This window comes from Chitinivibrionales bacterium (genome assembly GCA_035516255.1).
Lineage (GTDB): Bacteria > Fibrobacterota > Chitinivibrionia > Chitinivibrionales > FEN-1185 > FEN-1185.
Map to the genome: position 1 here is coordinate 1 of DATJAL010000044.1, position 57,671 is coordinate 57,671.

The window sequence follows — 57,671 nt, forward strand, 5'->3', positions numbered from 1 at the left end:
ATAAAATTAAATCAGGGCGTTCCCCTCGCCTTCGCCAAAGCTTAGGCTCAGGTCGGCGCCCGGCCGCACCCAGGAGGGGGTGTGAGTGCAGATCGTCCCGCGCCGCGCTATAATGTTTTGATTGACACGATCAGCGTGCGCCGCGGGAAAGCTACACCCCCGGGGGAAACTTCCCCCTAAAAAGATTTAGATTGTAAAAATACATCCTGAATCCTTACCCTTTTTATTTGTCCATTCAAGATAGTATGTTTAATAACAATAATACGTGCATCGTGCCGAAATAACCGCGCAAAGAACAACGAATCATGCCGCGTTCAATTGATTTCAGGATCGACTTTCTCACTCCGGTCAGCGTCATTCCCGGCCTGGGAACCACACGGACCGCCGCGCTCAGCGAATCGGGCATATTCACCCTCGGCGATCTTCTGTACCATTTTCCGCGCCGCTACATAGACCGGTCCAAGATAACTCCACTATCCGAATGCCACAACCAGATCGGTTCTGTGGTCAACGTGATCGGAGAGATCACCAGAACACGGGTCGAGCGCGGCAGGCGGCCGCGGTTCAGGATACAGCTTTCCGACGCGACCGGCACCATGGAAGCTCTCTGGTTCGCCGGCATCCCGTATTTCCGCAACGTCCTGAGCGTGGGCCAGCGCGTGCTCTGCACCGGAACGGTCTCGTACCACACCCGCGTGCAGATGGTCCACCCGCAGACCGAACGGCTGGCCGAAAACGCGCAGGTGCCCGACGTGCTGTTCCTTCCGGTGTACCCGCTCTCGCTTGCCATGGAAAACGCGGGGATCGGCCAGAAGCTGTTGCGCAAGTCAATCGACTGGGCGCTGCGGAACATCCAGCACTTTCCGCAGCTGCTGCCGCACGCCATCGAGGAGAAACGGGGCTTCCCGCCGCTTGACAAATGCATTTCGGCGCTCCACCGTCCCGCCGACCCCCGGCGCCTTGACGCCTTTAACGCACGCCTGGTATACGAGGAACTCTACAAGCTCGCCCTCACTCTACGCTGGAGCAGGCGCAAGTTCGCGCTTCCGGGCCGGAGCATGGAACCGGGCGCGCTTCCACAAAAAATCGAGCGACTGCTTCCCTTCACGCTCAGCGACGGCCAGAAAAAGGCCGTTGCCGTGCTGCATGCCGACGCGGCCGGCGACCGGCGCATGCACCGGCTCCTGCAGGGCGACGTGGGATCGGGCAAGACCGTGGTGGCGTTTTTCGCGTGCCTGCCCGCGCTCAACCAGGGTATGCAGGTTGCATGGCTCGTGCCCACCGAAATCCTCGCCCGCCAGGCGTTCACGACGCTCTCGCGGTGGCTCGATCAGCTTGACATACGGCATGACCTGCTCACGGGCCGGAGCGCGCCGGCCGACCGTGCAGCCATCGCCAAGGGGCTTTCCGGCGGCGGCCTCAGGTTCCTGGTGGGCACCCATGCGCTGCTGCAGCCGTGGGTGAAATTCAGGAAGCTCGGCATGATCGTGATTGACGAGCAGCACAAGTTCGGCGCGCAGCAGCGCCTCCTGCTTGCGGAAAAAGACGCGGCGGCCGACCTGCTGGTCATGTCGGCCACGCCCATTCCGCAGACGCTTGCCAAAACCCTGTACGGCGACCTGGACGTCGTGTCGCTGCAGTCGCTGCCCGCCGGCCGCATGCCGGTGAGCACCCACCTGGTGCCGGAAAACAAACGGGGCGACATGGAACGTTTCGTGCTCAAGGAAATTCAGACGAACGGCGGCCAGGTGTTCCATGTGGTCCCGAGGATCGAGCGGGACGATGGCCCGGATGAAGATCAGAATCTCAAGGACGTGCAGACCGTTTATGATTCCCTTAAAAAGGGCGCATTCTCGGAAATTGAAATGGCGCTGGTGCACGGGCAAACCGACCCGGACGAGCGGCAGGAGATCATGAAAAAATTCGCAGCCGGAAAAATCAAGGCGCTTGTAGCAACCACGATCATCGAGGTGGGGATAGACATCCCGGCCGCGACAATCCTTATCGTCGAAAACGCCGAGCGATTCGGCCTGTCGCAGCTTCATCAGCTCCGCGGAAGGGTCGGAAGGTCGCCAAAAAAATCCTATTGCTTCCTTCTTGCCGATGCGGCAGAGGGCACCCCCGCCCATAAGCGGCTGTCTTATTTCTGCGCGCACCACAACGGGTTCGACATAGCCGAAATGGATCTTTCGATGCGTGGTCCCGGCGAAGTTGCGGGATTCCGCCAGAGCGGCTGGGAAAACCTCCGGATGGCCGACATCCTCAGGGACGCCAGGCTTTTCAATGAAATCCAGAACGATCTCGATGAGCTTTTCCTTAAAACCGCCTCCCTGCCCGGGCGGTAAAGAACCTTCATTTTTTATTGGTTGCCCCCTCCCTTTGAATTTATTTTATTTCTATAACTGTTTTTGTACCGTAAATCCCAATATATTATATTAAATCCTATTAAATTTTTCGCCTGATCCATTTTAACGGCCCGGACTCTTGTTCATCCTTACAAGCAGGTAAAAATTTATGATCCCAGTCATCGTATGTACGCTCTACGTCATGTGCTCAATAGCTCTTCTAGCCTACGGTGCGCAGTGTTACATACTCACTTACCTCTATTTGAGGAAGCGGCCTGTCAAGCTTGATTTTCAACGGCGCACCATGAACTATTTCGATTCGATCACCGATGAAAAAGGATACCCGACCGTGGTGACGCAGCTTCCCATGTACAATGAAAAAACCGTTGCCAAGAGGATCATCGAGGCGGTTGCCGCCATGGATTACCCGCTTTCAAAGCACGAAATCCAGGTCCTTGACGACAGCAAGGACGAAACGCGCGAGCTGGTGGACAAGACAGTTGCGCGTCTCGCGGCGCAGGGCCACAGAATATCGGTGATCCGCAGGACAGACCGCACCGGATTCAAAGCCGGCGCGCTGCAATACGGCCTCGAACGCACCGAAGCAGAATTCGTCGCCATCTTCGACGCCGATTTCGTGCCGCACAAGGATTTTCTCAAGAAGTCAATCTGCTTTTTCATCAACAGGCCGAAACTCGGGCTCGTTCAGGGAAGATGGGCGCATCTGAACAGCACGGCGTCCCTCATCACGCGGCAGCAGGCAATGGGCATCGACGGCCACTTCATGGTGGAACAGGCCGCCCGCAGCTGGAACAACCTCTTCATGAATTTCAACGGCACCGCCGGCGTTTTCCGGCGTGAGGCCATTAAATCCAGCGGCGGCTGGCATCACGACACGCTCACCGAAGACATGGACCTCTCCTACCGCATGCAGCTCAAGGACTGGGAAACCGAATATGTGCCCGACCTCGAAGTGCCGGCCGAACTGCCCGAAGATATCAATGCGTTCAAGAACCAGCAGTTCAGGTGGGCAAAAGGTTCCATACAGACCGCGCTCAAGATCATCCCGCTCCTGTACCGGAAAAAACTCCCGATTTTCAAATTTCTCCAGGCCATTCTCCATCTGACCCATTATTCGGTGCACCCGCTCATGCTCATGCTCGCCTTTCTCACGCTGCCGGTGCTGTTTTTCTTCAAAGTCTATCTGCATCCGGCCATTCTCGCAAGCGTCATCTCCACGATGATTCTCGCCACGAGCGGCCCGGCCAGCATGTATATGATTTCGCAGCATTATCTCGGCCATAAAATCAGGAGAAAAATCCTCATGGTTCCGGCCATGATGCTTATCGGCACGGGCCTGGCCGTGAACAACGCCAGGGCCGTCATCGAAGCCCTGTTCCGCAAGAATTCCGAATTTCTCCGCACTCCCAAAAAAGGCCAGTACGCGAAGACTTCATACAAGCCCCTCAAAGACATCACGTGGATGATCGAGCTTTTTTGCGGACTCTATTGCCTGACCGGCCTGTGGCTTTTCATCGGATTTTCAAACGCGATCGTGAGCCCGTTCCTCGTGCTTTATTCATCCGGCTTTCTCTTTGTGGGGATGCTCTCCATACTGCATTACCGGAGGCCTGAGCTTATTTCCCTCAGGCTGTGGCAGCAGCAGCTCCCTGCGCCGGAATAAGCCGGGCAAGCTCCCCGCTTTTTTATTCAAAGTGAAATCATACGCAATCATCGGCACAGGCGCCATCGGCGGATATTACGGCGCACGACTTGCTGCCGCCGGGTTCGACGTTCATTTTCTCGCCCGCAACGATTACCGGTACATCCGCGACAACGGCCTTGTCATCGAATCCAAGGACGGCAATTTCACCCTCCCCCGCGTCAATGTTTACAGCAGCGCCGCGGACATGCCGGCCTGCGACGTCGCCGCGATTACGCTCAAGGCGACGGCAAACCACATTCTCCCGGAAATTCTTCCCGCGGTTGTCAAGAAAGACGGCGCGGTGCTCGTCATGCAGAACGGCTTCGGCTACGAGGAGCAGGTCGCCAAAATCGTTGGGCCCGAACGCGTGCTCGGCGTTCTCTGTTTCATCTGCTCGAACAAAACCGGCCCTGGCCATATTATGCATCTTGATTTCGGGCATGTCACCGTAGCCCAGTTTACAAAAGACGATACGCCGAGCGGCATCACCCCGCTCATCAAGGAAGTCGCCGCCGATTTCACCAGGGCCGGGATCACCGTGCATACGGCGCCCGACCTCGGCACGGCGCGGTGGAAAAAGCTGGTGTGGAACATCCCCTACAGCGGGCTTTCGGTGGTGCTGTCCGCCTTGACGGATGCAATTAACAAAAACCCCCAGTCGCGGGAACTCGTCGTCAATCTCATGCACGAAGTGCGCGCGGCCGCAAGGGCCTGCGGCCACCCGATTGAGGAGGGATTTGTCGCCAAGATGATTTCCGACACCGATTCCATGACGCCCTACCGCACGAGCATGATAATTGACTATAAGGAAAAAAGGCCGATGGAAGTTGAGGCGATATTCGGGAATCCTTTACAAGCAGCAAAAAAGGCGGGAGCAAAAATGCCGCTGGTGGAGATGCTGTATCAGGAGTTGAAGTTTATGGATGAGAATAATAAATAATTAAAAATAGAGTTGTTCGTTCCCCCGCCTCGCCCAATTAGTGCGAGGCGGGAGGATTCGCCGCTCGTGCTGTCCGAGCCCGCTCATCTTATTTTTTCCGTGCCGGGTGAGTTTCACAAGCGGCCCGAGTGCCGACCTGAAAAACAGTCCACGCAATCCGCCCCGATTCATATCTTCACCATAATATTATTCCCTTTAATCGATTATCATCCCGCTTTGCCTGTTCCTGCCCGTCTTATTCCTTCTTCCCCTTCAACATAAACTCCACCCCGACGCCGAACTCAAACCCGCTTTCCTGGCCTGACAAAAATGCAAGCGTGAAATCCGCTCCCAGCATCCGGTTGAAAAACGTTCCGCCGGCGCCCAGGGAGAACCGGCTCACGCGCTGGTCGCTCCCGAAGGCAAGGCTGTACTCGCCGTTGTCATTGGAAAACTGGGAGCGCGCCTCCACGGGCGTGAACTGCCGGAATTCGTCCCCGTGGTACTGGCCCCAGCGCGAGTTGAGGCGCATGTTGTCGTAGCCGAGGCGGCAGAATGCCTCAACGGACTTGGGAATGCGCAGGCCGGGCACCGCATTCACATTTCCTTCGAGCCCAAGCCCGATGTAATCGTAGCCGCGGCTCTTGCCCGGCGTGTTCGCGCCCGCGCCAAACGAGGCCCAGAAAAATTCGTGGCCGTATTCGAACCATGCTTTTCCGTAGGTTTGCAGAAGCGAAGATGCTCCGATCCCCAAAGTAAACGACGAAAACGCCCAGTTGGTGTCGCCGCGGGCCGGACCGTACTGCAGCGGATAGTTCTTTGGACCCGGCGCATAGTCCTGGATTTTATTTCGCCAGTATTCCATCGACAGCGCAGGCTGATAGGTGAATCCCGCGTACCCGATTTTTCCGATGGTGTTCCACTGCCACGAAACGCTGTCGCCCACGAGCGCGTCCTCGTTGCCGTCCGGCTTCTGCGGCGCCATGCCCTTGGTCACGTACACAAAATGGTTTGACGCGATGTCGAGGTTGAAATTGCTCTGCACCGGCACGCCTTCCGTGCCGATGTTCACGTCGCCGCCGTACGAGGGAATGGTGCCGTAAAAAAAACGGTCTTCGAAGGTGTTGGTGAGGTCCCTGAGCGAGTCGAGGTTTCCCGTTGCGCCGCCGTGGATCCCGATCCTCACGAGCGGGTGCACCTGGCTGCCAAGATACGCCGAAAGCCGCGTGAGCCCCATCACGGTGCGCGAATCCTGGCCGGCCGATGTGGTGAGCGTTCCGGTGTATCCGGTTGCGACGATGCCGAACCGCATGTATTTTGCGGGCGTTTCCGCCGCGACCGTGACGCCGAACCGGTGTAGCGGCGCAAGCGAAAGCGTCTGGCCCGCCGATGTCCGCTCGAGCCATGCCGGCTCGTAATCGAACATGAGGTAGAGAATGTCCCTTTTCCCCACTGTCAATTCCGGAATCACCGGTACGTTCGACGATTCGCTGCCGCTGTCGGCGGTTTTCGCGTTTACAAGGGAGAGCATGTTCCAGCCCAGTTCCAGGTGCACGCTGCTGCTCTCTTTTTCAAAAATCCCGAGCGGAGAGCCGAAGGCGTCGTATTCGTTGTAAGCGTCGGGGTCGGTGAAGCGCGGTGTTCCATAGGCCTGGTCGGAAATGGGCCTTGAAGAAAGGAGGCCGGTTTCGGAGACGCCGGCCCAGGCTGAAAACGCGATTATCAGGATAAAAAATAATGGCATATTCTTTTTCTCCGGATGAATAACAAGGCATTGCCGTCTCGTTCCCAATATAAACAATGCGCCGACTCGATTGCCTTGGGCATTGTCAAAACGTATTTATTTATCACTGTAGTTATTTCAGTGAGGTCCTCAATGAAAATTCTCATGATCCTCGGCCATCCTGACAAAAACAGTTTCAACCACGCCATTGCCGCCGCGGCCATGGACACCTTGGAGGCAAACGGGCACACCGTATTGTTCCACGACCTTTACGAGGAGAGATTCGACCCGGCCCTTCCCTCCCAGGAAATCGCTGACCAGGCAATTTTGCCCACGGATATCGAACTGCATTGCAGGGACGCGGCAGCGGCCGACGGCATGGTGATCGTGCACCCCAACTGGTGGGAACAGCCGCCCGCAATTGTCAAGGGATGGGTCGACCGGGTGCTGCGGCCGGGCGTGGCCTACAGGTTTCTTGATGGCGATAGCGGCGCGGGCACCCCCGTCGGCCTTCTCAAGGCGAAATGCGCCGTGGTGTTCAACACATCGAACACGCCTGAAAAACGGGAGCGCAAAGTATTCGGCGACCCTCTTGAGATGCTTTGGAAGAATTGCATTTTTAATTTATGCGGAGTGAATAAATTTTACCGGAAGATGTTCCGCGTGGTCGTGACCAGCACCATGGAACAGCGACAGGCGTGGCTGGGAGAGGTAAGGGACAGTATCGATCGATATTTCTCAGCTGACGAGAAAATTAAGAAATAATGCATGGCCTACAAAACGCCGTCGCGGTCCGGCAGGAACACTTCCGTCAGAATGGCGCTTATCGCCGCGAAAAAGGTGAAAAGAAAAATGCGCCATAAAAATCCGGTGAGCAGGTGAATGGCATCCGTCTGCACGGAACCCAGAAAAACTGAAGTCATCGTCGCAAGAATTCCTATTAGCAAACCTGCAACCGCCGCCGATACGATGCGCATCTGAAGCGCTGCGCCGCCGGCCCCGAGCGTGACGGCCGCGCCCGCGATGAACGGCACGACGACGAGGGGCAAAACTATCCCCTTGAACGCGGGAAGATGATGGGAGCCGCTTTGAAAGAAATATTCGGCCGCGCCCATTACCGCGGCGCCGCAAATTGCCCACGCAACGGCATGCCAGCGCCGGGGAGGCAGCGCTGCGCGCTGCTTTTCACGGCGGGCCACCCTGCTCCTTATTGTCAATGGCCAATTGTAAAAGAAGCCGAACACCCAATGCTCCAGAAGCGCGCCGCTCTCGCCGAACACGGGCACGATGTGCACCGCGCCGGTCGCCCAGTGAACGGCCATGAACCGGGCAAGCACCGGATACCGGTACGCCATCTGGATGGGAAACGCCAGATACCCGACATATTTGAAAAAGGCCAGCACGAGCGCGATATTGTAGTCCCTGACGTTGCGTTCCCTGATGACAAGGTACAGCACGTAAATGCCCCGCGCGATTGATCCGGGGGAAACGGGGATCACCTGGAACAGGGCGACGATGCCCGCACCCACCGCCCAGGCCTGCGCCCGGGGCATTTCGGGGTGCGAGAGCACATACCAGACGGCGAGCGCGATGGCCACGACATGGGTGGTGGGCATCAAACAGATGTGAACGGCAAGACTCTTGAGGTACTTCTGTATGAAAGGCTCCTTCACCTGCGATATAATCGTACCGGCGTCCTCTTCGCTGATCTGCCGCGTCTCGCGGCCCTCGGCCACCATGTCAAGGAGCCACCGCTCGCGCGCGGCGCTGATGAAGAAAAGCCGGAATGGCCGGACAAAGATATAGTCGAGCCGGTCCTTGGCGTATTCCCGGTTTGTCAGGAATTTATGGAGGACAGCGGGCAAGAGCGACAGGCAGCAGTGGAAAAGGAAAAGGCCGAACGACGACGCAACGGCCCGGGCCTCGCGCTCGTCAATGCGGCCCGCCCGGTGCCATGCAGCCGCCATTTCCAGCATTTTGCCCCTGACCACGGCGCCGAGGTATTTCGTATTTGTCAACAGCAACGAATAGTGGCGCCGCCAGCCCTCATGGGACCACAGCCGGCGCACGATTTTTCCCGCAACCGGGACGCATCCGATCAGGCTGAAAAGGACGGTTTTAAGCTTGTTTTTTCGAAGAGCAAGCTCTCCTGCCGTGTCAACCACGTGCCGGACGCCCCACCCGGTGACCGCGCTGTCAAGCATTGTTTTCCAGAGGCGGCCGCTGCAAAATATCCTGAAATGATGGTGCGTGATGTCCGCGACCGAATCGCGGTAGATCGCCTCGGCGGTCTTGAGTTCATCAAGTAGCCCGTTCATGTCCTGGAACTGTTCCCGGTGCGATGCCACGAACGTCTCGAGCTTTTTCACATCGCCGCGGTCGAACTGGACAATGCTGCCGCGGGCAAGCCCTTTCAAAATCAGAATAACGTCGCCGGGGCTCATGGGTAAAAAGGGCAGAAGCGCAAGTCCCGCCCTGAAATCGACGGCCACAAGCCCGCGGGAGGGCTCGTTGTCGGTTTCGAGGCGCTTGAGGCAGTTGGGCTGGCTCTTCCAGGTGCTCCATTCGTACTGCCGCGCGAATTCATGAGCGCCGACATCATGCAAAAGCGAAACGAAATCGGCCATGAACCTTTTTTTCGACCGGTATTCAGGCGATCCGAGTTTCATTTCGTCAACCTTGCCGTGCCGCGCCCAGAGTCCGAGAAGGTCCATGCGCTCGTCAATTTCCAGCCGCCAGGTGCGGCCCGCGATCCAGTCGCTCATCTCCCCCATGCTGCCGAGTGCTGCGTCGGCAAAGATCGCGTGAACGTCGTTGACCATGCGTTCGTCGCCGAACCGCACGCGGGCCGCCCTGCGTATGAACTTCTGCCACAGCGCGCCGCTTTTTGCCGCGGCCGGATTGCATTGGAGCTGAAAGGCCCCCTGAAACCCGACCGCATAGAGCGCATCGCGGAACCATTTTGAGAACGCCGAGGGCGGGATGAAGATTTTCAAGGCATACGCGCCGCCCACGGTAATGCCGGAAATTCCCTGCGGTCCCAGGCTCTCCACGCGCACCTTGTAAACCTGGCCCGCAAAACCGCCGCCCGCAAAACGCTCCACCCTCAGGTCGGCGCGGCATTTTTTTTGGGCGCCATGTGCGGCAACGGGCTCCATGTCGTAGGACAGGAGTGCCCCCTCGTCGTAGCGCGAAACAGGCGCGGGCCGGTGCAGGCCCAAATTGCAATATGCCCGTTCGAGTTCCCGGCACAATGTGGGAGAATATGAATCGGTCACCGGTGTATTTCCTTTTTGTAAATCGCCTTATAAGCAAGAGTATTTATTTGATCGGCCGAAGATTTCAAAAAATAGTATTTTTGGCGCGACAATTTGCGGTTATTATCGGATTTTATTAAAGTTGACCATAAAAAATTGAAAATTCTTTTTAAGGGGGACCGTCTCCCCCTCTTTGGCGCCGGAGTCTCGTGGTATGCGTAGACCAGAGTGGCTGGCGAACCACAGTGACCGCCGGCGTGCGGCATCTCGATACTCCGCTCCAAGGAGCGGCTACTCGATGACCGCGCGACGAGGAGGCCGCAACGAGGGATTTCGCGCGCCCAACTTGAAAGGGCGCGCAATGCGACTTCCCCCGCCAGATATATCTTTCATTGCTTTATTCCCCTACTTCTTTGCCCATTCTATAGATATCATATATATTTAATAGGTTTTTCTCCAGAAAATCCAGAAAATGGAACCCATAAAACCATCCGGCGGTGGCAAGGGAATGGTATGCCCATAAAAAGCATGACAGGCTTTGGCCAAGCGGAAATGCATACGGCTTCGGGCACGTTCAGGGTGGAGCTGCGCGCGGTCAACAACCGGTTTCTCGACCTGCAGATCCGTCAGCCCAAGTCACTTTCCAACCTTGAGCAGAAGATTAAAACCACCATCTCCGAGACAATACCGCGCGGCAGCGTGTCGGTGTTCATCTCCTGCGACCGGGAAAACGGCGACGCGAAACTCACCTGGGACAAGGCATCGGTGGAGAATTATCTGCGGATCTTCCGGGAAATAAAGAGGAAATACAAGCTTGCCGGCGATGCGACCCTGAGCGACCTGCTCCATTTCAGCGACTTCATAAAAGCAGAATCGGTGCAGGCTGATGAAAAAACGATATGGAAGCATTTCAGCCCGGTGCTTTCCAAGGCCATTGAGAATTTCCAGCGCTCGCGCGCTGACGAGGGCGAGCACCTGATCCGCGACCTGAAAAAAACGCTCGACGCCGTTTCACGCCTTTTAAAGGACGTGGAGGCGCGCGCGCCGCACCGCATCGAGGAGTATTCAAAGGAGCTTTCGAAACGCATCCAGAAGCTGCTTGCCGGCCCGGCCGACGAGGCGCGGCTGGCGCAGGAAGTGGCGCTCATGGCAGACAAGATGGACATTTCGGAGGAATGCACCCGGCTGCGCGCGCACATTAATGCGTTTGTCAAGGACTTCGCCAGCAGCGAGCCGGTGGGCAAGCGCATGAACTTCCTGTTGCAGGAGATGAACCGGGAGGCCAACACCATCGGCTCCAAGGCCAACGACACCGAGATATCGCACCTATCGGTGACCCTCAAGGAAAACATCGAGAAAATACGGGAACAGATCCAGAACATAGAATAAATGCGCGCGGCGCGCGCCGCGCAAGGAGGAGCAATGCTCGAACAGGAACTTGACGAACTGGAAAAACGGGGCATCAACCGGTACAAGGCCGTGATCATGGCCGCCCAGGAGGCCCGCTTCATCAACGACCAGATCCGGCTCGGCATCGTGAAGCCCGAGGACAAGCCAACCACGTCCGCGCTCAAGCGGCTGTTCGAGGGCCGGGTCGTCGAGAACGAGGAAAACGAGGCAGAAGGATAGGAAGAAAAGAGTGGCCGCAGAGACACAGAGCACAGAGAAAAATAAAATAGAGTTGGAAGTTGAAGGGTGAAAGTTGAAAGCAACGAAAAGAGCAAAGCACATTTAACTTTCAACTTCCAACTTTAAACTGTTTGCCATCCCTGTGTCCTCTTTGCCTCTGCGGCGATTTTATTTTATCGTCAGATAAATCTGCTGGAGAAACTATCCCATGGAACCCGTCCAGCGCATCGTCCTCGGCATCACCGGCGGCATCGCCGCCTACAAGATGCCGCAGCTCCTACGGCTCCTTTCGAAAAACGGCATCAGCGCCAAGGTCGTGCTCACCCAGAGCGCCCGCCCGCTCGTGGGCGAGGAGGCGCTGCGCGTCGTGTCGGGCAATCCCGTGTACTGCGAGGACGTCCCCGCCGGTCACGACATGGCGCACATCGAGCTTGCCAAATGGGGACAGCTCCTGCTTGTGTGCCCGGCAACCGCCAACACCATCGCCAAGATCGCGAACGGCATCGCCGACAACCTGCTTACCACGCTCGCCCTCTCGTTTGAACACCGCACCATAATCGCGCCCGCCATGAACACCGCCATGTGGAACAACAGGGCCACGCAGGACAACATCGCCGCTCTCAGGGCGCGCGGCTGCACCGTGCTGCCTGTTGACGAAGGGGAACTCGCGTGCGGCGACGAGGGCCCGGGCCGGCTGCTGCCGCTCGAGACGATCGTTGAACGGGTGCGCGGCGCGGGGCGGCCGCGGCCGCTTGCCGGCAAAAAGGTGCTCATCTCGTCGGGCCCCACGAGCGAGGCGCTTGACGCGGTGCGCGTGATCTCCAACCGCTCGTCGGGCAAGATGGGTGCCGCGCTCGCCGCCGCGGCCCTTTCCGCGGGTGCGGACGTGTGCGTGGTGTCGGGACCGGCCGTCGCGCCGCTGCCGGCCGGCTGCCGTGTTGTGCGCGTCTTCACCGCGCTCGAGATGAAGGCCGCGCTCGAAAAGGAATTCAGGTCATGCGACATTTGCATCATGGCCGCGGCCGTGGGCGATTTCAGGCCCAAGGAGGTGGTGCAGGGGAAAAAGCACCGCAGCGGCGCCGCTTCGTGGACCGTGGAGCTCCTGCCCAATCCCGACATCGCCGAAGGCCTGGGAAAAAAGAAAAAGCGCCAGATCCTGGTCGGTTTTTCCCTTGAAACCAAGGCCGACGAAGTTGCCGCGCGCGTCAAGATGAAAAAGAAAAACTGCGACATGATGGTGGTCAACGCGGTGGAATCGGCCATGGAGGCCGACGCCGCGAGCGCGGCCATCATTTACAAAAACAAACCGGCGCAGCACCTTCCCCGCGCAGACAAACGCGAACTCGCTGAGAAAATCATGGCCAGCATCATCACGCTCATGGGGCCTTCGCATGGATGACCTGCGCGTTTTGGCGGCCGCCTATGTCGCGCAGCAGCGGGAAATGGGCATGCCCGATATTATTTGCGGCCCCGGCGCAAGCGCCACGGCGCTGCTGAGGGCGTTTGACAAGAGCGACTCCGGCCGTCCGCAGCCGGCTTCCCCTTCCCCGCAGAAAAAATCGCCCGCCGGCCCCGTGCAACAAAAGACCTCCTCACCGCGGCTTCTGCCCGTCTCGCATCTCATTGGGGCAAGAAAAAAAACCTTTCCCTCCCCCGCCGCCCCGGCGGCGGAAAACGATCCCGTGCGGCAGGCGCTTGCCGAACTCTTTCACGCCACGAAAAACTGCATGGAATGCGGCCTGGGAAAGACCCGCACGAAGTTCGTGTTCGGCACCGGCAACCCGCGCGCGAGGCTCATGATCGTGGGCGAGGCGCCGGGGCGCGACGAGGACCTGCAGGGCCTGCCGTTCGTGGGCGCTGCCGGCGAGCTGCTCACCAAGATGCTCGCCGCGATCGACCTTGACAGAAAGAAACACGTGTTCATCGCCAACGTGCTCAAGTGCCGGCCGCCCGACAATCGGACCCCCGAATCATCGGAAATCCTCGCGTGCGGCAGGATCCTTTCGGGCCAGATCGACATCATCAAGCCCACTGCGCTGCTGCTCATGGGCAGGACTGCGGCCCAGGCACTGCTCAACACCTCCGAAAGTCTTGGCGCGCTGCGCGGCAAACAGCATTTTGTTGCAGGGATCCCCGCCTTTGTCACATATCATCCGGCCGCGCTCCTGCACAACCCGGCCAACAAGACCCCGGCGTGGGAAGACCTCAAGAAGCTCAAAATTATTTTTTCCGAACTGGGTGTATATGCTGCAAGTGAGAACGAGCGAACCGTTTACAACAGATAAGATCCCGCCGCAGGCGCTCGAGGTGGAGCGCACCGTGCTCGGCTCCATGCTCATCGACCAGGTGGCGGCCGACACGGCCATGACCCTGATCAAGGAAGACTGCTTTTACGCCACGCAGAACCGGTATATATTCCAGTGCCTCGCAGCGATGTCGGAAAAGAACATCCCCTTCGACATCCTCACCCTTGCCGAGGAGCTCAAGAAGCGCAGCCTGCTCGAAGCCGTGGGCGCCGAGCCGTACCTTTCGGAGCTCGTTTCGAGCGTGGCGACGTCGGCGAACGTCGAGCACCACTGCCGCATCCTCATTGAAAAATCGACATTACGCCAGCTCATCACCACGGCCGGCGAGATCACCACCGAGTGCTTCTCCGCCGACGCCGAGGCGCCCGTCGTGCTCGACACCGCCATGGGAAAAGTGTTCGGCATTTCCGAGGCGCGCATCAAGAACACGTTCGAGTCGCTCAACGACCTCCTGCCCAGGACCTTCAAGGACATAGAAAATTATTCCAAGGGCGGCGTGCAGGGCGTGCCCACCGGATTCAAGGACCTCGACGAGATCACGTCGGGCCTGCAGAAGGGCGACTTCATCGTCGTGGCGGGCAGGCCGTCCATGGGAAAGACCGCGTTCGCCCTGTCCATCGCGCTGCACGCCTCGGTGGCCGCCAAATACTGCACCGCCATTTTCTCGCTTGAAATGTCGAAGGCGCAGCTCGCGCAGCGCATGCTGTGCGGCGAGGCGCGCATCGACATGCACGCACTGCGCAGCGGCAAGCTGCCGCAGCGCGAGCTGCCCAAGCTCGCCATCGCGGCGGGGCCGCTCGCCGAGGCGCCGCTCTTCATCGATGACACGCCCGGCATCACCGTGCTCGAGTTGCGCGCAAAGGTGCGGCGGCTCAAGGCAAAGCAGAAGCTTTCGCTCGTCATCGTGGATTATCTCCAGCTCATGGACTCGTCGATACGCATGGAAAACCGGCAGCAGGAGATTTCGCAGATCTCACGCTCCTTAAAGAGCATCGCCAAGGAGCTCGAGGTGCCGGTGATCGCGCTCTCGCAGCTGTCGCGCGCGCCCGAGCAGCGCGGCGGCGATCACCGGCCGCAGCTTTCCGACCTGCGCGAATCGGGCGCGATCGAGCAGGACGCCGACGTGGTGATGTTCGTGTTCAGGGAGGAATTCTACGCCAAGGACGACCCGACCAAGCAGGGCATCGCCGAGATCATCGTTGGCAAGCAGCGCAACGGCCCCACCGGGGTGGTCAATCTTGCCTTTGTCAAGCAATATGCCCGCTTCGAGAATCTCGCCGTGCCGCACGGCGACGAGGGGGCGCAATTCTGATGACCGCCGTGAGCATGGTCTCCCAGGTCGGGCGCGGCTTTTTTGCCCTCGTGGCCGGCGGCAAGACGTTTCTCGCCCATGTGGCCCGCATGGCCGCGCTGGTCGTGAGCATCTTCTCCCGCGTTCCCCTTATCGTGAAAAACGTCCCCATCTCCATCGAGCAGATGTACGGGATCGGCATCGACTCGCTGCCACTCGTCTCGGTTATCGCGATCTTCATCGGCGCCACCACGGTCACGCAGGGGGTGTACCAGTTTTCTGGTTTCGTCCCGCTCAAGTTTCTCGGCCTCGCGGTGTGCAAGACGCTCATCAATGAGATAGGCCCGGTGTTCACAAGCATGGTGGTGGCCGGCCGCATCGCCACGGCCATCGCCGCCGAAGTCGGCTCCATGAAGACCGGCGAGCAGCTCGACGCCATGCAGTGCCTCAACCTCGACCCGGTGCGCTACCTGTACATGCCCAAGATGATCGCGTGCATGATCATGGTTCCCATGCTCGTGATCTGGAGCGAGCTGATCGCTTTCATCAGCTCCATCTTCACGGTGATCTTCTCGGTGAAGATGACGCTGTTCGTCTATATCAACGGGCTCAAATTCCTGTTCAACCCAAGCGACCTTATCCTGGGCGTGGTGAAGACGTCGGTATTCGGCGCCATCATCGCGCTCACGGGGTGTCATTTCGGCCTCGAAACCAGGGGCGGCGCCGAGGGTGTGGGGAATTCCACCACCAAGGCGGTGATGACCGCGTTCGTGCTGATACTGGTTTTTGATTTTGTGATCGCGTTTATTGTGTGGTGATTTTAGAAGAATACATTACCTATTTTTATGGAGGACGCCTCACCCCTTCTCCCCTGGTCCGAAGGGCGGGGTGATGAGGTGGGGCGCAAACGATCAGGCAAAAAAATCCATGCTCAAGATAGAACACCTCAAGAAACGCTTTGGCAACCAGCTCGTGCTCGACGACGTCAACCTCGAAATCAACGTCGGCGAGGTGGTGTGCATCATCGGCCAGAGCGGCGGCGGCAAGAGCGTGATCCTCAAGCACATCATCGGCCTCATGATCCCGGACGGCGGCCGCATTCTTCTTGACGGGGAAGAAATATCCTCCCCCACCAAAAGGCCTTCCGATTTCGACAAGGTGCGCAACCGCCTCGGCATGCTGTTCCAGGGCGCCGCCCTGTTCGACTCCAAGAGCGTGGGCGAGAACATCGCGTTCCCCCTGCGCGAGCACACCTCGTTTACGGAGGAGAAGATCAGCGGCATCGTGGCCGAAGCGCTCGAAATGGTGGGGCTTCAGCAGAGCTTCCAGTACAAGATGCCCTCCGAGCTGTCGGGCGGCATGAAGAGCCGCGTGGGCCTCGCGCGCGCGCTCGTCATGAAGCCCGAGATCATGCTCTACGACGAGCCCACGAGCGCGCTCGATCCCATCATGACCGACAAGATCAACGACCTCATCCTGTCCCTGCGCAACAAGCTCAAGATGACCTCGGTGGTGGTGTCGCACGACATCGCCTCGGCGTACAAGATCGCCGACAAGATGGCCATGATTTACGAAGGGAGAATCATCTTCTTCGGCACGCCGGCGGAAATCCGCGCGTCGCGCAACCCGTACATCCAGCAGTTCATCCGCGGACAGCGCAAGCTGCAGTACGCCGTCGGCTCCAAGGACGAGGAGGAATCGGCGCTCCAGAAAACGGTGGACATCGACGAGATAAAACAGCGCGTCACGCTCGACCGTCGTTTGCGGCGTGACAAGAGCTTCGACGCCGCCGCGCGCGACGCGCTCACCGGCCTCATGGGGTTCGAGCAGTTCTCGGCGGTGCTCAAGGACGAGATCGAGCGCTCGATCGGCGACCGCGAACCCATGGCGCTCGCCCTGTTCGGCCTCGACCGGCTCAGGGAGATCGGCGACAAATATGGCCAGGAATTCTGCGGCACCATAATACGCGAAGTGGGCAGGAAAATCGGGCTCAGCATCCGCGGCACCGACAGCGCGGGCCGCTTTTCGAGCGACGAGTTCGCCCTCATCCTCACCAAGACCGACCCGGCGGTCCTTGACAAGACCGTTGAGCACATCAGGAAACGCATTATGGAGATCTCGGTGAGAACGCCGGTCGGCGAGAACGTCCACCCGGTGCTGAGCGTGGGGGTCGCCCTGTGCGGAGAGACCACGGCTTCGGCGGAGGTGCTCACCCACACCGCGGGACAGGCACTCAGCCTCGCCCGCCAGCGCGGCGGCGACCGTGTGGAGATCGCGGCGATTCCGAAATCGCAAGAATAAAAACTGCCACGGAGACACAGAGAGCACAGAGATAATTAACAGTTTAAAGTTGGAAGTTAAAAGTGCTTTGTTCTTTTCGATACTTTCAACTCTCAACATTCAACTTCCAACTCTATCTTATTTTTCTCCGTGCCTCCGTGTCCCAGTGCTCTTCCCAACCATGAACAAAAAACCCTCAACCGTCTTCGTGTGCAGCAACTGCGGCCAGGACTTTGCCAAATGGCTCGGCCGCTGCACCAACTGCGGCGCATGGGACACCATCACCGAGATGCGGGGGATCAAGGCGACGCCGTCGTCACGGCCGGCGGCCGGCGAGCGCGCCCCGATCGTTGAATTCTCAAATTGCAAGGCCGACGAATCGACCCGCATCCGGGGCGCGTTCCCCGAAATAGACCGCGTGCTGGGCGGCGGCCTCATACCCGGCGCGCTCATCCTGCTCGGCGGCGATCCCGGCATCGGCAAATCAACGCTGCTGCTGCAACTGCTCGCCTCGTGGGCGAAACAGGGCAAAAAGGCGCTTTACATTTCCGGCGAGGAATCCTCCGAGCAGATTTTTCTGCGCGCCGGACGCCTCGGCGTTGCCGACGCGCCTCTGCAGATGCTCACCGAAACGTGCATCGAAGCCATCATGGAGAAACTGGAAGAGGCGAGGCCTTCCATCGTGGTGATCGACTCGATCCAGACCATGTTCTCCGACCTGCTCGAAAGCGCGCCGGGCAGCGTGTCGCAGGTGCGCGAGTGCGCGTCCATGCTGCTCCGTTTTGCAAAGCAGCACGCGACCGCGGTCGTGCTCATCGGCCATGTCACCAAGGACGGCTCCATCGCGGGCCCGCGCGTGCTCGAGCACATGGTCGACACCGTGCTGTATTTCGAGGGCGATTCGCATTACCAGTACCGCATCGTGCGGGCCGTGAAGAACCGCTACGGCCCCAGCGGCGAGATCGCCATTTTCTCCATGAGCGACCGCGGGCTCAAGGAGATAACCAACCCGTCGGAGTTCTTTCTGCTCAACCGCGCCAACCCCCAGGTGGGCACCGCCGTAGTGCCGGTGCTCGAGGGTACCAGGGTGCTCATCGTCGAGGTGCAGTCGCTTGTCAACAAGTCGCATTTCGGCCTGCCCCAGCGCGTGGCATCGGGCATCAATCCGAAAAAACTTTCACTGCTGCTCGCCGTTCTGGAGCGCTTCGGCGGCTTCGCGCTCGGCGAATACGACATTTTTTTCAACATCGCGGGCGGGCTCACGGTGGCCGAGCCGGCCGTGGACCTCGGCGTCGCCGCCTCGATCATCTCCTCATTCAACAACAAACCGCTCGCCAAGGAGCTCGCGTTTGTCGGCGAGCTCGGCCTCGGCGGTGAAATACGGCCCGTCAACAACATGCCGCTTCGGCTCCGGGAACTCTCGCGCATGGGGTTTTCCCGCTGCGTGGTGCCGAAGCCGCATAAAAAGGCCGACTGGACGGATGCGAAGAACGGGATTGAGTTGATTGAGTGCGGGAAGATCGGAGAGGTAAGGCAGGTTATTTTTTAAACATTGGTTCGCTGCCTCACCTTGATTTCATTCCAATTTTTTCTTTAAAAGACCACCCGTATGACCGGCTTGAAAAACAAGCCCATGAATGATAATAAGGAACAATACACCTTGTGCCATAACTCAATCAAATAGAGCTTCCGACTTTAGACCAAAATTGCACATTAACAAATGATAGTTTTCACAGGAAAATTACTCACCACATTTTGTCATGCTATCCAATGCCGAGGCATTCAATTCCCCTGAGCGACACTATTTCATGGTTATTGCACGGACACAGTAAAAGCCTTGGCCGCACTCCTCTTGTTTCCGGCCTTGTCGACCGCCGTAACGTTCCAGGTGTGCGTCCCGGCCGAAACCGTGCCGACGGTATAGGTCGCAAGAGGAAGTCCGTACGCCTGGAATTCATACAAAGAACTTCCCCACGCCGTAGCGCGTTTGACGCAAAAAATTCGGATATATCTTCCCATCGCGTTGAGGCCGCGGATTGTTTCGGTGCCGCCTTTTCCCGCGGTCGTTTGATACACCGATTTTCCCGTCCAGTTCGAGGTGTCGTTCGAAACGTCCAGCTCGTAGGACGAAGCATAGGCCGCTTCCCATACAAGCGTCACCGAATCGATACGGGCGGGCGCCCCCAGATCGACGCACAGCCACTGGCTGTCGGCCCACGAGCTTTCCCAGCGCGTCGACAGACTGCCGTCAACCGCGTTTGCCGCACCATTGCCCTGGTTGGTCGAAGAAGCGAAGGCGGTTTTGCCCAGGGCCAGATTTCCGTATGAGGCGGTGCCGGAATCGGCGTTTACATCCGCCACTACGTTTCCGTCAAGAGCCAGTTCGTAATGATCCATGCCGGTTCCATTGTCAGAGGCGGTTTGCCAGTAAAAATTAACGGCCGGTCCAGCGACTGCCGAATTATCCGACGGGCTGACAAGGGAGAACGGCGACGGCGGAATCGTGTCTGAATAGGTAAATGTCCATTTCGCCGATGAAGTGGTCAGATTGACCCAGTTGACCGCGGTTATGTACCATTGGTACGATCCCGGGGAAATGGCGGTGAAGGCATACGCTGTGTCGGTTGTCGAGGCGATTTTACTGTTGTTGACGTAGACGTCGTACCGCTGGATTCCCGATTGCGGGTCCGAGCTTTTGTTCCATACGAGTACCGGTTTGGTACTCTGGACGGTTTGACCGTTTGCAGGCATAACCAGGCCGAACGCAAGGGGCGGCGTGGAATCGTTGAAGCCCTGGTCGACGGCGCCGACCTGGACGCCGCTCGAATCCACGGTTCCGCTCCAGTTTATTTTGATCCTGCGATCGAACGTACCGCTTCCGATGCGCGAGAACGGCTCGGTCGCCCCGTTAACCGTCACGGCAACGGTGGTGGCGGGCAGGAACCTGTCCGAAATGTACAGCGACGAGACTTTCTGCGGTTTGTCAAAACGTACGGTGATGTTCTGGTTCTGGTTCGTGCTCCCGCTTTCTTTGTAGGAAATGGTGCCGTAGGACCCCGGAACGCAAAACAGCGCGTTGTCGAGTTCGTGGTTCATGGAGGAGCCCCACTTGTCGGTGGTGGACGGAAGTTTCGGCTCGACGTACAATTCATCGGTGTACGCGTTAAACCAGAAACCGATAAGAGAGTAATAATTGCGCCATACCACCGGCATGCTTACGTAAAAACTGTGCCCGCTCCAGTCGGTTGAGGCGAAATTGTCGCCGGGCCCGTTGTAAACCAGATAAATCCCGCCGTCGAAAACCCTGTTGCGGTTTTCGAAATACCGGTTGTAGAAATCCCTCTGGATTGCCCTCCACTCAGCCACCCTGTTTGTGGTGAGGCATGCGCCGCCCAGATGTCCGAGAATATAGGGAACCCAACCCTCATTTTCGCCGTCCGAACCCGCAGCCGCCATCCCCAGACTAAGCGGCTGCCAGAAATTGTTCAATAGATAGCTGAACGTGTTGTTGATCTCATCGTCGCCGAACATCTGGTCTTTGTGAAAATACAGCGACATCCACAGCCCGGCAAACGGCGTCTCCTGGTTTGCGGTCATGGAGGCAGACGGATTCGCCAGATACCGCGCCCTGAAGGAGGCAACGCCGGCGGTGTATGCTTTTGCAAAGCTGTTCTGCAATGCAGTGTCGCCGTAAATTCCGGCCATTTCCGCAACGATTTCGAATACCGTAAGGGCCAGTCCGGAATTGTAAAGATCGTGGTCCTGCGGGCCCTTGTCGTAGGTTGCCCCGGTGCCCTGGAACGTGAAGGGATATGTTGTATTCGCGTTAAGGCTCGATGCCATTTTGTAAAGACGCTGCGCGGTCCGCTTGAAATACGGCCAGAGGGCGTCCATACGCGCCTTGTCGCCGGTCGCGACGAAGGATTCGTACATGCCGAACAGGAACCCGCAATCGAGGTCGGCCCAGTTGGGGCCGCCCCATCCGTGGTAGCCGGGCGCGTCCCACAGGCAGGTTTTGTGATCGGTCACCTGACCGGCGCCGGGGATGAAATCGTGTGAGATCTGGCCGTCGTCATCGCCGCCCACCATCTCGGTGCGCGCCCAGTATTCCATCTGTGAAGCGTTGGGCCAGGAAAACATAGGGCCGTTGATGCGCCATATTTCGGAACCGAACGCGTGCCACCCCTGGTCCATCTGGCCGAACCACGTGTAGACGCCTTCCCATTCGCTGTAACGGCCGTCTTTCGTATAGATGCTGCTGTTTGACCACGTTGTCTGGTCGAGCGTGGTGTTCACGATCCAGTCGGGAACGTTGGACCCGCGGAAGCGCTCAACGAATTGCACGGCGCGCGATTCAAAATCGCTGAAATCGTCAAGACCTGCCTGGGCAAAGAATTGCGCACTGGTCCCGATGTTCGAATAATAATACCCGGCCGGATCATCGGACTTGCACCACGAAAGGACGAACTCGATGTCCTTTTTCTCGCCCGGGCCGAGCGTAACTTTTGCCGCAACCATGTTGGCCGTGCCGGACAACGCGTTGTTGAGTGCGCCGGAGGCGAGAAAACCGGCGTCGTTTCCAACGCTCACGACAGCCGCAGGATCGCTGCTTTGGACAAAAAGCGCCTTGGACGGCGCCCCGCCCTCCGCGGCAAAGCCTTTTCCTGAAATAACGGCTGGCGTCTGGTCGGTGGAAATCTGGAACGCGCAGGCCGCATCCGCCGCGCTGCTGCCCAGATTGCGCAAAGTCAAGTGGTAGAACGCGACCGGCCATGTCATTTTCGTCTGGTCCGCAGGATTGTACGGCGCGAACGCGGTGAGCGTCACCGACACGTTGTTCGTCGCGCCGAAATTCGCATATTCCACCGGGAAAATCGCGTCGTCGTCGTATCGGTTGGCGGCGTTCCAAGTCCGCTTGGCAGCAGACAATTTTGCGTTCGTCAAGATGGTCGTCCCTCGCTTGGTGTACAGTGAGAACTGCCAGTTCGGCTGCTGCACGTAATCCTCCTGGCCGGCGGGTGTTTTCGCCTGAAAAGCGAACTGGCCGTTCCACGGACAGAATTTCACCGCTCCCGCTCCCATGCCGCCGAGCGGCGCTCCGGTGGTGCCGTCGACCGCCTCGGCAACGGTAAAGCTGCAGGTGCTCGACACCTGGTCGCCAGCGGCGGTCCTTGCGACAACGCTCCATGAATGCGTTGCGAACGCTGTTGTCCCGGCAAAAGCCGTAATCGCAACTTCAGCAAATGTGACCCCGGCGGGAACACTGTCCGCCACGATGTTTCCGTCCACGTTCACCGCATACCCTGTGGCGCCGGCCATTGGATTCCATTCGAAAATTATCGAACCGCCCGGCGACTTGAACACGCGGGAATTGAAACCGGGGTATACGATGTCGAATGCGGCTTTTTGAAGGACAAAATCATATATCCCCGAATATGAATCTATTGAAGTCTGCGCTCCCTTGTATCCGGATGCGGTCACAATCAAAGTATCCACAGTGGCCGCACGCTTTGCGGCTGCAAGCGTGCTGAAGTCGCGGACGCGGACAAGGCCGCCCGATGTCATGCCTCTGTTCACGCGGGTAAATTTGCATACGGTAACTCTGGGGCCCACTTCCGCCTTCACCAAGAATACTTCCGAAGCAAGGCATGCTCCGCCCAGCCCCAGCCGGTATTCGCCGGGCGTAAGCGCTGTGTTGACGAGATCGGCGGCCAGCCTGCCTTTTAGATCGTACATTCGTATATGCACAATCTGAGTGGCTGCAAGGGCAAACAAAAGTGATTGGCCTCGGATTATAGGCGCGGTCGAGATGGCCCTTTCAAGCAGGGCAAAACGATTGGCCGTTGAAACAATATTGTAGGCGCCGGCTGAGTCCGTCGTCGCGTTGAAACCTGCATTTGCAAGACGTACCGAGGCGCCATGGATTCCCATTCCGCCTGCGTCTTTGACTGTTCCCGTAATGGAAATTGACTGGGCGTGCGAAAGGAAGAACATGCCGACCATCATCATGCAAAAAACGTCCGAACGATTTTTTGAGTTCATCTTATTTCTCCCACATTGTTTTCCATGAATTGCGGCAACCGTTCGCCGCGCCTTATTCCGCAATTACCGTTTTCTGCTCTTGATTCGTATATTCCACGAGCATATGCGTCGAATTATCACCCGTATTGAACCAAAACATGATTTTATCGCCGGACACGGTAAAGCAATCGGAAAACGAATATCGCAGCGCCGTGGGACGGATGTCGTTGTACTGCGACATTGCCTGTTCAATCATTCTGGCCTTTATTGCTCCCATTACCGTCTCCCTCGTGTAAAAGTTCCCCCATCATTCGAACCATCATCCTGCATATAATAATGTACCACCATTTCTGCTTGAAATCCATAGCGGAGAAAAACAATCGTATACATATTGTTTACAATATTTCTATATATATCATTTAGTTATACTTACATATAACAATAATTTAGATATTATGTTTACAGTGCGCGCAAAAAAACCGACATTGTTTGAGGAGCGATGCAAAAACGGTTTCACGGCATGGTGTTCCCCGGCGACGTCACCACGATATCGGAGGCGGCGATGCCGAACATATACATGTCGTCCATGTACAATGTGTCGTTTGTCAAGGCAAAGAACGAAATCGACGTTACGCCGCGCGACGCGCCCTGCCACGTGACGCCGCGTGCGGCGGTCTGGGACCCGGGCCTGGCCGCAAGGTCTGCGGATTTCATGGAAATCCGCTGCCACTCGGTCGGTATTGTAAATTCGTAGATGAACTCACCTTCTCCGGACCCGGATCCCACCGTGTCGGTATGGAACACCACCCGGAGCCGGCCCGAGCCTTTTGCGTAAAAGCTGAATTCGGTCATTTTAGAGAGATCATAGTAAACTTCCGGGACGCATATGTCAACCCCGATGCCGCCCGTGGGCGGACTGCCCGCGTTTTGCAGGGTGATGAAGATCCGGAGGCTTTTGCCGCGGAACGCGCCGGCGGTCACCATGCAGCTGTCGAACCCCGTTGGAAACACGGCGGGCGTCACGGTATTTCCGTCGGCGTTCGGACGCACGACCCACCGCCCGTCTCCCGTGCCTCCGGGCGCCGGAATCAATGTGTAAATTTCGTTGTGGGTCACGCCACCGGACAGCGGATTCTCGAAATCCTCGAAGAGCAAAGCGTTGTCCTGCTTTTCCACGGGAACGACGGTAAACGAACCGCTCAGGGAACCTTCATAAAAGGAATCGACCCCCTGCGTTCCCGCCGTTGTCTGTGCAAACTGCACATCGTTGATGTACGATGTATCGCCTGCGCCGGTCAACGGCGGGAGCGTGAGAAAGTCCACCGTTGACCCATGGATAAACGCGACATCGATTGCGGTGCGCGGAACGCTGGTCAGCGTGTAGTTACCGATGGTATCGGGGATAAACGTCCGGCCCATGCCCGGAACGGCAACGATTAAGGATTTCTGATCAGCGGCATTTGCGGCAACGATCCGCCCCCGTACCACCACGTCGGGAGTCAAGGCCAGGTCGGCAACGGCGGATGAGGAATCGTTGACAAGGAGGATTTTCTGCTGAATCGCAGAGCTGCCTGCGGCCGAATCCCTGCAGAAGACCGCGTATTTGCCGGCCTTGACGCTGTCGAAGCTGTAGGAGCCGTCCGATCCTGTTCGAACGGCTTTTAAAACCCTGCTGCTGTCCCCCTTGCCCGTTACGGCAACGGTTCGCAATTGCACCGAAACATTCGAGGCAGCATTGCCGCCGGCGTCAAGGACCACGCCCGCCACCTTGGCATTTCCGCTCACGCTCGATCCCGCAGCCATGGTCGGCGCGCTTCCGCACCCAACGAACAAAAACGCGCAGCACGCGAGCAGGAGACAGGCAATTCTTCCAGGAAATAGACCGCTCATGATTGTTCCTCTATTGTATCATTGGAACCGGGAGAAAACATGAGCGGAAACATCTGGATGTTGATCTGGTACACCCGGTCGCTTGAGTCAAGAGAATCAACGATCTTCACGACCCGGTCGCGAAAAGCCTCGATTTCCGCCTCGATCATCGTATACGCTTCTTTGGTGAGCCCCACCGTGACCCCCGAGGCATGTCGCTCGTGCAAAGGAATATTGTCGAGCGACCGTTCGGCAAGCCGCAGCATGGTCCGGTTGAAATTACGGACCACCATGGATTTGACTTCAGAACGCGTGGTGATGGCCTTGTGGGTCTGTTCGTAGCGACCGTTCCTGAACTTCCGGACGAGTCCGTGACCGACGAGCCATTCCACGGCCCGTTTTGCTTCGTCGGCCGTGATCTCCGGATGCACACAGCGCGCCACCTTCGCCCAGTCGTCCTTGTAATCGTGCTGGCACACGCCTTCGCGCAGAGCGCTGTAATACCATCGGTCGAAATATTCGAAGTGGTCGTCTTCCATCAGGTGCTGGGGTACCTGCTCGGCCATGGAGCGAAGCACGCGGTAATGTTCCTGTTTTTCGAGCGCCGATGAGGCCTGGTTGAACAGCACGAGGTTGCGGAAGAACACCGCTTCCTTTTCCTTGATGCCGAGGCCCTTGATGAATTTTTCGATCGTCTTGCGGCTGAGGTTCCGTTTGCCGTCGATGACCATCTTCAGAAGGATCGGCGCATGGACACCTGCACGGAGGGCGAAGAACCGGTAGGAGAAGTACTTTTTGGTTTTCTTCGCCTCGTTATAAAAATCCTTGAGGTACCGGCGATAGTCGATGTATTCGAAAATAGAGTTCATGCATCATCGCATTGACAAATAAGATTGATCGACAACAATCGTGATCCTGAATACAGACCACTTCCACCCTAGTAAATTATAATGCCAAATCCTTTTGAAATCCACATCATCTTATAAAGAATGTAAACAATTTGTTTACACCTTCTCTGGTATAATTTAGTTGATTATAATGGATAGTTGAAGATCAGGCGGGAAATCTGTTTACAAGCAAATAGAGATGTTAGAAAAGTAATGTCGAGGCAAAACGGGCAACAGCTTTTTTATGTTAGGATGAAGCATGGCTGTCAAGCACAGCGGAATTTTCAGGTGAGGCGCACTTTCAATCGAAAGGATCACACTTGTAATTCCTTTCCAAACACATTTCACCATATGGTCAACTTGAGATCATTTGCAGTAAGAATGCATATTCTTCACCCATGGCGCGGCCATGGCCCAATCGGGATGGAACGCCTGCTGCGGTCAGCGAACCGGTTTGTCCGGTCCGGCCTGATGCGTCTTTGCGTTCCAGCCCCCCCCGAGAGCCTTGATAAGGAGGACGCTTGCCCCAAGCCTGTTACCGAGGATCCCGATGGCCGTTTTCCTGTTCGACAAGTAAATGGTCGACGTGTTGATCACGTCTATGGAACTTGCGATGCCGGCCTTGTACCTGCTGAGGGTGAGCTCCACCGAAAGCCGGGACGCCGAAACCGCGGTGTCCTGGGCGCCGGCTTCGTCCTGAAGAATGCGAAGCGACGAAAGATAATCTTCCACTTCCTCGAAGGCTGAAAGAACCGTCCCGCGATAATTTGCGACTGTTGCCTCGTAGGCGGCGCGCGCGCTCTGCACCTGCGCAAGCCGCTGTCCGCCGTTGAAAATCGTCTGGGTAAGCACGCCGCCGAGCGACCATAAAAGGCCGGGCCCGCTGGACAGGCTCGGCCAGAAGTTCCCTGCGTCTCCGCTCAGGGTGATGCTCGGGAACCAGGCGGTGCGGGCCACGCCGATCTGGGCGTTCGCCGCCGCGACCTCCCGCTCCGCAGCCGCGATGTCGGGCCTCCGTTCGAGGAGCGCCGACGGGACGTCGAGGGGGACGAGCGGCACGCGGCCGACGAACTCGGCGTCCGGCGCAATCGAAAATTGCGATGCGGGAATGCCCAGGAGCGTTGCAACGGCATGCTCGAGCAGTCCCCGCTGAACGCCCAGGTCTATGGCCTGCGCCTGCGCCGTGGCCAGCTGGGTTTTTGCAAGCGCGACGTCCGCCGACGAGGCGATCCCTCCTCCCGCTCGGATATTGGTAAGGTCGAGAAAGCTCCGATAATCGGCCACCGTTGAGTCGAGAAGATGTTTTTGAACGTCCAGGATGCGAAGTGCAAAGTAATCCTGTGCCAGCTGCGCGCGCAGGCTTAGAACCACTGCGGCAAGCTGGGCCGCGGTTGCCTGCGCGCTCGCGCGGCTCGCCTGCACCGATTTTGTAACCTTGCCCCAGATGTCGGGCTCCCACGACACGGTGCCCTCAAGAGTCAAGCCCGAATCCTGGCGGCTGCCCGGCTGCACCTGCTGTTTGAGATACGAGGCCTGGCCGCCGATCACGGGGAAATAACCGGACGCCGCCGACCTCACCAGCGCGCGTGCCTGCCGGTATTGCGCGGCAGCGGCGGCAATGCTCTGGTTGGAAACCGCGAGGCGTGATTCGAACGAGTCGAGCAACGAATCGCCGTAGAGTTCCCACCAGGCGCCCTTGAACACCGTGTCCGCCGGTTCCGCCTTTTTCCAGCCCGCGCCGGGGACCGCGGCTTCACGGAAGGAATCGGGCGTCGTCACCGGAGGCCTGGTGTACCGCGGCCCGGCGCAATTGACGGAAAGGATCGCGGCCGCGAGCAGGATCCGCGCCTTTTCCCATGCGAAACGGTCCGACGCGAAGATCGAGAGATGGTTTTTCATAGTTGAAACGTCTTCCCTTCAAAAAATATGCGTTTGTCAGTGCGCGGCCGACGGAACACCGTTCCTGCGCGCAGACCGCCGGCCGGCCATGCGCTGTTTTAATCCGTCAAGATACAGATAGATAACCGGCGTGGTGAACAGCGTGAGCGCCTGTGAAAAAATGAGCCCGCCTATGATGGCGATGCCGAGCGGCTGGCGCAATTCGTAGCCGGAGCCGTGGCCGAATGCCAGCGGAACGGCGGCGAGGAGCGCCGCCATGGTCGTCATCATGATGGGGCGAAACCGCAGGCAGCTCGCCTGGTAAATTGCCTCCACGGGGCTTTTGCCGTCCCTGCGTTGGGCCTGAATCGCAAAATCGACCATTAATATGCCGTTCTTCTTCACCAGCCCGATAAGAAGCAGGATGCCGATAAGGCTGATGGCCGTGAATTGCGTGCCGGTGATGAGCATGGCGACGAACGCCCCCACGCCGGCCGACGGCAGCGTTGACAGAATGGTAAGCGGATGGAGGTAGCTTTCGTAAAGAACACCGAGCACGATGTACACGGCCAGAAGCGCAATGAGAATAAGAAAGGGCTCGTTTGCCAGGGAGGACTGGAACACCTGCGCGGTGCCCGCGAACCCGGTGCGGATTCCCTCGGGAATCACGTTTTTCTGCATTGCGGTCTTGATTGCCTGTATCCCACCGCCGAGCGACGATTTTTCGGGCAGGTTGAACGACAGTGTCACCGCCGGAAACTGTCCGTGATGGGCCACGGACAGCAGCGTGGGCGAAACGGTGTATTTGGAGAAAGCGCTGAATGGGACCATGGTGCCGGTGGAGCTCTGCACGAAGATCGACCGCAGCGCGTCCGGCCTCTCCCAGAATTGCGGCTCCACTTCCATGATGACGCGATATTGGTTGAGCAGCGTATACAGCACCGACACCGGCCGCTGTCCGAACGCGTCGTACAGGGTCTGGTCGACCTGCGCGGGCCGTATGCCAAGTCTGGACGCGGTTGACCTGTCTATGGTGAGCGTGGTGGACAGTCCCCTGTTCTGCTCGTCGCTCGAGATGTCCACGATTTCCGGAAGCGAGCGGAGCATCCGCTCGATGCGGGGCGCCCAGTCGTTAAGCAGGGACAAGTTGTCGCCGGTGAGGGTGAACTGGTACTGGCCTCCGCTCATCCTGCCGCCCACGCGCAAATCTTGCGCCGATTGCAGGAACGTCTGCGCGCCCGCCACGGCGCCGAGCCGCTTGCGAAGCCCCGCGATCACCTGGTCCGCGTCGTATTTCCTCTTGTCAAACGGCTTGAGCGAGATGAACATCCTGCCGGAATTCACGGTCTGGCCGCCGCCGGCGAACGCCACGAAATTGTCGATGGATGAATCGGACCCGATGATGTTCGCGATCGCCTGCATCTTCGCCTTCATGGCCTGGAACGAGATGTCCTGGGCGGCCAGGACGCTTCCCATGATCCTTCCCGTATCCTGCTGCGGGAAAAAACCCTTCGGCACGGCGCGGAACAGCACCACGGTGCACACGAGCGTGAGGACGGTGAGGCCGAGCATCAGCCTGCGGTGCCGGAGCCCGGCCTGCAGCCAGCGGCCGTAGCCCCTTTGGAGCCAAGCAAAGGCCCGCTCTAGAACCCCGCCGATTCCCCGTGCGCCGCCGGCCCGGTGCCGCCTGAGGATGGTTGCGCACATCATGGGCGTCGCCGTAAGCGAAATCACCATCGAAACCAGAATCGCAACCGCCAGCGTTATTGAAAATTCCCGAAACAGCCTGCCCATGATGCCGCCCATCAAAAGGATGGGGATGAACACCGCCACCAGCGAGATGCTCATTGACAGAACAGTAAAGCCGACCTCCCGGGCGCCTTCGAGCGCCGCCTGAAGCGGCGGCATGCCGGTCTCACGATGCCGGCTGATGTTTTCGAGCACCACGATGGCGTCGTCGACCACGAACCCGGTGGCGATGGTGAGCGCCATGAGCGACAGGTTGTCGATGCTGTAGCCCAACAAGTACATGACGCCGAACGTCCCGATGAGCGAGACGGGAACGGCGATGGTGGGGATCAGCGCTGCGCGCACGTTCGCAAGGAAGGCGAACACCACAAGGATCACCAGTATCCCGGACAACAGCAGGGTCTTCTGCACCTCGCGGAGCGACGCGCGGATGGTGATGCTGCGGTCCATGATGGTGGACACCTTGACGCCGCCCGGCATGTCGGCCTCGATCTGTGGCAGCACCTTCTTGACATTGTCTATGGTCTCGATGATGTTGGCGCCGGGCTGCTTGAACACAATCACCGGGATGCCGGGCTTGCCGTTGATGAGCCCCAGATTGCGCAGGTCCTGCACCGAGTCCTTTACAGACGCGACATCGGCGAGCGTTACCGGCGTTCCGTTGTGGTTGGCAACCACGAGCGGCCGGTAGTCCTCTGCAACGAAGATCTGGTCGTTGGCGCCCACCTGCCACAGCCGCTCGTCGTCCTGGAGCCTGCCCTTGGGACGGTTGACATTTGCGGAGGCTATGGCGGCGCGCACCTGGTCAAACCCGATACCGTAGCCGGCCAGCGCGTCGGGGTTGAGGTCGACGCGGACCGCCGGGAGCGAGGCGCCTCCGACCATGGCCTGGCCCACCCCATCAACCTGGGACAATTTCTGCGCCATGATCGTGGACGCCGCATCGTAGAGCTTTGACGGCAGCAGGTCCCGCGAGGTGAGACCCAAAATAAGGATCGGCGCGTCCGCGGGGTTTACTTTCCGGTAACTCGGATTGGACAGCAGCGTGGAAGGCAGGTCTGCCCGGGCCGCGTTGATCGCGGCCTGCACGTCGCGTGCCGCGCCGTCGATGTCGCGGCCGAGATCGAACTGCAGGGTGACATTGCTGGAGCCAAGGTAGCTTGTTGACGTCATTTCGTTGACACCCGCGATGCTTCCCAGCCGCCGCTCGAGCGGCGTGGCCACCGACGACGCCATGATCTCAGGACTGGCGCCCGGAAGCGACGCGGACACCGAGATCGTCGGGTAATCAACGTTAGGAAGCGGGGCCACGGGAAGGGCCCGAAGCGCCACCAGGCCCGCGAACGCCACGCCGATGGTGAGGAGCGAGGTGCCTATCGGCCGCTTGATAAATGGTGCCGAAATGTTCATGGCACGCCCCGCTATCCGCTGCGGCCCGAGGCCGGCTTCTTGGTAAGGCTGTGTTGCAGCCTGGCGAACCACAGGTAAATCACCGGCGTGGTGTACAGTGTGAGCGCCTGGGAGAAGATGAGGCCGCCGATAATGGAAATGCCCAGCGGACGGCGAAGCTCCGAGCCAACGCCGCCGCCGAACGCCAGCGGTACTGCCGCGAACAGAGCGGCGAGCGTGGTCATCATGATGGGCCTGAAGCGCAGCAGGCTCGCCTGATAGATCGCCTCCCGCGGAGGCTTTCCCTCCTCCCGCTCCGCCTGCAGGGCGAAGTCGACCATCATGATGCCGTTCTTCTTGACGATGCCGATGAGCAGGATTATGCCGATAAGCGCGATGATGCTGAATTCCATGCGGAAGAGCAGAAGTGCCCCCAGCGCGCCCACGCCGGCCGATGGAAGTGTGGACAGGATCGTAACCGGGTGGACGTAACTCTCGTACAGTACTCCCAGCACGATATACACGGTGATGAGCGCGGCCAGGATCAGAAAAAACTCATTTGTCAATGACGACTGCAACGCCTCGGCCGTTCCCTGGAAGGTGGCGTAAATCGACGGCGGCAGCCCGATCTTTTTGGCCTCGGCCAGCACAATCTTTATCGCCTTGCCCAGCGAAACACCCGGGGCGAGGTTGAAGGACACCAGCGACGCCGGGAACTGGCCCTGGCGGCCCACGGTAAGAACGCTTGTCGTGTCGGTCACGCGGGAGATCGCGCCGAGCGGCACGCGGCCGTTTGTCGCGCTTCGTAAGTAAAGGTCGCGAAGCAGGTCCGGGTTCTTACCGAACTCCGGCTTTACTTCCAGGATCACGCGGTACTGGGACAACTGGGTGAAAATCGTGGATATCATGCGCTGGCCGTAGGCATCGTATAGGGCGTTGTCCACGTCCATTGCCGTGAGGCCGAGGCGGGCGGCCGTGGGCCGGTCGATGGAAAGCCGCGCCTGCAGGCCGTGCAGCTGCTGGTCGCTCGACACGTCCGCCAGTTCGGGCCTTGTCGAAAGGTCCTCCACCAGCCGCTGCGTCCACAGGCCCAGCTCGCCGGCGTCCGGGTCTTCGAGGCTGTACTGGTACAGGCTCTTGCTGACGCTGCTCTCTATTGTCAAGTCCTGCACCGGCAGCATGAACAGCCGGATGCCGGGAATGCCGCGCGTCTCGCTGACCAGCCTGCGAATCACTTCCGTGGCGTCGACTTTGCGTTTGCCCTCGGGCTTCAGGTTGATGAGCAGCCTGCCCGCGTTAAGCGTCTGGTTCGTGCCATCCACACCGATGAAGGAAGACAGGCTTTGAACCGCGGAATCGGAAAGCACGGCGCGGGCAAGCGTTCGTTGCAGCGACGCCATTGCGGGAAAGGACACGCTTTGCGAGGCCTCGGTGAATCCGGCGACCATGCCCGTGTCTTGAACGGGGAAAAAACCCTTGGGGATCACGAAGAAGAGCAGCACCGTAACCGCCAGCGTACCCACGGCGACAAGAAGCATGGGGCCTTGCCTATCCAACACCCATCGGAGCGAATTTCCGTACCCAGCGATGATATTGTCGAAAACCCGCTGCGAGCTTTTGTAAACGGGATTCTGCTCTTGCTCGGGCCTGCGGCGCAAAAGGAGCGCGCACATCATGGGAGTGAGGGTGAGAGAGACGATTGCCGATATGAGAATGGTTACGCCCAGGGTGATGGAAAACTCACGGAAAAGCCTTCCCACCACGTCGCCCATGAAAAGAAGCGGAATCAGCACGGCGATAAGCGAAATCGTAAGCGATATGATGGTGAAGGCGATCTGCTTCGATCCCTTGAGCGCCGCATCAATCGGCGAATATCCTTCCTCGATAAAGCGGGAGATGTTTTCGATCATCACGATCGCGTCGTCAACCACGAAGCCCGCCGAAATGGCGAGCGCCATGAGCGTGAGATTGTTGAGCGAAAACCCGAGCAGGTACATGATGCCGAACGTGCCGACCAGCGAGAGCGGAACCGCCAGCCCGGGAATGAGCGTGCCTGCCGACGTGCGCAGAAACACGAAAATCACCGCAACCACCAGGAAACACGCCAGTATCAGCTCGACTTCCACGTCGTGGACCGAGGCGCGTATGGTGACCGTACGGTCGCTCAGGATTTCCGCCTTCACGCCCGGCGGCAGCATGGTCTGCAATTGCGGCAGCACCTGCTTGATCCTGTCGACCACCGCGATCACGTTGGAGCCAGGCTGGCGCTGGATGTTGAGCACCACTGACGGCGTGTCGTCCTTCCAAGCGGAAAGCTGCGAGTTTTCCACATCGTCAACCACGTCGGCCACATCGGACACGCGTACCGGAGAGCCATTGCGGAATGCGATGATAAGCGGCTTGTACTGATCGCTGGACGAAAGCTGATCGTTTGCGCCGATAGTGGACGCCTGGTGCGGGCCGTCGAAGCTGCCCTTGGCCGCGTCGACGTTCTGCGCCGATACGGCCGTGCGCAGGTCCTCCAGCGTAAGGTTGTACGAGGCCAGCGCCGTCGGGTTCACCTGTATTCTTACGGCGGGCCTGCGTCCGCCGCCCACGGTGACCAGCCCCACGCCGGGAACTTCGGAAATTTTTGGCGCGAGCCTCGTCTCGGCCGCGTCCTCCACCTGCGCCAGCGGCAGGGTCGTGGAGGTGAGCGCCACGGTCATCACCGGCGCGTCCGCCGGGTTCACCTTGGAGTACACCGGCGGCGTGGGCAGGTCGGTGGGCAAAAAGGTTGTCGCCGCGTTGATCGCGGCCTGGACTTCCTGTTCCGCAACGTCAAGCGTCTGCTTCAGGTCGAACTGCAGGGTGATCACCGATGCACCGCCCGAGCTTGCCGAGGTCATGCGGCGCAGGCCCGCCATCTGGCCGAACTGCCGCTCCAGCGGGGCGGTCACGGTGGTGGCCAGTACCTCGGGCGACGCGCCCGGATACAGCGTGAGTACCTGCATGGTGGGATAGTCCACCTGCGGCAGGGCGGACAAGGGCAATTGTTTGAACGCAAAGAGTCCGGCCAGAAAGATCGCGGCCATGATGAGCGAGGTGGCTATGGGACGGACAATGAAAATTCTTGAGGGGTTCATCGTTTGCTTTTCTTTCGGGTGCTCATGCCTTTACATAAGATAACAGGCCGGTCAATTGATCAAAGTTCAATGAGGTTCCTGCCGCCGGCCGTGCTTGCGATCCGATGCACCGGCGGCGCGCGCGACGGCACGGGAGGTGTCCGGCATCAGCACTTTTGCGCCCTCGTGCAACCGGTCGGCTCCCTCTACAACCGCAAGGTCTCCCGCGCTGACGCCAGTATCGATGGCCGTCAGGTCGCCTTCGGACGGCCCGACCGCAACCTGCTGGACCGAAACCGAACGGTCCGGACGGACGAGATACACGAACGTCCCCTGCGGCCCCTTCTGCACGGCCGCCTGCGGAACTATCACCGTTTTCTCCTGAACATCCAGCAGCATATGCGCATTCACAAACTGGCCGGGGAACAACTGGTTGTCCTGGTTCGCAAACTCCGCCTTGCACCGCACCGTTCCCGTCGACGGGTCGATCTCGTTATCCATGGAGACGAGTCTCCCCTGCGCCAGTTGCGTCTTCTCGCTACGGTCAAAGGCTTTTACTTCCGGAAAACCGTTTGACCTGATCTTCGCCAGCAGGCGCTGGACATTGTCTTCGGGAATGGAAAACACCACGCTGATCGGCTGCAACTGGGTGATCACCACGATGCCGTTTGGATCAGCGGCGTGGACGATGTTTCCGGGGTCAACCAGGCGCAGCCCAGCCTTGCCCGAGGCAGGGGCCGTGATCCTGCAATACGAAAGCTGGACCCGTGCGTTGGCAAGGATGCCGCTGTCGAGCGTAACGGTGCCTTCGTACTGCTGCACGAGCGCCTGCTGCGTGGCGAGCTGCTGTTCCGGGATTGCGTTCTGTTTTATCAAGTCCACGTACCGGCTCAGGTCTATCCTGGCGTTTGCCAGGAGGGCGCGATCGCGGGCCAATTGCCCAACGGCCTGTGTGACCTGCGCTTCAAACGGTCGTGGGTCGATCACGGCGAGAAGATCTCCTTTGCGAATGGCTTGGCCCTCCCGGAAGAGCACCTGCACCAGCTCGCCGTCGACCCTGGTCTTCACCGTGACGGTCTGCAGCGGCGTGACCGAGCCCATGCCGGTGATATATACGTGGATGTCGCCAACATAGGCCTTTGAGGCGACAACGGGTACCGCCTGCTGCGGGCCGCCGGCGCCGGCTTTCCAGGCACCGTGGCCGCCGGTTTGCTCCTGTTGCGCCTGTCGGCCGCAGAAAAACAGCGTGCACAATCCGGCCACGCCGAACGCTTCGGCAAGGCGAAGCGCTTTACGCAACCGAATCATGATTGAGCAGTTGTTGAGTGGGTGTGAAGCGGTGATATGCCGACAACCCATAGGCCTGTGTTTAACCATCATGATACCTGCTTATCGAAAAAGTTTAAGGAAGCGGGCATTTAAGGGAATCTTCAATAAGATATTTGGCCGATTAATATCTAAAAATGTTACAAAACCCAGAAAAATATTTAGATAGGTATATGGTGAACATACTTAATGAGCGCGCAAATACCGCGCCAGCGGAACAATAATAAATAGGAAAAAGCCGCGTCATGGCTGTTCAATATCTGCAAGAGCAGCTTGAGCACGGAGCAATTTTCCAGCCCCCTACGCCCGCATCACGGCGTAAAGGAAAATTGTGGTGGGTCGCAGAAATTATCTTTTCCTTAAAAAGGATATCCGCATAAACGAGTTCAAGGGCTGATTCTCATAATGTAGTTCACCTCATGGTCAACTTGAGATCAATTGCAGTATGAATGTATATTTTTACTCATTATGCGGCCATAGCTCAATTGGATAGAGCTTCTGACTACGGATCAGAAGGTTGGGGGTTCAAGTCCCTCTGGCCGTGCTAAAAAAAGCCTCAAAAAGCGCCAATATTACGCGGATTGGGGCTTTTTTATTTCTTCTTCCTCTATATCCTCCATACGCTCAGTCAGTGCGAACCGCATTGGGGATTTATGCGGAATTATTGTCAATCGCAAAGAAAGCATGCTTTACTAAGAGGTACCTGCCGCAATGAAAGATGAAAGCGCGGTTCGTTTTGTGCCGATTAAAAATAGGAGTCATGCAGATGACTGATCGATTATCAAAAAGACGACATCGGTTCTTCGCTCCCCTCGTGATTCTGTTTTTTATTCCGGTTCTATTGTTTGCTCAAGTAACGTGGACGCAGAGACCGAACGTGTTCTCCGGAAACTTCTATCCTGAAATCTGCTGGGCAGGCGACAAGCTGATCGTTGTCACCGGCGGCGGAACGATTTACACTTCGTCCGACGCGACCCAATGGACCAGCAGGACTTCCGGGACATCCAAAAAATTGAACCGCGTTGCGTGGACTGGAACCCAGACGATTGCTGTGGGCGACAGCGGTATCATCCTTACCTCACCAACCGGTATCGACTGGACCATTCAGAATTCCGGGACCAAGCGGAATTTGCATTGCGTTTTACAAGCGGGAAATCAACTGGTGGCCGTTGGCGACAGCGGCACTATCCTGACTTCACCTGATGGAACAGTATGGGCAAGCCAAACATCTAATACCGTGCAAACGATTTATGGCTGTGCGTGGACCGGGACGCAAATTGTGGTTGTCGGTGATGGAACCATTCTCACTTCACCTAATGGCGTCGACTGGACCTCGCATGACAGTATCTTCGCGGTTCACAACAGCGATTATAGAAAGGATGTGTTTAGTTTGTGGGACGTTGTTTGGACGGGAACTCGCCTTGTGGCGGTGGGCTCAAATTCCGCACATGTAACATCCCAAAACGGCATTGACTGGACACGTCAGCCTGTTGGCGCAGGTGATTCGGTAACCACCGAGGCAATTATCTGGAGCGGAAAAATCGTGGTCGGGGTGGACAACCCCGGTATCATTAGTTCTCCGGACGGCATTTGGTGGACGACCCAGAACATGCGGTCGCCCTATACCATGAACAGCGTTGCGTGGACCGGAACACTGTTCATCGCACTTTCGATCAGTGGTGAAGTTTATGTTTCCCCTTTCGATTCCTCCGCCGCCCCGGTTCGAAACGAAACTCGATGTCGCCGCGATCATTCTTTTACGCTGTCAAACGACGCATCTTCCCTCGATGCATATTTTCCCTCTTCAATGATGGATGTCCCGGGATGCTTTTCAATCTACACTCTTGAGGGCAAATTGATAATGAGGCAGACCATTACCTTGACATCAGCGCATCATGAATGGGACATAAGCCATATTCCTGAAGGGGCGTATTTCTTTTCGGTTTATCAAAACAACACCAACAACATAAAAATTTTTGAAAGATTACGGTAGTAGGTTGGGGGTCCAAGTCCCTCTGGCCTTACCACTAAAAAGCTCCGTATACCGTGCAATGTGCGCGGGGAGCTTTTTTATTTTTGGCCCCGCCGCAGCGGCTCATATACCCCTTTTTCGCGAGCATTTTACATTTGGGACAGAAAGCCTTTGAAAAAGCCGCGCGTCCATTTCGAAGGATGGCGGTGTCACCATCACTTTCAAGCACGCACACCCGTTTGATTTAAAGTATTTTTAAAGCGATGCCGGTTACGTTGATGGTAATCGCCGGCAACATGCATAGAGGGACAACGTTAACGTTGAAAGGAAATGCATGGAAAAGAAAGCTTCCGGTAAAGAGATGAACGATGCGGTTTTGGCGGAAATCAACGAGATTGAGAAGTTCAAATGGTATCTCGGTGAGCGTATCGGTCACGACCCTCTTATAGGTCGTTCCATGGATGACATCTGCAGAGAGTGGATTGAAAAACACGCTGAGGCTTTCCGCAAAAATTGGGAGGAAATAAAAAAGAACCAGTGTTCTTGACGCTTCGCCGGCTTGTCGCAGTTTTTGTCGTTTTCCTGTCCTTGCGCTTCCCGCGAGACAATCCAGTTATCCTCAAACTTTTATCTCGTTTTTTCGTTTTCTATAGGAGCGTGCGCGTATGAAACCTCTCAACCTCATCATACTTGGATTTCTCCTCGTGATTGCAGGTTGTAGCCTTGGGCCTGTTCAAGAGATCGCCAAAGCAAAAGCTGCTGTTACCGCGGCCAAGGCCGCCGGAGCGGAGAAATATTTTTCTCAGGAATTTAAATCAATACAAGACTCTCTCGATGCCGTTCTTACTGACGCTGCAAAACTGAACCTGGTCAATCCTCTGGTCCGATCCTATAAAAAGATCAAGGCGCGTCTTGCAACCGTTGCGGCAGACGCAGAAAGGCTTGCACAGAAAGCGGATCGTGAAAAAGCCGAGGTCCGGAAAGAAGTCAATGCGGATCTGGAAAAACTGGACTCCGCCATTACGGCGACGAAGGAACTGATGCAGTTGGCGCCGAAAGAAGGAAAAAAATTGAAGACGTTGCTTGAAACAAAGGCAAAGGAAATCGAAGCGACGGTAAAGAAAGAAACCGAGATTCAGAGCCTAAAGAATAACGGCGAATTTTTGAAAGCCCGTCAAGCAGCGGAATCTGCAGTTTCCGCAATTGGAAAAGTTCAGGACGAAATTACTTCAGCGATCGAAAATGCCGTGCCAACGGAAAAAAAGAAGTGATTGTCAGCCGGGCCGTAACGGTTTAGTAATATCTTCTTCCATGCACCCGATGCACCATGATCCCCCTGATGATAAACGAAGCCGTAAGACCAAATTCCAAACCATTACCAAAATAAGAAACATCCTGGTAGGATGGCTCCACTTTCGTTGCCGCTTCGCCGATGTAGCGCAAGGCAAAATCCAGCCCAAAGGTAAAACCGCCGGGCGTGTTAAAATTAATACCGGTTACCGCGCCAGCTGAAAAATCAAGTGAGAAAATCCCGGTGCCGTATCCATCCGACTCGTCAAGGTAATGAAAGCCTAATTGCGGTCCAATCCACCATCGGAGACCGGGCACTCTAACGATGGCAAAGCCGAAGTCATTTATCCAATTCAACCTGAAGCCGTCAAAATGATAGGCGATATTATCCGTCGCATCCTGCACATTGTCAATTATCCCGTCGGCACCGAGATTAAGCCGGTAATTGAAAATTGAATTGCCTTCCAATGCATTATCGAAGACAAAGCCTCCTCCCATGCGGATCCTGGCATAGGAAAGATCCGGAAATGAGAGTTCGCTGTTAAAAACGCCTTCTCCAAATCCAAGAGAACCATAGAAGCCGTATCCAGCGGCCTTGACATCAGACAATGGTAAGAGGATCAAGCAAATAACAGCGGCGGCGCCTGGCAGAAATCTATGAGAGTCCATCTTAGCCATTCTCCTGTTTGCGGCTTTGTAAAGAGACTTAGTATATGGTTGACCGGTATCCGGTTCTTGTGAAACTGAGATTCTATGGCAGCACCATTGTTGGTCGAACCCTTTAAGATAAAGAAACCCCATCACCGCGTCTTTATCCTGCTCAAATAAAAATACTTATAGGTATCGGGTCATGTCCAAATTGAGAGAGGTAGTAAGGTTGGGGATCATGAATTTCACACATCATGATTTTCGTCTCTAAAAACCGACATCCGCCAGATCAAAGCTCTCCCGTGCAGTGTCATCGGCGCGGCGGAGATTAACCGTCGTCACCGGCGGGAGAAACTTCCCGCAGGAATTTTGCGCTTGCCTCCGGCAAAGCCGTATTGACGAAAATGCCGCTGCCGAGTTCGAACCCGGCCGTCCGGATCACCTTGGGGATGATGGCCAGATACCAGTGAAAATACTCGCTCTGGTGTTCGTCGGTGGGGACCGAGCGGATGCAATAGTTGAAATCGGGATTGCCCAAGCCGTGGTACAACTTCGCGAGTACGGTCTTGAGATTGAGCGCCAGGTCGTCGATCTCCTGGTCTGAAATATCGTCGAACGAGGAGGTGTGGCGTCTGGGAAACAGCCACAGATGGAAGGGCGACAGTGCCGCGAAGGGAACGAACGCCACAAAATGGTTGCTCTCGTGGACGATCCGCTCCTTGGCCGCCAGTTCCAATCTGAGCATATTGCAGAAGACGCATTCACCGGTATTGTCCAGAAAGTGAATGGCGTCCTGAATGCGGTCGCGCACCTGCGAAGGGACAATGGGCGTTGCCACCAGCTGGGAATGGGGATGTTCCAAGGAGGCGCCGGCCGCTTCCCCATGGTTCTTGAAGATGATGATGCATTCGATGCGCGGATCTTTGCGGATCTCCCTGTAGCGGCTCCGGTACGCCCGGAGTATGTCGGCCACCTCGTTCTGGCTCATGAGCGCGATGGTCAGGTTGTGAGCCGGGTGTTCGATAATCACCTCATGGATGCCCACGCCGCTCACGGTGCGGTAGATACCGTTCACGCTGCGGACCCGATCGCCTTCGCTGACCAGGGTCGGGTACCGGTTGGGGACCACCCGCACCTTCCAGCCGTTGTCATCGCTGTGGCGGTAGGTCTCACCGGGCGTATTTTTTTCCTCGTTCCCGGTGCAGAACGGGCAATCGGGCACGTGGGACGCCGGCGTTTTTTTAACGCTGGGCTTGAGGAAATGGTCCGGACGCTTGGCGCGCTCCGTGGCGATGATCACCCATTCGCGGCTGATCAGATTTTGGCGTATCTCCGACATTCCGTTGACCTCTTTTGAAAACAGCAGCACCATTGAAAATATATAGATGGTCCATGAAATGAAATCTGTTTTAACGCATACGCCGCCGGCAAAAAAGTGATATACGAGCAAAAAAATTAATGCGGCAAAGAAAAACCGCCCCGGGTTTCCTCGGGGCGGCAAAAAACCAAGTCCCTGCGTCAAACAACGCGGAGAAAATCACTTTGCAGCGGGAGCGGCGGCAGGCTCCGCTGCGGGAGCCGCGGCCGGGGCCGCTTCCGTTTTCTTCTCGGCCTTTCCGGCTTTAGGAGCGGCCGGGGCTGCGGCTTTTTCAACGATCCTGGTGGCCACTTTCTTGCCGTCCACCGTTTTGCAGGTTACCGTCACCTTCGCATCGGCCTTGAGATCGCCAAGGGGAATTTCTTTTTTCCCGCTCAACACCTTCGCACCGGTCTCAACACTCAACGTGTCTTCGGCCTTCTTGACTTTAACGATAATCGAGTTGGCGATGGCGTCGACGGAAACAACCGTTCCCGCGATCGAAGATTCTTTTTTTGCGCCATTGGCCGCCTTTGCCGGAGCCGGAGCCGCCGCTTCACCGGCAAAAAGCAAGCTGGCACATGCTATCAGGGCAATCAACATTTTCGCGATATTCATACAACCCTCCCTATAGTTAAAGTGAAAGGTACGTGGTTTTATAAAACCAAAATTCTCAATATGCAAACCGCCTGCCATTTAAAAAATTAACCAAGGACAACTCCAATCGCCTGTAATTTTGAGAGTTGCGCTGAAGAAACAAAATAAGCGGATTTTGTTTTTTAAGGGCAATAACCCAAAGAGTGCATGGCATATACCAAAACGTCAACCTTCTTCCCCACAGTATCCATACGCGCTGTACATTTGAGGCCGTAAAAGCCGGCCGTTGTGGTTTGCCATGGCTGCTGGAAAGCGGTATATTCTCGGAGAAAGCAATCGGAGGCGCCGAATATATGAAATCGCCGGTCACGTTTTTTATCGGTCTTTTTGTGCTGGTACTGTGCGCCGTTCAATTCGCTCTCAGCTTGGACCCCGTAAGAATTATTGGAGTTGCGGTTGGGGCTTTCTTTCTTATTTTCGGGTGGTTTATTGGATGGACGCGAAGCAGGACGTTTACCCTTGTTCTCGGGCATGCCGCGGTCGCAATAGGATGCCTGGTGGTGGCGTATGCCATTTATCAACTGCCTTCGGTGAGAACCGCGCCGAACCTGCTCAACGTATTGGACCTTCCTTTATTTTGGGGACTGCTGACCATGTTCGGCGGATATTGCATGATAACCCACGGTTATTGCAATTGCTGCATCCGACAAAATGAATCAAAGGACAAGAAGATGGCCGGTTAGGTTCGGGGCCCGAGTCCCTCCGGCAAAGTCAAAAAAAAAGCCCTTCTTGATTTACGAGATCAGGAAGGGCTTGCGTATTGTCCTCTCATTGCTCAACGGCAAAATTGAACCCTCGCTGTCATGTTTTTTGTTCCAGAGTAACATTCCATTCCCTGATGGTTACTTTCCCCACCATTTTTTCAACGACAAAAGGATCAGTTTTGACAAATTCTTCGGCGCTTTCTTTGTCTGTAAAAATCCCCATTGATCCTTCCTGCGGATTTTTAAACGTGCCGATTGCCATTATCTTTCCTTTTGCGAAATACTCATCCACCTGTTTTTTATGGCGAGGATATGCTTCCCAGACCCGGTCCATGGTCACATCACCCAATTCATAAAAAACAACGGCTCTCATGGAACCTCCAAAACTTTCCGCTGCACCGTTTACTTTGCCGCCGGTACTATTCCCTTCATCATGTCGCCGATCCCCGCGGGCATTTCGAATTTTGTATAGCCGGGCGGAATCTCGAAGACCGAGTCCGCCGGAGCGCCTTCTTTTATGTTTTTAAGCTCGCTGGACGATTCCACCTTCCCGCCGCGCCTTGTCTCCGACTTCACCGCGAACATGAGCTTTTTTGAAATCCACTGCGTGACTTCGCCGAGCGATTTGTCCTTGAAAACGCAGAGGGTCTTTTCGCACGGATAGCCGTTGACGGTCTCCTCGCCGAGTTTCTTGATTTCCGCGACGTCTTCCGACTTCTCCTTTATCGTGGGAACGTCCTTCGCCGACACGCCGGCCATCTCCATGTATTGATTCTTCTCCATGAGCGTCCACGTGACGCCCTTGTCAAAACGCATGATGATGACGGTCGTCGCGCCCTTTTTGTTTTTTTTCTCAACGCGCATGCGGTCCCTGTTCACCGAAATCTTCTGCGAATCCGGCTTTCCCTTCACGATCTGGATCATGTCGGCGGTGAATTGGCCCACGAACGGTTTTTCCTGGGCGACTATCAGGGCCGGAAGCGCCAGCACCATCACGGCTCTACGAATCATAATAAGGCTCCTTTGAAAAGGTGGATACCGCAGATGAAAATAATTTTTATTATGACGAAGGAAAAATAACATAAACAGGAATCGATTACGGCCCCCAGCATGGGCACTTCCCGGGGAAATCTCGCATCGTCAAATGAAACGGAAGCGGGGCGATTGGCTTGCCCGCTCGCCCCGCATTTTGCTTCGGTTGATTCGCGCTTTTTCCGAAGTTTTGTTCTTTACGGATAAAATGGCCCGCCTTATCTGAACATTATTTTGGTTATGATCCTCTCGCCGCCGTTTTGTATCTCAAGGAGATAGGGTCCGGAGGGCAGTTCCGGCGCCTCCATGATGATTTTCCGGCCTGTAAATCCTGCTTTCCTGAGCAGATTTCCTTGCAGGTCATACAATGCCGCCCGGGTTTTTTCCAAACCATCCCGCGTGTCCATGATTGAAATTTTTCCGCCGGTACGGGCAACGATGAAATGACTGGTTCGCGCATTCAGGTCTTTGTTTCGCACCGCCGTCACCGGTATCATCAGGCTGTCGGCGGGGCTGAACAGGCCAAGGTTCCTGCTGCAGCTCACGTGCCAGTACCACATCCCGGCCGAAAGACCGACCCCTGCCTGGTACGCCGTGTCGTTTACCGGCACGGAATAGCATCCCGTGAAGGCGCTGTTGTCGGCAAATTCGATCTTGTATGATGTCGCGCCCGTGACAGGATGCCAGACGAACAATGGTTTTGATGTCGAGACCTGGGCGCCGTTGAAGCGGTTTTCATGCGTCCCCCTATTTTCGGACGGTAATGGTGATGTTACCTCATAATAATACATACTCTTTATTTTAAAGACAAGATTGAAGAAGAAAAAGTGTTTTCTGGCCGAAACATCATCGCCTGATGCGCCATGCCGATTTGTGACGGCCGTCACACCTGTTCTTTTCACGCTCAATTATATTGAAATTAAAAAAACGTAGTACCCGGCGCGAATATTTATCCGCGTCAAATAACGCCCGATTATTTATTTTGATTCATGGACTCAACCCCCAAGAGGCATTCATGAAACAGTTTGTTTTCGCCCTGCTGCTTTTCTGCCCGCTTGCTTTCGCCCAGGCCCCCTGCGACGATCCGCGGTACCTGGAGCTCAAAAAAAAACCGCTCGACGCCATGAGTAAGCGGGAGTTCGAGTATTTCATGCTCAAGGAGAAATTCTGCTTGGAGGACGCCGCGAAAACCGGCGCAAAGCTGTGCACGCTCGTGGTGGTCATCGATTCGGCGGTGATTGACGGAAAAGAAAAGGAGATGCGCGTGTTCGTCGACGACGTGGAGATGGGCCCCGTGTCGCGGAGCAACAGCATCGCGGTCACGCCGGGCATCCACCGGATAAGCCTGTTCTCCCTCACCGACATCGACGATTACGAAAAAAAGATCAACCGGCGGATCCTCACCAACGAGGACAAGAATTACAACTACGGCATCGGCGTGATGGAGGCCAAGCTCAAGCAGATGAAGAACACGGTGAAGGCGATCAACGCGGCGGGCAAGAGCATGGTGATCCATTACCGCTTCTTCTGCGACACCGGGAAAACCGGCAAATGCAACGATGACGGATGGTCGCTGATACCGGAACTGAATTGATTGCGGATTGAAAACAAAAAATGGGCGATGCAATGAAAATGAAGTTACTGCCCTTTGTATATCTGTCTGGCACGGCCATGATATTGCTTTGCCTGTGCGTGTCGCCGCTTAACGATGTCGACATCGACGATTTCAGCCTCATCGGCGCGAACATGAGCATCAGCAAGTATTTCGGCAGCGCCTCGCCGGCGTGGGAGACCGTGCACGTCTCGGTATACGATAAAAATTACGCAAGCGTCAAGATCAAGAACGGCGGCGTGTCGGTCAACGGCACCGCCATGGGGTACGACAGTTCCGCCCTGTACCTCTGCTATACCGAGGACAACCTCGCCATTGTCAAGAACACCGGCTATCAGTTCGTGATCACCCTTTCCAACGGCGCCCAATGCACCTCGAGCGTGCGCACGCCCGCTGCGGAGTTCGGCGCCGCCACCGCGCCCGCCTCGTTCCGTTTGGGCCAGGGGGCCACGGTCACCTGGACCGACGTGGCGCAGGGCTCGCCCGTCGCCGTCAAGCTCTCCATCGAATCAACAAAAGATTCCGCAAACCACATCGTGATTGACGACGCCGGCGTGCCCGATTCGGGCAGGTTTGTGGTACCGCCGATCGCCGACACCACGCTTGCGGGCAGCGCCACGCTCGAGCTCACCCGCTCGGCAGCGGGCACGGTGTCCTCCAAGCTCCGCAGCGGGTCCATTGGTGTGACGTATATGTTTTCGGTAAAGATGACCGCGACGAAATGAGGATCATCGCGGTATCCTCCAATATTTTTTTTAGATTGAATTAAATTAAGAAATCTCCCGTCATTATTCATTTCTGTGTTTATATTTGTACTTTATAAAAAAGATATCCTTTTCCCCCCAAAGGAGTTTTTATGCGTTTAACGTTATCCCGCATTCTTGTTTTTCTTGTCACCCTTGTTTTTTCCCTCAACGCGGCGGTCGCGATCTCCGGCACGGTAAAAGACCAAGCCACGCAGGCTCCGATCCAGGGCGCCATCGTCAGTCTCGCGGACACCGGGCTCACCTGCATTTCAGACCAAAACGGCTTTTACTCGTTCGGCGGCCCTGTTTCGGCCGGCCCCATGGCGCTGCCCTCCCCGGAAATCAACAGGCCATTCCTCTCAGGCGCCAACCTCACGTTCAGCGTCAGGGACGTCTCATCGCGGGTGCGCGTGGGCCTCTACACCCTCGGCGGCAGGCTTGCCGGTTCTTTTTTCGACAAGCAACTGACGCAGGGCGAATACCGCATCAACCCGTTCCTGGGCAGGCCGTCTTCCCAGATCTGCCTGCTGCGCGTGCAGGTCGGTAACAGCGTCACCTGCATCAAAACGCCTTTTCTCTCCGGCACCGGAAGCACCGCGGGGATTTTCCAGAGGACCGGCAACCTTGTCAAACGGCAATCGTTGTCAAAGGCCTCGGCCGCGGTCGATTCGATCTTCTCCTGGGCCGTGGGCTACAACGCGGGAAAGCTGGGCATCAGCACTCTGACCGGCACCTACGACATCACGCTGTCGCGCACCGTTCCCGCCGGACAGGTGCAGGTGCTCCAGACGTCGCAGGCAGGCGACCAGCTCGCGGCGCAGCCCGCCCTTTCCTTTGCCGCAGACGACGGCTCGTTGCTTCCCACGCTCACCGTGACCCCGGCCACCACGTACCAGACCATCTACGGGTTCGGCGCCGCGTTTACCGAATGCGCGGTATACAACCTCTGCAAGGTCACCCCGGCGAGAAAGGCCGCGGTGCTCAATGATTTCTTCAACCCCTACACGGGCGCGGGCTTCTCGCTCATGCGCGCCGCGATCAACAGCTGCGACTTTTCCCTGGCCATGTACGACTACGACGGGACGACCAACGATTACGGCCTTGCAAACTTCGACATGAGCCACGACATGAAATGGATGATCCCCAGCATCAAGCAGGCCCTGCACGTTCCGGGCGCCAATTTCAAGCTGTTCGGCTCGCCGTGGGCGCCGCCGGCCTGGATGAAAACGTCGGACAATAGGCTGGGCGCCGCGGGCGGCGGCGGCGGCACCCTGCGCACGGACTGTTATAATTCATGGGCCAACTATTTTGTCAAGTACATCAACACGATGAAGGCCAACGGCATCCCCGTCTGGGGCATCACCATCCAGAACGAGCCGGCCTACGACGCCTACTGGGAAGCGTGCGTCTATTCGGCGGCGCAGGAAAGGGACTTTCTCAAGAACGCGCTCGGCCCGGTGTTCGACACCAACAAGATTGACGCGAAAATAATGATCTGGGACCACAACAAGGACCTGATCGTCGATTGGGCCAACACCATCCTCGGCGACGCCGCCGCGGCAAAATACGCCTGGGGCGTGGCGTACCACCGGTACGCGGGCGATTTGTTCCAGAACCTAGACACCACCCATAATAATTTCCCCACGTATCCCTTGATCGCCACCGAATGCAGCGTGCGTGACACCTGGACCGAGGCCGAGCGCATGGCCCACGAGATCATCGGCGATCTCAACAACTGGTCGAGCGGGTATCTCACGTGGAACCTGGACACCGATTACAGCGGCGGGCCGTACCACAACAGGCCCGAGCCCGGCAGCTGCGTGGGCCCCATCGTGCTCGATTCGGCGACCGACAGCATGAAAATCTTTCCGAATTATTATTATATGACGCATTTCAGCAAATACTTCCAGCCCGGCGCCGTGCGCGTGCTGAGCGCACTCACGGGGTCAACGCTGGAAATCACCGCGTGCAAAAATGCCGACGGTTGCATCGTGGTGAACGCGCTGAACAAGGGGGACGCGGCGGTGCCGTTCAAGATCAAGCAGGGCACGCAGATCATCAAGCCCACGATCGCGGCGCACGCGTTGATGAGTTTTATTTATTTCTAGAGCAGTTAGAAATTGCGGGGGAGAGGCACGGCCTGTCTCCTGCCTGCCGAAATAATCATTGCGCCTGCCGATTGGCGACCGGCGTTTTCGCGGTTAGTCAAGCAGCTTGTTTTCCCGGTACCAGGCCAGCGTGTCGCGGATCGTTTCCTCGAAGGGACGGGGACAATAGCCGAAGGCGGCGGACGCCTTGTCGCGGGAAATATTTTTGTGGCCGTTCTTCAACGTTGCGATTGATACCGATGTGTAAAGAGGTTCCCGCGCGCAAAGCCTGCACCACCATTCAGCAAACGGCGCGCCGATTGCGGCGAGCCACAGCGGGCTGAGCAGCCACATCGTTTTTCGCCCCTGCATCCCGTCGATGACCCGCGCCATGTCGCCGATCGAGACCCAATGGCCGGGAACCAGGTATTGCTCGCCCCGGACGCCCTTAGCCTCGGCCCCCAGCGCGGCGTCCACGACATCGCGGACATCAACCCAGTTGAAACCGCCCCTCACGCCGATCGGCATTCTTCCCCGGCCGATCTGCTTCACGATGCGGCCCAAGAACGAACCGTGGAAATCGTTCGGGCCGATGATGCCGGTGGGATTGAGTATCACCGCGTCAAGACCTTGTGCAATGCCGCGCCGCACTTCCTGTTCGCCCGCCGCTTTTGAACGGTCGTAGGGCGGCGCGTGCGGCGAGGAGACCTTTCGCCGCGTCTCGTTGAGCGGCTCGCCATGCGGATACGGGTCGAACGCGTGGATGGAGCTGAAATGCACGAGCCTGCGAACATTGTTTTTCAGACATGCCTCCACCACGTTTGCCACGCCGTCAATATTGATCTGCTTGATGGTTTTCCATCCGCCGCCGGTGATGCCGATGCGGGCCGCACAGTGAAACACGGTTGACGCGCCGGCAAACGCCTTCGCCAGGCTCGCGGGATCGCGCACGTCTCCCTTGACAATTTCAACAGGCAGCCCCTTGAGCGCCCCGTCGGACGACCGGACAAGACAGGTCACCGGGCGTTTTTGCTCCAATAATTTTCTAACGAGATTCGCGCCCACATGGCCGCTTGCGCCGGTAACGATTGTTTTCATGAAATCCTTTCCGCTCATTCGCCGATCCAGCTCACGAAATAATCCGCGCCCGGCATTTCCTTTCCGTCAATGATCCGCCACGCGCCCTTGAGGCCGAGTTCCTGCGCGGCGCACTCGAAGTTGGCCATGGCGATGCCGGCGTGCAGCTCGCCCCTGGCCTTCGCGTCCGCCCGTTTGGCATAGAAATGGAAGGTATCGCGCGGCGTCTCCCGTATGATGCGCCACGGCTGGTAATTGACGCCCGACGGCGCGAGGCGAACGCATTCCAGCGCTTCGGCGTACCTGCCTGCCGCTCCCTGCGTGAGCGGTTTATTCCCATCGCCGTCGAAGAAAAGCTCGCGCCAGGGTTTTCTTACCCGCGACCGGTTGGTGATTTTAATCAACACGTCCACCAGCGACCTTTTTCCCGAGGGAATGCCCACGGGCGACACGATCACCAGCTTCTCGCCGTCCCTCAGTCCGGCCTTTTTCGCAAAACCCTGCCTGTTGAACGTGAGCGCCATCCAGCACGTTCCGAGGCCGAGGCCGGTCAATTCGAGTACCGCCTTTTCAAAACAATACCCGAAATCCAAAAACGCGCGGGCGGCAGGCGTTGTCACGCCGGCGATGAACAGCCGCGCCCCCTTGATGAATCCGTAGGTGCCGAAACGGCGCGGCCCGGCTTTTTCCGCTTCGGCAAGGTCAATGAGTTCCAGGCGGCATTTATTGCCGAACGTACCGATGGTATTGCTTTGGCAGATGTTCCTTATTGAGGCCTTCTGCTCATCAGAAAGCGGCATGGGATCATAGGTGCGGACCGAGACGCGGCGGCGGATTAATTCAATCATAGATGACATGGAAAGGTCCTTTTCATTTCCTCAGAAATATACTATGTAATTGAAAGACCTTGCGGCAAGCTGGGATTTTTTAAATGAATTTTCTGCCGTAGGGTACGGGATTCCAAACAATGACCGCAGATCCCCTCTGCCGATACAACAATCTCTTCTTCCGACGTGCAAATCTTGACCTGCCGCTTTTTATCAGGGAGGCGGCGGAAGCCGGGGCCGGGGGGAGACGACCCTTGGAAGTACCCGAAGGGGTATACCGCTCCCCCGACTTTTTATTTTAATAAAAAAGCCCCTGCCCTTTTATCAAGAACAGAGGCCTTTTCAATCCAGCAAAGAAACTCTTTTACTGGTTATATTCCTTCAGCACTTCCTTGTTCATCACCTGCAGCTCGACCCTGCGGTTGATCTTTCTTCCTGCCGCGCTCCTGTTGTCTGCCTTGGGAACGTCGGGGCCGTATCCGGCGGCCGAGAGGCGCGAGGCAAGCTCGGGCGCGACGCTTACCAGGTAACTGCGCACCGATTCCGCGCGCGCGTTGCTCAGGCGCTTGTTGGCCTCGTACTTGCCTATATTGTCGGTGTGGCCGCCCACTTCGAGCTGGAGCTTGGGATATTTGAGCAGCATCTTGCCGATGATGTTGAGATACGGTTTCGAGTTTATGGAAATCTCGGTTTTGCCGGTCTCAAAATACACCGCGTCGAGGATGAGAAGGCCGGTGGAGAGCAGCTGCTTTTCCATGTCGGAGCGCTTCGACACCTCGTCGCTGAGACGCTTCTTGGTGTCGGCAAGCTCCATCGAATCGCGCTTCGACTTCGCCGCGAGCGAATCGGCCCGACGTTTTTCCGCTTCGCGCGCCTGGGCCGCGGCAATGGAATCCGCGATCACCTTCTTGGCAAGGCCGTCGGCGACCTCCTGCAGGTGCGCGGCCTTCCTCGTCTGTTCCTCTCTGTCAAGTTCCGCCTTGCGCTGCGCCTCGCGGTCGGCCTTTCTTTTTCCGGCAAGAAGGTCGAAGGTGAAATCGATGCCGGCGAAAACCCGGTACGGCTCGAGCGCGCGCGGCTGGCCCGACGGCCTTGCCTGGGACGCGGCGATGTCGGCGCCGAGCAGGAAATTCATGTAAAAGGGCGTGCGGAAGACGATCGACGGCGTCACCATGACCGGGTCGGTCTTGAACGCGACATTGTTCAAAAAGGTCAGGGAATTTACCTCCAGTCCCAGGGTGATGATCTCATGCACGTTTCCCTGGAGCCCGAGCCCGAGCAGCAGTTGGGCCTTTTTGTCCTTTTGCAGGGAATACACCGCGCCCTCGTTGAGGTGGATTTTAAACGACTTCTCCTCGGTCCCGAACACGGCCGACTCAAGCACCCGCCCTATGAAATCGTACCCGGTGCGCGTCTCAAAATAATCGAAACCGTCTGCGGCGTTCGAGTCGAGCTGGTTGAACGAAGTGCCGCCGACAATGGAGGCCTGCGCGCCCAGGTGAAAAGGGGACGCTTCCGGGAGCGGCAGCGCGCCCATGACGCCGGCCTGAACAGCGCCGAGCCCGGCCGCCGGGCTGCTTTTGTAATCGACCGAGCCGAACCCGTTTACCTGGCCGAACACGTCAAACCAGGGGTTGATGCCGAATGAAAACGCGCCGGTGCCCACGATGATGTTTGAACCTGCGTTGGGCGTGAGCGTATAACCGATCTGCTGTTTATACCAGCTCCCGAAAACGGAAAACGACAGCCTGCCCGCGCCCACGGTCTCGGCCGAAGGCGTATGGACAAGGCCGCGGGTCGCGTCTGCGGTAAAGGTCGGATTGGGGCCTTCGTCGCTTTTTTCCTCCTGCGCCGCCCATGAAAACCACAGGCATCCCAGGACTGCAATCAACGCGAGCGCCCGTTGTAGATGTTGATTCGCCATAGTTGCTCCTTTCCTGCAAAGAAACATGGCTGTAAGTCGTACGCAATTAAGAATGTTTGTCTTTGCCGACGCTTTCGCATCCGGGGGAAAGTGTAAAAAACACGTAATAAAAAAAAGGGCCGGACTTCAGATCGGGTCGGCTAAATGAATGATACAAATAAGGCAGAAATTTGTCAAAAACTTTTTTGGCAAAAACGCGGAAGGCGCGCCATCGTGAGGCAAAATTCCGTGATATATATTACATAATTCGGTAGCATTTCCGGCGGTAAGAGGCATCGATATGGCAAAAGAACTCGTGATCATGCCGAACTGGCTGGGCGACTGCGTCCTGGCGCTCTCGGTGGTCCACCGGAAGATCACCATGCAGCACACCAGCCTCACCCTTCTCGTGCCCCAGCCCCTTGTCCCCCTGTGTGCCGCGCTGTGCGGCCATCCCATCATCCCCATCAACCGCAGCACCCGCGAAGGATACGTTACCGCACTTGACGAGGTGCGAAAGCAGCGGTTCGACGCGGTGTACGTGCTGCCGCCCTCGTTCTCGTCCGCGCTGTTCGCCTTCCGGACGCGGATAAAAAAGCGGCGCGGCATTTCGGGCGAATGGCGCAGGCCGCTGCTCACGAGCCCGCTGCCGCGCTCGCTGCGCAACGTTTCGAGCCACCTCACTTACGAATACGCCATGGTGCTCGAAACCGATTACGTGCCGCCCGAATACTGGCAGGGCGTCAAGCTTGACAAGCACGACGATTACGCGGGACGCATCGTGTTCTGCCCCGGCTCCAAGTACGGACCGGCAAAACAGTGGAACGGGTTCCCCGCGCTCGCCGAGCTTTTGCCCGGCAAGGAAATCGTGGTGCTCGGCGACGAGGGCGACGCCGCGGCGGCCGAGGCCGTGGAGGCGGCCGGTCCCGAACGCGTGAAAAACCTCGCGGGCAAGACCTCGCTCGTGGAGGCGGCGCGCATCATTTCCCACGCCAGGGTGGTGGTCGCCAACGATTCCGGCCTCATGCACTGCGCCGGATTCACGGGAACGCCCGTGGTGGGGATCTTCGGCTCCACCGCGCCCGCCTGGACCCGCCCCCTGGGCGCCAAGGTAAGAATCGCGCATGTCAAGACCGACTGCTCCCCCTGCTTCAAGCGCACCTGCCGGTACAATGACAACCACTGCCTCACCCGCATCACGCCGGACCTGGTGCTGGGGCTGATGCATCAGTTAGTACCGGAAAAACTTTAAATAAAATTATTAATAAATCAGGGCGTTCCCCCGCTTCGCGGGGTCGGTCTCCCTCGGGGCCCGGGCTCGCCCTCGTTGCCGCCTGCCACGAGGGCGCTTCGCGCCGTGGTCAGGCGGCAATGCGCTCCGGCGCACCGCTCCGGTCCACCTAACGCGGGGCAGAGGAACATTGCCCGCCTGTCAATTACTGCTTCGCAATTTTAAAGTGAACTGCAATTGATTTCTCTCTCGCCATCAGCGGCGCCTCGAAGGCCGAAGGAATTGGCCGCTCGAAAATAGGTGAAAGTCTGGACATCGCATTGCAAAAAGGGAAGAATAAATTGGGCGTTCCCCCGCTTCGCGGGGTCGGTCTCCCTCCGGGCTCGGGCTCGCCCTCGTTGCCGCCTGCCACGAGGGCGCTTCGCACCGTGGTCAGGCGGCAATGCGCTCCGGCGCACCGCTCCGGTCCACCTAACGCGGGGCAAAGGGTCATTGCCCACCTCTTTAAAAACCGCCTTCGCAAATTGAAGAACCCCGCCCCAAGTGGCGGGGATTCTTCCTTGGCTATAGAATTAGAATATTTTATAGTCGCCCGCTAACCCCGCGCCAAGTCGCGGGGAATGCGCGGGCTGTGCCATTCAACTCTACTCGTCTTGATTTCTCACATCGCCATCAGCGACGCCCCCTCGGCCGAAGGATCGGCCGCTCGTGCTGTTTGAGCCCGGCATCTTTGATCAAACTATAGGTTTGTCCTGCCGGGTGAGTTTACGAGCGGCCCGGAGGCCGAGGGATCAGGCGGCGCTGCAGGCGCGGCGTTCTTTGCCTACTTTCTTTCGCTGCTGAAAGAAAGTAGGTAGGGGTTCAGGGGGCGAAGCCCCCGACTCAGTTGCACGAGCGGGCCGTCGTTTTCGCTCCTTGTTCCCACAGGATGCACGCAACATGGGACGAAATTGATTTCGTTGACAAAGAACCCGACGGCATCATAGAATCAGGTGTTGGGAATAAATTCACATACTTGAAGCTTCACCCATGGTGCGTAGACGAGTTGACGCGTTAACGGGTTAACGCGTAGCAACAGGAACTTCTCCTTCAGAAAAATGGAGAACGCACACACATGTCAAAAATATTTTTGCCGATCATTCTCGCGGCCCTTGCCGTCCGCGGCCAGGACATCACAGCGTCGGATTCGACGATCCAGATTTACAACAACTCCCTGATGAGCTTTGCAGACGGCGTGCAGTTTACCAGCCACTCGCCAGCAACCATTCACCTCGACTCCGCCGTGGTGCATGTCGACACAATGGACACAACCGGCATGCAGTCCCCCGTGCCGCAGTTGTCGTGGAAGAACGAAGACCCGATTCAGGCACAGTTCGTGTGGCGGATGGATTCCACAGGCAGCAACAATTACCGACTGACAAAAATCGCGTTCGCCCCGTTAAACGCCCAACCGCTCTCATTCTCCGGGACCGATACGACAGAGGCGATCTTCATGGTAGAAATCGGGTTCCTCTACCCGCTGGACATGGCCCCGAAATTCGTGCGCACGTTCAGGGGAAGCCTGAAGCTGTTCTTTTCCAACGGGCAGATAATGACGCTGGGGCTCACGGCGCATGACTTGAATGCGGGGGTGAAAAGGCAGGTGATGGGGGCGGGAGGCAATAAGACCTCCGGCGCAGGGATGATGAGTTATAAAAATAAAGTGAGGTGTTTGGTGAATGGGAGAAAAGTGGACGGGGATGAGATGAGGGCGGGAAAGAGGGATATGTTGAAAGTGGTGGGAAGATAGGGCTGTATGAAAGAATTCGTGTATGCCGATAAAAATGTTCAATTGGATCGCGATTGAGTGATGAGCGGAAATCGAAGTGGCATTACAGATAGTTACTCAAGCCATCCGAAATAGTATTTATCCAACGAGCAGGTATAAACATGAAGGAAACAAATGCTGCCCACGATCTTCTAGGTAGAGAACTTAAGAGCGGTTGGAAAGTTACTAGGAAGATTGAAAAACACGAGACTTCGACAGGTTCATTTTTCTCAGTATGCTACGAGGTACAAAAAGACAAGAGGGTTTGTTTTCTAAAGGCATTCGATTTTGCCAAGTTCTTCCAACTTGCAAAGAGCGCCGAGATAGTTGATGTAATGGCGGATATGCTAAATGCCTACAAATATGAAAAGCAACTTTCGGATCTTTGTAAGACGTCTCACGTAACCAAAGTCGTGTATGTTAATGAGGCGGGCGAAGAAACTATTCCAGAGTATACAATTCCTGTTGTACCCTATTTGATTTTCGACTTAGCTGATGGCGACGTAAGATCGAGACTCGAGTTCTCTGATGGCCTTGACTTTGCATGGCGGCTAAAATCCTTGCATGATATCTCAATCGGTATAAGACAACTTCATAAAATCGAAATAAGCCACCAAGACCTTAAGCCTTCCAACATTCTCGTTTTCGACACCAGCTCAAAAATTGGCGATCTTGGAAGGTCCGTTTGCAGGCTCGTCAATGGCCCTTACGATGAAATGTGTTTTTCTGGAGATTTTACCTATGCACCACCTGAAATAATGTACAAGTACTTTGAGAAAGATTGGAGCAAACGTGTTTTTGCAACAGATTGTTATCTTCTCGGTAGTATGGTCGTTTTCTATTTTGCTGGCACAAGTATGTCCGCACTGCTTCAAAAAAATCTTCCCGACAAATTTAAGGTGCATGTTTATCGTGGTCCTTTTGATCAAATACGTCCTTATCTTTTAGAAGCTTTCTCAATATCTCTAGATGAATTTAAGAATTGCATTTCCAATGCATTTTTTAAAGAGGAGCTTGGATGGGTTGTTGAAAGGCTTTGTTATCCTTTACCAGAGAATCGAGGCCACCCAAGGAATCTTTGTGGAATTCAGAATCAGTTTAATCTGGAAAGGTTCGTTTCAAAATTCCATCACCTGCACTTAAAAGCCGAATATCTACTAGGTAAATAATGGCAGAACAGTTTGAGCAAAAAGAACGACGAGTAATTCCAAACTGGCGCAGCTTCAATGTAACTGCCTGCCTTGGGGAATTAGACCATTCCGGTCTTACATTTCCAAGCAAACCAAGTGAGGTATTTGACATTTCCGACTACACAGCTATTTGGCGACAAAATAAGAGAATCTCATTTGCAGCCGATTTGATCAGTGCTACGTTTGCAAATGGCGACGATTTCACTGATGATGCCAAAGATGCAGCTAGATTTGTCATTAAACAAGCCGAGAAATGCCCACCACCGTTAATTCGGCTAGCTGAAATCATTATAGGCAAGAACCCTCATGACAACACCTCTCCTCCACAGCCAGGGGAAGACTTAAGTCTCTCGAAAGTATATAAGTCTATTAATGTTTTAAGAGATAGATTAAGATCCTTCCCCCAAAATCCCATTCCACATGTTGAATTATCTAGATGTTATTCAATACTAGGAGAAAAATATAAGGCAATTAAGAATATGAAGGCAGCGTTGTACTTGTCACCTGAGAATAGGTTCATTGTTAGAGCGGCCATACGGCTCTTTGCACATTTTGGAGAACCCGAATATATTCATAACATTGTAAAGAAAAGTGGTATTGTACGTTACGACCCCTGGGTAATATCCTCGGAAATTTCTCTCGCGGACCTATTGGGGAAGACGTCATCATTTATCAAAAGAGGAATACAATTCATTGAATCAAAGAAATTCGATCCCTACAGCTTAACGGAACTTTGTTCGTCAATTGCTACAGTCGAGTTAAATGCTGGAAACAGAAAGAAAGCAAGAAAATTGCTTCAAAGCTCTCTTATTGCGCCAAATGACAACTCCCTTGCCCAAGTCGAATGGATTAACAACATAGATTATCTATTTGACTTGGATCTAAAAAGATATAACGTGAACTGCAATTCTGAAGCATTGGCGCTTAACAGCTATTTTGAAAACAAATGGAATGACGCTTTCTTCTATTCTAAGAACTGGGCTAAGGATATGCCTTTTACAAAGCGTCCCGTCCTCATGGCATCTCACGTAGCAATTAGTTTGCTAAATCAGCCACAATTGGCGATTGATATCCTGAAAAGTGGATTAGTATCACACCCTGGAGATCCACAATTGATCAACAACCTAGTGTATTCACTGGTGCTAGTTAATAAGCTCTCCCAAGCCGAAAGCCTGATGGAAAATGTGGGCGACATATCCGACTTAACCAACACAACTAATATTTGTCTCACCGCAACATCAGGGCTGATTGCATTCCGAAAAGGTAATTTCAGCATGGGTAAAGATCTTTATCTAAAAGCCATTGAAGCAGGCAAATTGACTAATAACCCATATTACCGTTGGATACCAACTTTATGTTTTGCGCGCGAAGCAATATTGTCGAAATCTGAGAATGCATCTGAACTATTAAAAATTGTTGATAAAGTACCTAACGACCTTGAGATTCCATCCGTCACAGTTCTCAAGAAAGAAGTTCTTGACCTACTCAGTTTTGTGAAGCCTGCGTAATTATCCAACACGTCTTCATTTCCATTTGCAACTTTTTCCCTCACATTCTCTCCTCTTCGCCCGTCTCTTCGCCCTCTCCTTCTCCCTCCTCCCTGCCCTTCCCATTTCGTCTTGCAGCTTGCGTATTCTAAATCAAAAACCTCAAGGTGAATCGCGCCTCAGGATACCTGAAAACCAGTTCAGGTAAACGGAAAAGCAGCCAAGGTGGCCGGAAAAGTGATTCAGGCGGCTGCCAATGTGGTTAAGGCGGGCGGAACAGTGGTTAAGGTGCCCGAAAAGGTGGTTCAGGCGACCGGAACCATGAGTCAGGCGGTCGGGCAGGTGGTTAAGGTAAGCTAAAAAGTG

At 56.4% G+C, this 57,671-nt stretch carries 42 protein-coding genes and 1 tRNA gene; 24 read left to right on the forward strand and 19 right to left on the reverse strand.

Going from position 1 to position 57,671, the window contains the following annotated elements; genetic code table 11:
* Positions 1-305 precede the first annotated feature (305 nt).
* From VLX68_12160 to VLX68_12170, 3 genes are all read left to right on the forward strand, one after another.
* Positions 306-2,345, forward strand: a complete 2,040-nt coding sequence (locus tag VLX68_12160; protein HUI92993.1) for an ATP-dependent DNA helicase RecG — start codon at positions 306-308, stop codon at positions 2,343-2,345.
* A 169-nt stretch (positions 2,346-2,514) separates the two neighbouring features.
* Positions 2,515-4,029, forward strand: a complete 1,515-nt coding sequence (locus VLX68_12165; protein ID HUI92994.1) for a glycosyltransferase — start codon at positions 2,515-2,517, stop codon at positions 4,027-4,029.
* 31 nt (positions 4,030-4,060) lie between these two features.
* Entirely contained in the window at positions 4,061-4,990 is a 930-nt protein-coding gene (locus VLX68_12170) for a putative 2-dehydropantoate 2-reductase (protein HUI92995.1), read from the forward strand.
* A 235-nt stretch (positions 4,991-5,225) separates the two neighbouring features.
* On the opposite strand, the gene VLX68_12175 is transcribed toward VLX68_12170, so the two are convergent.
* On the reverse strand, positions 5,226-6,713 hold the full coding sequence (locus tag VLX68_12175; protein ID HUI92996.1) for a hypothetical protein: 1,488 nt from the start codon (positions 6,711-6,713) through the stop codon (positions 5,226-5,228).
* 132 nt (positions 6,714-6,845) lie between these two features.
* Here VLX68_12175 and VLX68_12180 point away from each other — a divergent pair, with 132 nt between their 5' ends.
* Positions 6,846-7,457 carry an NAD(P)H-dependent oxidoreductase gene (locus VLX68_12180; protein ID HUI92997.1) on the forward strand — a complete coding sequence of 204 codons (612 nt, stop codon included), beginning with the start codon at positions 6,846-6,848 and terminating at the stop codon, positions 7,455-7,457.
* Positions 7,458-7,465: 8 nt separating this feature from the next.
* Here the strand turns inward: VLX68_12180 and VLX68_12185 are convergent, their stop codons facing one another.
* The gene (locus tag VLX68_12185; GenBank protein ID HUI92998.1) at positions 7,466-9,970 is read right to left on the reverse strand and encodes a hypothetical protein; all 2,505 of its coding nucleotides are present in this window, start codon (positions 9,968-9,970) and stop codon (positions 7,466-7,468) included.
* 492 nt (positions 9,971-10,462) lie between these two features.
* On the opposite strand from VLX68_12185, the gene VLX68_12190 reads away from it, so the two are divergent.
* The 8 genes from VLX68_12190 to radA all read left to right on the forward strand — a co-directional run bounded on the left by VLX68_12190 (position 10,463) and on the right by radA (position 19,004).
* A complete protein-coding gene (locus VLX68_12190; GenBank protein ID HUI92999.1) occupies positions 10,463-11,338 on the forward strand; it encodes a YicC/YloC family endoribonuclease in 876 nt (291 codons plus the stop codon).
* Between the two features lie 33 nt (positions 11,339-11,371).
* Positions 11,372-11,578, forward strand: a complete 207-nt coding sequence (gene rpoZ, locus VLX68_12195) for a DNA-directed RNA polymerase subunit omega (GenBank protein ID HUI93000.1) — start codon at positions 11,372-11,374, stop codon at positions 11,576-11,578.
* 208 nt (positions 11,579-11,786) lie between these two features.
* Positions 11,787-12,977, forward strand: a complete 1,191-nt coding sequence (coaBC, locus tag VLX68_12200) for a bifunctional phosphopantothenoylcysteine decarboxylase/phosphopantothenate--cysteine ligase CoaBC (GenBank protein ID HUI93001.1) — start codon at positions 11,787-11,789, stop codon at positions 12,975-12,977.
* The gene (locus VLX68_12205; GenBank protein ID HUI93002.1) at positions 12,970-13,863 is read left to right on the forward strand and encodes a uracil-DNA glycosylase; all 894 of its coding nucleotides are present in this window, start codon (positions 12,970-12,972) and stop codon (positions 13,861-13,863) included. Before coaBC ends, VLX68_12205 begins: the two co-directional genes overlap by 8 nt.
* Positions 13,823-15,196, forward strand: coding sequence for a replicative DNA helicase (gene dnaB, locus VLX68_12210; protein ID HUI93003.1), 1,374 nt, complete (start codon positions 13,823-13,825; stop codon positions 15,194-15,196). The genes VLX68_12205 and dnaB overlap by 41 nt, the downstream gene beginning before the upstream one ends.
* Positions 15,196-15,993: an ABC transporter permease gene (locus tag VLX68_12215; protein ID HUI93004.1), complete on the forward strand. Its 798-nt coding sequence runs from the start codon at positions 15,196-15,198 to the stop codon at positions 15,991-15,993. Before dnaB ends, VLX68_12215 begins: the two co-directional genes overlap by 1 nt.
* Before the next feature lie 73 nt (positions 15,994-16,066).
* Entirely contained in the window at positions 16,067-17,476 is a 1,410-nt protein-coding gene (locus VLX68_12220) for an ATP-binding cassette domain-containing protein (protein ID HUI93005.1), read from the forward strand.
* Between the two features lie 160 nt (positions 17,477-17,636).
* Complete coding sequence (gene radA, locus VLX68_12225) at positions 17,637-19,004, forward strand: DNA repair protein RadA (GenBank protein HUI93006.1); 1,368 nt, start codon at positions 17,637-17,639, stop codon at positions 19,002-19,004.
* 263 nt (positions 19,005-19,267) lie between these two features.
* Here the strand turns inward: radA and VLX68_12230 are convergent, their stop codons facing one another.
* The 8 genes from VLX68_12230 to VLX68_12265 form a co-directional block, all read right to left on the reverse strand.
* Entirely contained in the window at positions 19,268-23,497 is a 4,230-nt protein-coding gene (locus tag VLX68_12230) for a discoidin domain-containing protein (GenBank protein ID HUI93007.1), read from the reverse strand.
* A gap of 52 nt (positions 23,498-23,549) precedes the next feature.
* A complete protein-coding gene (locus VLX68_12235) occupies positions 23,550-23,753 on the reverse strand; it encodes a hypothetical protein (protein ID HUI93008.1) in 204 nt (67 codons plus the stop codon).
* A gap of 236 nt (positions 23,754-23,989) precedes the next feature.
* A complete protein-coding gene (locus VLX68_12240) occupies positions 23,990-25,366 on the reverse strand; it encodes a carboxypeptidase-like regulatory domain-containing protein (GenBank protein HUI93009.1) in 1,377 nt (458 codons plus the stop codon).
* Positions 25,363-26,214 (reverse strand): TIGR02147 family protein, encoded by an 852-nt coding sequence (locus VLX68_12245; protein HUI93010.1) that lies wholly within the window; start codon positions 26,212-26,214, stop codon positions 25,363-25,365. The genes VLX68_12240 and VLX68_12245 overlap by 4 nt, the downstream gene beginning before the upstream one ends.
* A gap of 459 nt (positions 26,215-26,673) precedes the next feature.
* Entirely contained in the window at positions 26,674-28,131 is a 1,458-nt protein-coding gene (locus VLX68_12250) for an efflux transporter outer membrane subunit (GenBank protein ID HUI93011.1), read from the reverse strand.
* A gap of 36 nt (positions 28,132-28,167) precedes the next feature.
* Positions 28,168-31,269 carry an efflux RND transporter permease subunit gene (locus VLX68_12255; protein HUI93012.1) on the reverse strand — a complete coding sequence of 1,034 codons (3,102 nt, stop codon included), beginning with the start codon at positions 31,267-31,269 and terminating at the stop codon, positions 28,168-28,170.
* 11 nt (positions 31,270-31,280) lie between these two features.
* Entirely contained in the window at positions 31,281-34,373 is a 3,093-nt protein-coding gene (locus VLX68_12260; GenBank protein HUI93013.1) for an efflux RND transporter permease subunit, read from the reverse strand.
* 66 nt (positions 34,374-34,439) lie between these two features.
* A complete protein-coding gene (locus VLX68_12265) occupies positions 34,440-35,660 on the reverse strand; it encodes an MdtA/MuxA family multidrug efflux RND transporter periplasmic adaptor subunit (protein HUI93014.1) in 1,221 nt (406 codons plus the stop codon).
* 488 nt (positions 35,661-36,148) lie between these two features.
* Between VLX68_12265 and VLX68_12270 the strand changes: the two genes are divergently transcribed.
* From VLX68_12270 to VLX68_12285, 4 genes are all read left to right on the forward strand, one after another.
* Positions 36,149-36,222, forward strand: a tRNA-Arg gene (locus tag VLX68_12270).
* A gap of 222 nt (positions 36,223-36,444) precedes the next feature.
* A complete protein-coding gene (locus VLX68_12275) occupies positions 36,445-37,671 on the forward strand; it encodes a hypothetical protein (GenBank protein HUI93015.1) in 1,227 nt (408 codons plus the stop codon).
* Between the two features lie 313 nt (positions 37,672-37,984).
* Positions 37,985-38,197: a hypothetical protein gene (locus tag VLX68_12280; GenBank protein HUI93016.1), complete on the forward strand. Its 213-nt coding sequence runs from the start codon at positions 37,985-37,987 to the stop codon at positions 38,195-38,197.
* Between the two features lie 118 nt (positions 38,198-38,315).
* The gene (locus tag VLX68_12285; protein HUI93017.1) at positions 38,316-38,921 is read left to right on the forward strand and encodes a hypothetical protein; all 606 of its coding nucleotides are present in this window, start codon (positions 38,316-38,318) and stop codon (positions 38,919-38,921) included.
* Positions 38,922-38,943: 22 nt separating this feature from the next.
* Here the strand turns inward: VLX68_12285 and VLX68_12290 are convergent, their stop codons facing one another.
* The 3 genes from VLX68_12290 to VLX68_12300 all read right to left on the reverse strand — a co-directional run bounded on the left by VLX68_12290 (position 38,944) and on the right by VLX68_12300 (position 41,563).
* The gene (locus tag VLX68_12290; protein HUI93018.1) at positions 38,944-39,618 is read right to left on the reverse strand and encodes a hypothetical protein; all 675 of its coding nucleotides are present in this window, start codon (positions 39,616-39,618) and stop codon (positions 38,944-38,946) included.
* A gap of 298 nt (positions 39,619-39,916) precedes the next feature.
* Positions 39,917-40,927, reverse strand: coding sequence for a galactose-1-phosphate uridylyltransferase (gene galT, locus VLX68_12295; GenBank protein HUI93019.1), 1,011 nt, complete (start codon positions 40,925-40,927; stop codon positions 39,917-39,919).
* Positions 40,928-41,125: 198 nt separating this feature from the next.
* A complete protein-coding gene (locus VLX68_12300) occupies positions 41,126-41,563 on the reverse strand; it encodes a hypothetical protein (protein HUI93020.1) in 438 nt (145 codons plus the stop codon).
* Between the two features lie 332 nt (positions 41,564-41,895).
* On the opposite strand from VLX68_12300, the gene VLX68_12305 reads away from it, so the two are divergent.
* Complete coding sequence (locus VLX68_12305; protein HUI93021.1) at positions 41,896-42,285, forward strand: hypothetical protein; 390 nt, start codon at positions 41,896-41,898, stop codon at positions 42,283-42,285.
* A 118-nt stretch (positions 42,286-42,403) separates the two neighbouring features.
* Here the strand turns inward: VLX68_12305 and VLX68_12310 are convergent, their stop codons facing one another.
* The 3 genes from VLX68_12310 to VLX68_12320 form a co-directional block, all read right to left on the reverse strand.
* Complete coding sequence (locus VLX68_12310; GenBank protein ID HUI93022.1) at positions 42,404-42,679, reverse strand: hypothetical protein; 276 nt, start codon at positions 42,677-42,679, stop codon at positions 42,404-42,406.
* Positions 42,680-42,708: 29 nt separating this feature from the next.
* Complete coding sequence (locus VLX68_12315; protein ID HUI93023.1) at positions 42,709-43,317, reverse strand: DUF4412 domain-containing protein; 609 nt, start codon at positions 43,315-43,317, stop codon at positions 42,709-42,711.
* A gap of 239 nt (positions 43,318-43,556) precedes the next feature.
* On the reverse strand, positions 43,557-44,225 hold the full coding sequence (locus VLX68_12320; protein HUI93024.1) for a T9SS type A sorting domain-containing protein: 669 nt from the start codon (positions 44,223-44,225) through the stop codon (positions 43,557-43,559).
* Between the two features lie 128 nt (positions 44,226-44,353).
* Between VLX68_12320 and VLX68_12325 the strand changes: the two genes are divergently transcribed.
* The 3 genes from VLX68_12325 to VLX68_12335 all read left to right on the forward strand — a co-directional run bounded on the left by VLX68_12325 (position 44,354) and on the right by VLX68_12335 (position 47,804).
* Complete coding sequence (locus VLX68_12325) at positions 44,354-44,932, forward strand: hypothetical protein (protein HUI93025.1); 579 nt, start codon at positions 44,354-44,356, stop codon at positions 44,930-44,932.
* Between the two features lie 32 nt (positions 44,933-44,964).
* Positions 44,965-45,675, forward strand: a complete 711-nt coding sequence (locus VLX68_12330; protein HUI93026.1) for a hypothetical protein — start codon at positions 44,965-44,967, stop codon at positions 45,673-45,675.
* Between the two features lie 131 nt (positions 45,676-45,806).
* A complete protein-coding gene (locus VLX68_12335; protein ID HUI93027.1) occupies positions 45,807-47,804 on the forward strand; it encodes a glycoside hydrolase family 30 beta sandwich domain-containing protein in 1,998 nt (665 codons plus the stop codon).
* A 93-nt stretch (positions 47,805-47,897) separates the two neighbouring features.
* On the opposite strand, the gene VLX68_12340 is transcribed toward VLX68_12335, so the two are convergent.
* The 3 genes from VLX68_12340 to VLX68_12350 form a co-directional block, all read right to left on the reverse strand.
* Positions 47,898-48,881 (reverse strand): NAD-dependent epimerase/dehydratase family protein, encoded by a 984-nt coding sequence (locus tag VLX68_12340; GenBank protein HUI93028.1) that lies wholly within the window; start codon positions 48,879-48,881, stop codon positions 47,898-47,900.
* Positions 48,882-48,895: 14 nt separating this feature from the next.
* Entirely contained in the window at positions 48,896-49,717 is an 822-nt protein-coding gene (locus tag VLX68_12345; protein ID HUI93029.1) for a nitroreductase family protein, read from the reverse strand.
* Positions 49,718-50,051: 334 nt separating this feature from the next.
* A complete protein-coding gene (locus VLX68_12350) occupies positions 50,052-51,611 on the reverse strand; it encodes an OmpA family protein (GenBank protein HUI93030.1) in 1,560 nt (519 codons plus the stop codon).
* 280 nt (positions 51,612-51,891) lie between these two features.
* On the opposite strand from VLX68_12350, the gene waaF reads away from it, so the two are divergent.
* The 4 genes from waaF to VLX68_12370 all read left to right on the forward strand — a co-directional run bounded on the left by waaF (position 51,892) and on the right by VLX68_12370 (position 57,326).
* Entirely contained in the window at positions 51,892-52,842 is a 951-nt protein-coding gene (waaF, locus tag VLX68_12355) for a lipopolysaccharide heptosyltransferase II (GenBank protein ID HUI93031.1), read from the forward strand.
* A 1,093-nt stretch (positions 52,843-53,935) separates the two neighbouring features.
* The gene (locus VLX68_12360; GenBank protein ID HUI93032.1) at positions 53,936-54,610 is read left to right on the forward strand and encodes a hypothetical protein; all 675 of its coding nucleotides are present in this window, start codon (positions 53,936-53,938) and stop codon (positions 54,608-54,610) included.
* A gap of 140 nt (positions 54,611-54,750) precedes the next feature.
* Positions 54,751-55,797 (forward strand): hypothetical protein, encoded by a 1,047-nt coding sequence (locus tag VLX68_12365; protein ID HUI93033.1) that lies wholly within the window; start codon positions 54,751-54,753, stop codon positions 55,795-55,797.
* Positions 55,797-57,326: a hypothetical protein gene (locus VLX68_12370; GenBank protein HUI93034.1), complete on the forward strand. Its 1,530-nt coding sequence runs from the start codon at positions 55,797-55,799 to the stop codon at positions 57,324-57,326. Before VLX68_12365 ends, VLX68_12370 begins: the two co-directional genes overlap by 1 nt.
* Positions 57,327-57,671 lie beyond the last annotated feature (345 nt).

Excerpts from the sequence above, each read along its gene's own strand:
- VLX68_12160 (HUI92993.1), top strand. The coding sequence starts at position 306 with ATGCCGCGTTCAATTGATTTCAGGATCGACTTTCTCACTCCGGTCAGC.
- VLX68_12165 (HUI92994.1), top strand. The coding sequence starts at position 2,515 with ATGATCCCAGTCATCGTATGTACGCTCTACGTCATGTGCTCAATAGCT.
- VLX68_12175 (HUI92996.1), bottom strand. The coding sequence starts at position 6,713 with ATGCCATTATTTTTTATCCTGATAATCGCGTTTTCAGCCTGGGCCGGC.
- VLX68_12180 (HUI92997.1), top strand. The coding sequence starts at position 6,846 with ATGAAAATTCTCATGATCCTCGGCCATCCTGACAAAAACAGTTTCAAC.
- VLX68_12190 (HUI92999.1), top strand. The coding sequence starts at position 10,463 with ATGCCCATAAAAAGCATGACAGGCTTTGGCCAAGCGGAAATGCATACG.
- rpoZ (HUI93000.1), top strand. The coding sequence starts at position 11,372 with ATGCTCGAACAGGAACTTGACGAACTGGAAAAACGGGGCATCAACCGG.
- coaBC (HUI93001.1), top strand. The coding sequence starts at position 11,787 with ATGGAACCCGTCCAGCGCATCGTCCTCGGCATCACCGGCGGCATCGCC.
- VLX68_12205 (HUI93002.1), top strand. The coding sequence starts at position 12,970 with ATGGATGACCTGCGCGTTTTGGCGGCCGCCTATGTCGCGCAGCAGCGG.
- dnaB (HUI93003.1), top strand. The coding sequence starts at position 13,823 with ATGCTGCAAGTGAGAACGAGCGAACCGTTTACAACAGATAAGATCCCG.
- VLX68_12215 (HUI93004.1), top strand. The coding sequence starts at position 15,196 with ATGACCGCCGTGAGCATGGTCTCCCAGGTCGGGCGCGGCTTTTTTGCC.
- VLX68_12220 (HUI93005.1), top strand. The coding sequence starts at position 16,067 with ATGAGGTGGGGCGCAAACGATCAGGCAAAAAAATCCATGCTCAAGATA.
- radA (HUI93006.1), top strand. The coding sequence starts at position 17,637 with ATGAACAAAAAACCCTCAACCGTCTTCGTGTGCAGCAACTGCGGCCAG.
- VLX68_12230 (HUI93007.1), bottom strand. The coding sequence starts at position 23,497 with ATGAACTCAAAAAATCGTTCGGACGTTTTTTGCATGATGATGGTCGGC.
- VLX68_12235 (HUI93008.1), bottom strand. The coding sequence starts at position 23,753 with ATGGGAGCAATAAAGGCCAGAATGATTGAACAGGCAATGTCGCAGTAC.
- VLX68_12240 (HUI93009.1), bottom strand. The coding sequence starts at position 25,366 with ATGAGCGGTCTATTTCCTGGAAGAATTGCCTGTCTCCTGCTCGCGTGC.
- VLX68_12245 (HUI93010.1), bottom strand. The coding sequence starts at position 26,214 with ATGAACTCTATTTTCGAATACATCGACTATCGCCGGTACCTCAAGGAT.
- VLX68_12250 (HUI93011.1), bottom strand. The coding sequence starts at position 28,131 with ATGAAAAACCATCTCTCGATCTTCGCGTCGGACCGTTTCGCATGGGAA.
- VLX68_12255 (HUI93012.1), bottom strand. The coding sequence starts at position 31,269 with ATGAACATTTCGGCACCATTTATCAAGCGGCCGATAGGCACCTCGCTC.
- VLX68_12260 (HUI93013.1), bottom strand. The coding sequence starts at position 34,373 with ATGAACCCCTCAAGAATTTTCATTGTCCGTCCCATAGCCACCTCGCTC.
- VLX68_12265 (HUI93014.1), bottom strand. The coding sequence starts at position 35,660 with ATGATTCGGTTGCGTAAAGCGCTTCGCCTTGCCGAAGCGTTCGGCGTG.
- VLX68_12275 (HUI93015.1), top strand. The coding sequence starts at position 36,445 with ATGACTGATCGATTATCAAAAAGACGACATCGGTTCTTCGCTCCCCTC.
- VLX68_12280 (HUI93016.1), top strand. The coding sequence starts at position 37,985 with ATGGAAAAGAAAGCTTCCGGTAAAGAGATGAACGATGCGGTTTTGGCG.
- VLX68_12285 (HUI93017.1), top strand. The coding sequence starts at position 38,316 with ATGAAACCTCTCAACCTCATCATACTTGGATTTCTCCTCGTGATTGCA.
- VLX68_12290 (HUI93018.1), bottom strand. The coding sequence starts at position 39,618 with ATGGCTAAGATGGACTCTCATAGATTTCTGCCAGGCGCCGCCGCTGTT.
- galT (HUI93019.1), bottom strand. The coding sequence starts at position 40,927 with ATGTCGGAGATACGCCAAAATCTGATCAGCCGCGAATGGGTGATCATC.
- VLX68_12300 (HUI93020.1), bottom strand. The coding sequence starts at position 41,563 with ATGAATATCGCGAAAATGTTGATTGCCCTGATAGCATGTGCCAGCTTG.
- VLX68_12305 (HUI93021.1), top strand. The coding sequence starts at position 41,896 with ATGAAATCGCCGGTCACGTTTTTTATCGGTCTTTTTGTGCTGGTACTG.
- VLX68_12310 (HUI93022.1), bottom strand. The coding sequence starts at position 42,679 with ATGAGAGCCGTTGTTTTTTATGAATTGGGTGATGTGACCATGGACCGG.
- VLX68_12315 (HUI93023.1), bottom strand. The coding sequence starts at position 43,317 with ATGATTCGTAGAGCCGTGATGGTGCTGGCGCTTCCGGCCCTGATAGTC.
- VLX68_12325 (HUI93025.1), top strand. The coding sequence starts at position 44,354 with ATGAAACAGTTTGTTTTCGCCCTGCTGCTTTTCTGCCCGCTTGCTTTC.
- VLX68_12330 (HUI93026.1), top strand. The coding sequence starts at position 44,965 with ATGAAAATGAAGTTACTGCCCTTTGTATATCTGTCTGGCACGGCCATG.
- VLX68_12335 (HUI93027.1), top strand. The coding sequence starts at position 45,807 with ATGCGTTTAACGTTATCCCGCATTCTTGTTTTTCTTGTCACCCTTGTT.
- VLX68_12340 (HUI93028.1), bottom strand. The coding sequence starts at position 48,881 with ATGAAAACAATCGTTACCGGCGCAAGCGGCCATGTGGGCGCGAATCTC.
- VLX68_12345 (HUI93029.1), bottom strand. The coding sequence starts at position 49,717 with ATGTCATCTATGATTGAATTAATCCGCCGCCGCGTCTCGGTCCGCACC.
- VLX68_12350 (HUI93030.1), bottom strand. The coding sequence starts at position 51,611 with ATGGCGAATCAACATCTACAACGGGCGCTCGCGTTGATTGCAGTCCTG.
- waaF (HUI93031.1), top strand. The coding sequence starts at position 51,892 with ATGGCAAAAGAACTCGTGATCATGCCGAACTGGCTGGGCGACTGCGTC.
- VLX68_12360 (HUI93032.1), top strand. The coding sequence starts at position 53,936 with ATGTCAAAAATATTTTTGCCGATCATTCTCGCGGCCCTTGCCGTCCGC.
- VLX68_12365 (HUI93033.1), top strand. The coding sequence starts at position 54,751 with ATGAAGGAAACAAATGCTGCCCACGATCTTCTAGGTAGAGAACTTAAG.
- VLX68_12370 (HUI93034.1), top strand. The coding sequence starts at position 55,797 with ATGGCAGAACAGTTTGAGCAAAAAGAACGACGAGTAATTCCAAACTGG.